The sequence below is a fragment of the Streptomyces sp. Act143 genome, from assembly GCF_003143935.1.
Taxonomy (GTDB): Bacteria; Actinomycetota; Actinomycetes; order Streptomycetales; family Streptomycetaceae; genus Streptomyces.
In genome coordinates, this window is record NZ_QFRX01000001.1 from 2907046 (window position 1) to 2958974 (window position 51929).

The 51929-nt window shown below is 70.9% G+C and carries 48 protein-coding genes, 1 pseudogene and 1 riboswitch (1 of these 50 running past the window's edge); of the genes and pseudogenes, 16 read left to right on the forward strand and 33 right to left on the reverse strand.

Features of this window, described 5'->3' with window-relative positions; genetic code table 11:
* The 7 genes from DI272_RS12950 to DI272_RS12980 all read right to left on the reverse strand — a co-directional run.
* Positions 1 to 34, reverse strand: partial view of a response regulator gene (locus DI272_RS12950; RefSeq protein ID WP_109495523.1) — the 5' end (the start) only. The gene continues 653 nt to the left of window position 1, outside the view; 34 of the gene's 687 nt are visible here — the first part of the coding sequence; its start codon is at positions 32 to 34; its stop codon lies beyond the left edge, outside the window.
* Entirely contained in the window at positions 31 to 2583 is a 2553-nt protein-coding gene (locus DI272_RS12955; protein ID WP_109495524.1) for a sensor histidine kinase KdpD, read from the reverse strand. Before DI272_RS12955 ends, DI272_RS12950 begins: the two co-directional genes overlap by 4 nt.
* 134 nt (positions 2584 to 2717) lie before the next feature.
* On the reverse strand, positions 2718 to 3410 hold the full coding sequence (locus DI272_RS12960) for an ABC transporter ATP-binding protein (protein WP_109495525.1): 693 nt from the start codon (positions 3408 to 3410) through the stop codon (positions 2718 to 2720).
* Positions 3411 to 3499: 89 nt separating this feature from the next.
* Entirely contained in the window at positions 3500 to 4666 is a 1167-nt protein-coding gene (locus DI272_RS12965) for an alginate lyase family protein (protein ID WP_109495526.1), read from the reverse strand.
* 156 nt (positions 4667 to 4822) lie between these two features.
* Positions 4823 to 5584: a DUF3710 domain-containing protein gene (locus DI272_RS12970; RefSeq protein ID WP_109495527.1), complete on the reverse strand. Its 762-nt coding sequence runs from the start codon at positions 5582 to 5584 to the stop codon at positions 4823 to 4825.
* 1 nt (position 5585) lies between these two features.
* A complete protein-coding gene (gene dut / locus DI272_RS12975) occupies positions 5586 to 6137 on the reverse strand; it encodes a dUTP diphosphatase (protein ID WP_109495528.1) in 552 nt (183 codons plus the stop codon).
* A complete protein-coding gene (locus DI272_RS12980; protein WP_109495529.1) occupies positions 6134 to 6718 on the reverse strand; it encodes a PaaI family thioesterase in 585 nt (194 codons plus the stop codon). Before DI272_RS12980 ends, dut begins: the two co-directional genes overlap by 4 nt.
* Before the next feature lie 58 nt (positions 6719 to 6776).
* On the opposite strand from DI272_RS12980, the gene DI272_RS12985 reads away from it, so the two are divergent.
* Positions 6777 to 7238 carry a DUF3093 domain-containing protein gene (locus DI272_RS12985; protein ID WP_109495530.1) on the forward strand — a complete coding sequence of 154 codons (462 nt, stop codon included), beginning with the start codon at positions 6777 to 6779 and terminating at the stop codon, positions 7236 to 7238.
* Positions 7239 to 7293: 55 nt separating this feature from the next.
* Here the strand turns inward: DI272_RS12985 and DI272_RS12990 are convergent, their stop codons facing one another.
* From DI272_RS12990 to DI272_RS13005, 4 genes are all read right to left on the reverse strand, one after another.
* Entirely contained in the window at positions 7294 to 8265 is a 972-nt protein-coding gene (locus DI272_RS12990) for a hypothetical protein (RefSeq protein ID WP_109495531.1), read from the reverse strand.
* A gap of 13 nt (positions 8266 to 8278) precedes the next feature.
* A complete protein-coding gene (locus tag DI272_RS12995) occupies positions 8279 to 8575 on the reverse strand; it encodes a DUF4193 domain-containing protein (RefSeq protein ID WP_005481602.1) in 297 nt (98 codons plus the stop codon).
* Between the two features lie 393 nt (positions 8576 to 8968).
* Positions 8969 to 10207 carry a HAMP domain-containing sensor histidine kinase gene (locus DI272_RS13000; protein WP_109495532.1) on the reverse strand — a complete coding sequence of 413 codons (1239 nt, stop codon included), beginning with the start codon at positions 10205 to 10207 and terminating at the stop codon, positions 8969 to 8971.
* Between the two features lie 6 nt (positions 10208 to 10213).
* Complete coding sequence (locus DI272_RS13005) at positions 10214 to 10867, reverse strand: response regulator transcription factor (RefSeq protein WP_007385219.1); 654 nt, start codon at positions 10865 to 10867, stop codon at positions 10214 to 10216.
* A 425-nt stretch (positions 10868 to 11292) separates the two neighbouring features.
* On the opposite strand from DI272_RS13005, the gene DI272_RS44485 reads away from it, so the two are divergent.
* The gene (locus DI272_RS44485) at positions 11293 to 11457 is read left to right on the forward strand and encodes a hypothetical protein (protein ID WP_165951272.1); all 165 of its coding nucleotides are present in this window, start codon (positions 11293 to 11295) and stop codon (positions 11455 to 11457) included.
* Positions 11458 to 11543: 86 nt separating this feature from the next.
* Here DI272_RS44485 and DI272_RS13010 read toward each other — a convergent pair whose 3' ends face one another.
* Together DI272_RS13010 and DI272_RS13015 are read right to left on the reverse strand one after the other, a co-directional pair.
* The gene (locus DI272_RS13010; protein WP_109495533.1) at positions 11544 to 12362 is read right to left on the reverse strand and encodes an inositol monophosphatase family protein; all 819 of its coding nucleotides are present in this window, start codon (positions 12360 to 12362) and stop codon (positions 11544 to 11546) included.
* Between the two features lie 8 nt (positions 12363 to 12370).
* Entirely contained in the window at positions 12371 to 13498 is a 1128-nt protein-coding gene (locus tag DI272_RS13015; protein WP_109495534.1) for a ferrochelatase, read from the reverse strand.
* Between the two features lie 187 nt (positions 13499 to 13685).
* Here DI272_RS13015 and DI272_RS13020 point away from each other — a divergent pair, with 187 nt between their 5' ends.
* Both DI272_RS13020 and DI272_RS13025 read left to right on the forward strand, forming a co-directional pair.
* Positions 13686 to 14930: an MFS transporter gene (locus DI272_RS13020; RefSeq protein ID WP_109495535.1), complete on the forward strand. Its 1245-nt coding sequence runs from the start codon at positions 13686 to 13688 to the stop codon at positions 14928 to 14930.
* The gene (locus DI272_RS13025; RefSeq protein WP_109495536.1) at positions 14890 to 16209 is read left to right on the forward strand and encodes a D-arabinono-1,4-lactone oxidase; all 1320 of its coding nucleotides are present in this window, start codon (positions 14890 to 14892) and stop codon (positions 16207 to 16209) included. The genes DI272_RS13020 and DI272_RS13025 overlap by 41 nt, the downstream gene beginning before the upstream one ends.
* On the opposite strand, the gene DI272_RS13030 is transcribed toward DI272_RS13025, so the two are convergent.
* Positions 16133 to 16879: a hypothetical protein gene (locus DI272_RS13030; RefSeq protein WP_109495537.1), complete on the reverse strand. Its 747-nt coding sequence runs from the start codon at positions 16877 to 16879 to the stop codon at positions 16133 to 16135. The genes DI272_RS13025 and DI272_RS13030 overlap by 77 nt on opposite strands.
* A gap of 472 nt (positions 16880 to 17351) precedes the next feature.
* Between DI272_RS13030 and sepH the strand changes: the two genes are divergently transcribed.
* On the forward strand, positions 17352 to 18398 hold the full coding sequence (sepH, locus tag DI272_RS13035; RefSeq protein ID WP_109495538.1) for a septation protein SepH: 1047 nt from the start codon (positions 17352 to 17354) through the stop codon (positions 18396 to 18398).
* A gap of 67 nt (positions 18399 to 18465) precedes the next feature.
* Here the strand turns inward: sepH and DI272_RS13040 are convergent, their stop codons facing one another.
* On the reverse strand, positions 18466 to 19317 hold the full coding sequence (locus DI272_RS13040) for a sulfurtransferase (RefSeq protein WP_181387177.1): 852 nt from the start codon (positions 19315 to 19317) through the stop codon (positions 18466 to 18468).
* A 296-nt stretch (positions 19318 to 19613) separates the two neighbouring features.
* On the opposite strand from DI272_RS13040, the gene DI272_RS13045 reads away from it, so the two are divergent.
* Positions 19614 to 20390 (forward strand): VOC family protein, encoded by a 777-nt coding sequence (locus DI272_RS13045; protein ID WP_109495540.1) that lies wholly within the window; start codon positions 19614 to 19616, stop codon positions 20388 to 20390.
* Between the two features lie 27 nt (positions 20391 to 20417).
* On the opposite strand, the gene DI272_RS13050 is transcribed toward DI272_RS13045, so the two are convergent.
* From DI272_RS13050 to DI272_RS13065, 4 genes are all read right to left on the reverse strand, one after another.
* The gene (locus DI272_RS13050) at positions 20418 to 21065 is read right to left on the reverse strand and encodes a thymidine kinase (protein WP_109495541.1); all 648 of its coding nucleotides are present in this window, start codon (positions 21063 to 21065) and stop codon (positions 20418 to 20420) included.
* A 93-nt stretch (positions 21066 to 21158) separates the two neighbouring features.
* Entirely contained in the window at positions 21159 to 22352 is a 1194-nt protein-coding gene (locus DI272_RS13055) for an alkaline phosphatase family protein (RefSeq protein ID WP_109495542.1), read from the reverse strand.
* Positions 22352 to 22948: a DUF5998 family protein gene (locus tag DI272_RS13060; RefSeq protein WP_109495543.1), complete on the reverse strand. Its 597-nt coding sequence runs from the start codon at positions 22946 to 22948 to the stop codon at positions 22352 to 22354. Before DI272_RS13060 ends, DI272_RS13055 begins: the two co-directional genes overlap by 1 nt.
* 43 nt (positions 22949 to 22991) lie before the next feature.
* Entirely contained in the window at positions 22992 to 25808 is a 2817-nt protein-coding gene (locus DI272_RS13065; RefSeq protein WP_109495544.1) for a bifunctional GNAT family N-acetyltransferase/acetate--CoA ligase family protein, read from the reverse strand.
* 199 nt (positions 25809 to 26007) lie between these two features.
* Here DI272_RS13065 and DI272_RS13075 point away from each other — a divergent pair, with 199 nt between their 5' ends.
* The gene (locus DI272_RS13075; RefSeq protein ID WP_079309245.1) at positions 26008 to 26289 is read left to right on the forward strand and encodes an HPr family phosphocarrier protein; all 282 of its coding nucleotides are present in this window, start codon (positions 26008 to 26010) and stop codon (positions 26287 to 26289) included.
* 137 nt (positions 26290 to 26426) lie between these two features.
* On the opposite strand, the gene DI272_RS13080 is transcribed toward DI272_RS13075, so the two are convergent.
* From DI272_RS13080 to DI272_RS13095, 4 genes are all read right to left on the reverse strand, one after another.
* Positions 26427 to 27122: a GntR family transcriptional regulator gene (locus DI272_RS13080; RefSeq protein WP_109495545.1), complete on the reverse strand. Its 696-nt coding sequence runs from the start codon at positions 27120 to 27122 to the stop codon at positions 26427 to 26429.
* Between the two features lie 187 nt (positions 27123 to 27309).
* A complete protein-coding gene (locus tag DI272_RS13085) occupies positions 27310 to 28074 on the reverse strand; it encodes a M23 family metallopeptidase (RefSeq protein ID WP_109495546.1) in 765 nt (254 codons plus the stop codon).
* A gap of 12 nt (positions 28075 to 28086) precedes the next feature.
* A riboswitch (cyclic di-AMP (ydaO/yuaA leader) is annotated at positions 28087 to 28249 on the reverse strand.
* Positions 28250 to 28451: 202 nt separating this feature from the next.
* Complete coding sequence (locus DI272_RS13090; RefSeq protein ID WP_109495547.1) at positions 28452 to 29840, reverse strand: pitrilysin family protein; 1389 nt, start codon at positions 29838 to 29840, stop codon at positions 28452 to 28454.
* The gene (locus DI272_RS13095) at positions 29837 to 31231 is read right to left on the reverse strand and encodes a pitrilysin family protein (RefSeq protein WP_109495548.1); all 1395 of its coding nucleotides are present in this window, start codon (positions 31229 to 31231) and stop codon (positions 29837 to 29839) included. Before DI272_RS13095 ends, DI272_RS13090 begins: the two co-directional genes overlap by 4 nt.
* Positions 31232 to 31548: 317 nt before the next feature.
* Between DI272_RS13095 and DI272_RS13100 the strand changes: the two genes are divergently transcribed.
* Positions 31549 to 34005, forward strand: coding sequence for a DNA topoisomerase (ATP-hydrolyzing) subunit A (locus tag DI272_RS13100; protein ID WP_109495549.1), 2457 nt, complete (start codon positions 31549 to 31551; stop codon positions 34003 to 34005).
* On the opposite strand, the gene DI272_RS13105 is transcribed toward DI272_RS13100, so the two are convergent.
* Positions 34002 to 35078 (reverse strand): GTP-binding protein, encoded by a 1077-nt coding sequence (locus DI272_RS13105; RefSeq protein ID WP_258314541.1) that lies wholly within the window; start codon positions 35076 to 35078, stop codon positions 34002 to 34004. The genes DI272_RS13100 and DI272_RS13105 overlap by 4 nt on opposite strands.
* A 320-nt stretch (positions 35079 to 35398) precedes the next feature.
* On the opposite strand from DI272_RS13105, the gene DI272_RS13110 reads away from it, so the two are divergent.
* From DI272_RS13110 to DI272_RS13120, 3 genes and pseudogenes are all read left to right on the forward strand, one after another.
* Positions 35399 to 35968, forward strand: a complete 570-nt coding sequence (locus tag DI272_RS13110; protein WP_109495551.1) for a DUF6082 family protein — start codon at positions 35399 to 35401, stop codon at positions 35966 to 35968.
* A gap of 241 nt (positions 35969 to 36209) precedes the next feature.
* Positions 36210 to 36440, forward strand: a pseudogene (locus DI272_RS13115) (hypothetical protein); the annotation flags it as partial.
* Positions 36441 to 36548: 108 nt separating this feature from the next.
* Positions 36549 to 36794, forward strand: coding sequence for a hypothetical protein (locus tag DI272_RS13120; RefSeq protein WP_109500816.1), 246 nt, complete (start codon positions 36549 to 36551; stop codon positions 36792 to 36794).
* Between the two features lie 70 nt (positions 36795 to 36864).
* Here DI272_RS13120 and DI272_RS13125 read toward each other — a convergent pair whose 3' ends face one another.
* Entirely contained in the window at positions 36865 to 38034 is a 1170-nt protein-coding gene (locus DI272_RS13125) for a citrate synthase/methylcitrate synthase (RefSeq protein ID WP_109495552.1), read from the reverse strand.
* 100 nt (positions 38035 to 38134) lie between these two features.
* On the opposite strand from DI272_RS13125, the gene DI272_RS13130 reads away from it, so the two are divergent.
* The 4 genes from DI272_RS13130 to DI272_RS13145 all read left to right on the forward strand — a co-directional run bounded on the left by DI272_RS13130 (position 38135) and on the right by DI272_RS13145 (position 42961).
* Positions 38135 to 39397 carry a citrate synthase gene (locus tag DI272_RS13130; protein WP_109495553.1) on the forward strand — a complete coding sequence of 421 codons (1263 nt, stop codon included), beginning with the start codon at positions 38135 to 38137 and terminating at the stop codon, positions 39395 to 39397.
* A 54-nt stretch (positions 39398 to 39451) separates the two neighbouring features.
* Positions 39452 to 40396 carry a sucrase ferredoxin gene (locus tag DI272_RS13135; protein WP_109495554.1) on the forward strand — a complete coding sequence of 315 codons (945 nt, stop codon included), beginning with the start codon at positions 39452 to 39454 and terminating at the stop codon, positions 40394 to 40396.
* Positions 40397 to 40610: 214 nt separating this feature from the next.
* A complete protein-coding gene (locus DI272_RS13140; RefSeq protein ID WP_109495555.1) occupies positions 40611 to 42281 on the forward strand; it encodes a sensor histidine kinase in 1671 nt (556 codons plus the stop codon).
* The gene (locus tag DI272_RS13145) at positions 42281 to 42961 is read left to right on the forward strand and encodes a response regulator (protein ID WP_109495556.1); all 681 of its coding nucleotides are present in this window, start codon (positions 42281 to 42283) and stop codon (positions 42959 to 42961) included. Before DI272_RS13140 ends, DI272_RS13145 begins: the two co-directional genes overlap by 1 nt.
* A gap of 69 nt (positions 42962 to 43030) precedes the next feature.
* Here the strand turns inward: DI272_RS13145 and DI272_RS13150 are convergent, their stop codons facing one another.
* The 3 genes from DI272_RS13150 to DI272_RS13160 all read right to left on the reverse strand — a co-directional run bounded on the left by DI272_RS13150 (position 43031) and on the right by DI272_RS13160 (position 45828).
* Positions 43031 to 44086 (reverse strand): ABC transporter substrate-binding protein, encoded by a 1056-nt coding sequence (locus tag DI272_RS13150; RefSeq protein ID WP_109495557.1) that lies wholly within the window; start codon positions 44084 to 44086, stop codon positions 43031 to 43033.
* 73 nt (positions 44087 to 44159) lie between these two features.
* The gene (locus DI272_RS13155) at positions 44160 to 45023 is read right to left on the reverse strand and encodes an ABC transporter permease (RefSeq protein WP_109500817.1); all 864 of its coding nucleotides are present in this window, start codon (positions 45021 to 45023) and stop codon (positions 44160 to 44162) included.
* Complete coding sequence (locus DI272_RS13160) at positions 45013 to 45828, reverse strand: ABC transporter ATP-binding protein (RefSeq protein WP_109495558.1); 816 nt, start codon at positions 45826 to 45828, stop codon at positions 45013 to 45015. Before DI272_RS13160 ends, DI272_RS13155 begins: the two co-directional genes overlap by 11 nt.
* Positions 45829 to 45989: 161 nt before the next feature.
* Here DI272_RS13160 and DI272_RS13165 point away from each other — a divergent pair, with 161 nt between their 5' ends.
* The gene (locus DI272_RS13165) at positions 45990 to 46682 is read left to right on the forward strand and encodes a response regulator (protein WP_109495559.1); all 693 of its coding nucleotides are present in this window, start codon (positions 45990 to 45992) and stop codon (positions 46680 to 46682) included.
* A gap of 254 nt (positions 46683 to 46936) precedes the next feature.
* Here DI272_RS13165 and DI272_RS13170 read toward each other — a convergent pair whose 3' ends face one another.
* The 5 genes from DI272_RS13170 to DI272_RS13190 form a co-directional block, all read right to left on the reverse strand.
* On the reverse strand, positions 46937 to 48529 hold the full coding sequence (locus DI272_RS13170) for a cation acetate symporter (RefSeq protein ID WP_109495560.1): 1593 nt from the start codon (positions 48527 to 48529) through the stop codon (positions 46937 to 46939).
* The gene (locus DI272_RS13175) at positions 48526 to 49101 is read right to left on the reverse strand and encodes a DUF485 domain-containing protein (RefSeq protein ID WP_109495561.1); all 576 of its coding nucleotides are present in this window, start codon (positions 49099 to 49101) and stop codon (positions 48526 to 48528) included. Before DI272_RS13175 ends, DI272_RS13170 begins: the two co-directional genes overlap by 4 nt.
* Before the next feature lie 69 nt (positions 49102 to 49170).
* A complete protein-coding gene (locus DI272_RS13180; protein WP_109495562.1) occupies positions 49171 to 49863 on the reverse strand; it encodes a response regulator transcription factor in 693 nt (230 codons plus the stop codon).
* Positions 49860 to 51011 carry a sensor histidine kinase gene (locus tag DI272_RS13185; RefSeq protein ID WP_109495563.1) on the reverse strand — a complete coding sequence of 384 codons (1152 nt, stop codon included), beginning with the start codon at positions 51009 to 51011 and terminating at the stop codon, positions 49860 to 49862. Before DI272_RS13185 ends, DI272_RS13180 begins: the two co-directional genes overlap by 4 nt.
* Positions 51008 to 51538 (reverse strand): CcdC protein domain-containing protein, encoded by a 531-nt coding sequence (locus DI272_RS13190; protein ID WP_109495564.1) that lies wholly within the window; start codon positions 51536 to 51538, stop codon positions 51008 to 51010. The genes DI272_RS13185 and DI272_RS13190 overlap by 4 nt, the downstream gene beginning before the upstream one ends.
* Between the last annotated feature and the right edge of the window lie 391 nt (positions 51539 to 51929).

The window sequence follows — 51929 nt, forward strand, 5'->3', positions numbered from 1 at the left end:
GCGGCTCGTCCTCGATCACGAGCACCCGGGTCATCGGGCCTGCCTTTCGGGTCGTACGAGTTCCACGAGCGGCCGCGGTTCAGCGCCCGCGTCCGCCGCTGTGAGGGTCAGCACCATGGTGAGGCCGCCGCCCGGCGTGTCCTCGGCGCCGAGGGTGCCGCCCATGGCCTCGGCGAAGCCGCGGGCGACGGCGAGGCCGAGTCCGACGCCGGCGCCGCGCGGGGCGTCGCCGTAGCGCTGGAAGGGCGCGAAGATGCGTTCCTTGGCCTCGTCGGGGACGCCGGGCCCGCGGTCGACCACCCGCACCTCGACCCGGTCGGCGATGGCGCTGGCGGAGACGAGGACGGGGCTGCCGGGCGGGCTGTACTTGACGGCGTTCTCGACCAGGTTGGCCACCGACCGCTCCAGCAGCCCGGCGTCCACCGCGACCATGGGCAGCGTCTCCGGGATGTCCAGTTCCACGCTGTCCTCGGGCACCCCGCCGAGCGCCATGGGCACCACCTCGTCGAGGTCGATCTCCCGGATCAGCGGGGTGACGGTGCCGGTCTGGAGGCGGGACATGTCCAGCAGGTTGCCGACGAGGTGGTCGAGGCGGTCGGCGCCGTCCTCGATGCCCGCCAGCAGTTCGGCCCGGTCCTCCTCGGACCATGCCACGTCGTCGGAGCGCAGCGAGGACACCGAGGCCTTGATCCCGGCGAGCGGGGTGCGCAGATCGTGGCTGACGGCGGCCAGCAGCGCCGTACGGATGCGGTTGCCCTCTGCGAGCGCGCGGGCCTGCTCGGCCTCCTCCCGCAGCCGCCGCCGGTCGAGCACCACGGCACTCTGCGCGGCGAACGCGGCCAGCACCCGGCGGTCCTCGGCGGGCAGCGCCCGGCCGGTCAGGGCGAGGGCCATGTGGTCCCCGACCGGCATGTCGACGTCGGCGTCCTCGGGCCGCTCCACCGGGCGGCCGAGACCGGCGCGGCCCGCGCAGGTCCAGGGCTCGACGTCGCTCGCCCGCTCCAGCAGGGCCGCCGACTCCATCCCGAAGGTCTCGCGCACGCGCTCCAGGAGGTCCTCCAGGCCGGTCTCGCCGCGCAGCACGTTGCCCGCGAGGAAGGACAGGATCTCCGACTCGGCCCGCAGCCGGGCCGCCTGATGGGTGCGCCGGGCGGCCAGGTCGACGACCGAGGCCACCGAGACACCGACCCCGACGAAGATCACGATGGCGACGATGTTCTTCGGGTCGGCGATGGTCCAGTGGTGCAGGGGCGGTGTGTAGAAGTAGTTCAGCAGGAGCGAGCCGACGGCGGCCGAGGCCAGCGCCGGCAGCAGTCCGCCGAGCAGGGCGGCGGCCACCGTCACGGTCAGGAACAGCAGCATGTCGTTGGCGAGGCCGAGGTGGACGGTGTTGAGCAGCACCGCCAGCACGGCGGGGCCGGCCACGCCGACCGCCCAGCCCCAGATGATCCGCGCCTTCCCGAGCCGTGCGCCGCGGGCGACCGGGAGCCCGCGTCCCTTGGCGGCCTCTTCATGGGTGACGATGTGGACGTCCAGGTCGGGCCCGGACTCGCGGGCGACCGTGGCGCCCACGCCCGGCCCGAAGACGTACTGCCAGGCCTTGCGGCGCGAGGAGCCGAGCACGATCTGGGTGGCGTTGACGCCGCGTGCGAAGTCCAGCAGCGCCGCGGGGATGTCGTCCCCGATCACATGGTGGAAGGTGCCGCCGAGGTCCTCGGCCAGGGTGCGCTGCACCGCGAGTTCCTTGGGCGAGGCGGCGGTCAGGCCGTCGCTGCGGGCGATGTAGACGGCGAGCACCTCACCGCCGGCGCCCTTCTCGGCGAGGCGCGCGGCCCGGCGGATCAGGGTCCGCCCCTCGGGGCCACCGGTCAGTCCGACGACGATCCGCTCCCGGGAACCCCAGATCTTCGACACCCGGTGGTCGCTGCGGTACTGCTTCAGGTACTCGTCGACGCGGTCGGCCACCCACAGCAGGGCCAGTTCGCGCAGGGCGGTGAGGTTGCCGGGGCGGAAGTAGTTCGACAGGGCGGCGTCGACCTTGTCCGGCCGGTAGATGTTGCCGTGCGCCATCCGCCGCCGCAGCGCCTGCGGCGACATGTCGACCAGCTCGATCTGATCGGCCCGCCGCACCACTTCGTCGGGGACGGTCTCGCGCTGCCGCACCCCCGTGATCGACTCGACGACGTCCCCCAGCGACTCGAGGTGCTGGATGTTCACGGTCGAGATCACGTCGATCCCGGCGGCGAGGAGTTCCTCCACGTCCTGCCAGCGCTTGGCGTTGCGGGAGCCGGGGACGTTGGTGTGGGCGAGTTCGTCCACCAGGGCGACGGCGGGCGCGCGCCGCAGCACCGCGTCGACGTCCATCTCCTGGAAGGCGGCCCCCCGGTACTCCAGTTCCCGGTGGGTGATCTGCTCCAGGCCGTGCAGCATCACCTCGGTGCGCGGCCGGTCGTGGTGCTCGACGTGGGCCACGACGCAGTCGGTACCGCGTTCGACGCGCCGGTGCGCCTCGGAGAGCATCGCGTACGTCTTGCCGACGCCCGGTGCCGCACCGAGGTAGATCCGAAGCTTGCCGCGTCCCATGGGCCCCATTGTCTTCCGGTCACTGCTGCCTGCGCAGCGTCGACCCTACGGCCATCAATTGCGGCAAAAGGGGTCGAGAGGGCCCTTGGGGCCCGTCTTTGACGCAACCCTGACGGCGACGCGCACCGGGCGCCTCAGGCCTCGACGATCTCCCCGTCGCCCAGCTCCAGCACCCGGTCGGCCAGGTCCAGCAGGGTCGCGTCGTGGGTGGCGACGAGGGCGGTGACGTTCTCGCTGCGGACGACGGCCCGCAGCAGCTCCATCACGGCGTGCCCGGTCTCCGCGTCGAGCTGGCCGGTCGGTTCGTCGGCGACGAGCAGCGAGGGGCTGTTGGCGAGGGCGCGGGCGATGGCGACCCGCTGCTGCTGGCCGCCGGAGAGCTCGGTGGGCCGCTGGCCGGCGTGGTCGGCGAGGCCCACCAGGGACAGCAGCAGTTCGACGCGCTCCTCACGCGCGCGTGCCTCAGCCCGGCGCAGCCGCAGGGGGACCCCGACGTTCTCGGCGGCCGTGAGGATCGGGATGAGCCCGAAGGACTGGAAGACGAACCCGATGCGGTCCCGGCGCAGTGCGAGCAGCCCGTCCTCGTCCAGGCCGGCGAGGTCGCGCCCGTCGACCTCGACCCGCCCCTGGTCCGGGGTGTCGAGCCCGCCGACGATGTTGAGGAGCGTGGTCTTCCCGGACCCCGACCGCCCCTTGAGGGCGACGAGCTCCCCGCGCGGCACCTCCAGCGAGACCCCGCGCAGCGCGTGGACGACGCCGGCGCCGCGGCCGTAGGACTTGTGGACGTTCTCGACCCGGACCATGGTCTCGGTGACCACCTGGCTCATGAGCCCCTCCCCCGTGAAGCCGACGAAGCCGGCGAAGCCGACGACCGGGCGCCAGTATCACGAAGGGCGCCCGGCTGTTCAACGGTCGGTCAGCTCGGATTGTCCCCGTGGGTGAGGGTCTCCCAGGCCACGAAGAGGTTGTTGGAGCCGGCGGGGCGGTTCCGTTCGGTCAGGGTCTGGGTGTTGGTCATGGCGATGCCGAGGCGGTTGTGGAGGGCGTTGTAGCCGACCTCGGTGACCGGCCCGAGGCCGAGCTTCAGCGAGCCGCCGCACAGCCAGCTGGGCACGGCGGTCCCCAGCTCGTACTTCGACTGGAACCCCAGCGCCTGCCGCAGCCGCTCGCCGACGTCGGTGCCGTACAGGTCCTGTCCCTGGATGCGGCTGGTCTCGGCGACGTGCGAGATCGCGGAGATGCCGTAGCCGGTGTGGGTGAGGTCGCGGCAGGTCTCCTGGGTGAGGCCGGTGACGAAGGTCGACTGGCCCTGCCAGTACGCGACGATCTTCGCCGTGGTGTCGAGGTTCTGGCTCGGCACGGTCTTGGGCACGGAGCCGTCGGAGGCGAGGTAGACGTAGGCGGCCGTGCGCGTGCGGAACTTCGCCATGGCCTTGTCGTACGACGTCCTGTCCTCCAGGAAGACGGAGATGCCGACGGCGGCCTCCATCATCGACAGCTCCCAATTGCCGTTGGAGTTGGAGCCGTTGATGACCTCGGGGAGGTAGACGTCGCGGAGCATGGTCGCGAAGCGGCCGGAGTTGGCCCAGCCGCCGGTGTACGTGTACTTGATGATCTCGGCGGCCTTGGGCCAGGAGGAGCCGGCCCAGCCGGTCTGGAGGGGCGCGTTGCTGTTGGTGTGGTCCGTGATGGTCGCCGACCAGGCGTCCATCAGCTGGATGGCCTTCTTGGCGTACCGGTCGTCGCGGGTGATGTACCAGGCGAGGGCGTCGGTGTACGCGGCTATCGCGTCCTCGCGCTCGTCGGTGCAGCCGTAGTTGGGGTTGGAGTAGGAGCCGCACTCGACGACCGCGCGGGGTTTGGGGGTGCGGTTCAGGTCGGCGTACTTGCTCGCCAGCATCTGGTCGAAGGCACCCTTCCAGGGCTGGGCGCCGGCGTTGACCTTGCTGCGGGCGAAGTCCAACTGGCTCTGGGAGACGGTGACTCCGGGGTGGACGAAGGTGGTGGGCGCGGCGTCGGCGGGCCACGCGAGGGCGCCGGCGACGAGGGCTGCCGCGGCGGTGAGAAGGGCGGTTCTGCGCATACGTGGGGGGCCTTCCGTTCTCGTATGTGAACGTGAAGCGCCTTTATGAACAGACGCGTTGGGCCGAGACGGTAGGTACAGACCAATCCGCCGTCAAGAGTCCGCGCACGCAAAAGAGCCGCACCCCAGGACGGGGTGCGGCTCTCCTGCGACTGTCTAGCGGACCTCGGTGATCTCCGGCCCGCGCTGGAGCTGACCCATGCCGCCGGAGAAGCGGGAGCCCTCCTGGTCCTGCTGCTGGACGCCCTCGGGAACCATCTGCGCGTCGTTCGGCAGCTTCAGGACGATCGGGTCGCGGGGCGCCATCGGGCCCTCGCCGCGGACCACGACCGTGTCCCGGAAGATCTGCTCCAGCAGACCCGCGGCCTGCGGCTGCACCGCGCCCTGGCCCGAGATCACCCCGCGCAGGAACCAGCGCGGACCGTCCACACCGACGAACCGCACGACCTGGAAGCCGCCCGTGCCGTCCGGCAGCTGCACCGGCACCTGAGCCCGCAGCTCCCAGCCCAGCGGCCCCTCGACCTCGTCGACGATGCCGCCCTGCTGGGTGATTCCGGTGGCGATCTCCTCGCGGACCTCGCCCCAGATGCCCTCGCGCTTGGGCGCGGCGAAGGCCTGCAACTGGACGGCGCTGTCGCGCAGCACGACGGTCGCCGCGACGATCGCGTCGCCCGCGACCTCGACCCGCAGCTCCATGCCGTCGACACCGGGCACGAAGAGGCCGCCCAGGTCGACGCGGCCCTCGCCGGGCTCGCGCACCTCGGAGTCGTCCCAGGGCCCGTCGGGCCGCGGCTCGGGCTCGAGCCTCACACGCTCGCGGCCCTCGTCGTCCGCCTCAGTGTCGACACTGTCGACGACCTGCTCGGCCTCGCCGGCCGCGCCCTCGGCGGCATCCTTCTTCTTGCGACGTCCGAACACGTCACTGTCCTTCCCGGTCGGATACGACCGATGCGTATCGATTCCCACCCGTTGCGCCGCCGACGGCGGCCTGACCGCTTGTGCTGCTTGCCCCGGCCACCGCGGCATGGCCTCCGGTGGACCCGAAGCCCCCTTCGGCCCGCACCGAGTCGGGCAGCTCCGCGACCTCCTGGAAGCTGACCCGCTCGACCTGCTGGACGACCAGTTGGGCGATCCGGTCGAAGCGCTCGAACCGCACCGCCTCGCGCGGGTCGAGATTCACCACGATCACCTTGATCTCCCCACGGTACCCGGCATCAACCGTCCCTGGGGCATTCACGAGAGCGACACCGCAGCGGGCGGCCAAGCCGGATCGGGGATGCACGAAGGCCGCGTACCCCTCCGGAAGCGCGACAGACACCCCGGTGGGCAGCACGGCCCGTTCGCCGGGCTTCAGTTCACAGCTCTCGGTGGTACGCAGATCGGCACCCGCGTCGCCGGGGTGCGCGTACGACGGAAGCGGTACGTCGGGGTCGACGCGCCGGATCAGCACGTTCACGGGCTCACGGCTCACGGGTTCACCTCGAAGGCACGGGCACGCCGGATCTGGTCCGGGTCGCTCATGGCGGCCCGGATCTCCTCCGGGCGGCCGTTGTCGATGAAGTGGTCGACCTTCACCTCGACGAAGAGCGCGTCCGCGCGAACGGCGACGGGCCCCTCGGGGCCACCGATCCGTCCGGTCGCGGTCGAGTAGATCTTGCGCCCGGCGACGGCGGTGACATGGGCCTCCAGATACAGCACCGTGCCTACGGGGACGGGCCGTACGAAGTCGGTCTCCAGGCGTCCGGTCACCGCGATCGTGCGCAGCAGCCAGTTCAGCGAGCCGAGCGTCTCGTCGAGCGCGGTCGCCAGCACACCGCCGTGCGCGAGGCCGGGAGCGCCCTGGTGGGCGGGCCGTACGGTGAACTCGGCGGTGACCGAGACACCTTCGCCGGCGCGGGCCTCCAGGTGCAGCCCGTGGGCCTGACCGCCGCCGCAGCCGAAGCACTCGCCGTAGTGCGCGCCGAGGAGTTCGCCGGGCGCGGGCGCGTCGGGATGACGCACCGGCGACACCGCGTCGGCGGGAGGCTGAAGAGCTGCGGAAGTACCACTCACAGCCGCAGACCTTACCCGCGCGTCGGCCCGGTTCTCACACCGTGCCAAGCTTGGATTCATGCAGCTCTCCGCGACCCCGTACGAAGAACGCCTCACGGCCCCCCGCTCGTGGTGGCTGATCTCGTTCCTGGTGGGGGTCTCCTTCGCCCTCATCCTGCTGCCGTTCGGCACCCTGCCGCTGCTCGGCGGCCTGGTCGGCGGCACCGCAGCGGCCGCGGTCGTCGCCAGCTCCTACGGCTCCCAGCGCATCCGCGTCGTGGGCGGTTCGCTGGTCGCCGGAGAGGCGAAGATCCCGGTCACCGCCCTGGGCGACACGGAGATCCTGGACGCGGAGGAGGCGCGCGCCTGGCGCACGTACAAGGCCGACACCCGCGCCTTCCTGCTGCTGCGCGCCTACATCCCGACGGCCCTGCGGGTGGTGGTCACCGACCCCGAGGACCCGACGCCGTACCTGTACCTGTCGACGCGCGAGCCGGAGCGGCTGGCGGAGGCGATCCGGCAGGCGCGGGAAGCCGCCTAGAACATTCGCGCCAGTAGTCACCCAAGGACGTGGCTGCTGGAATCTCACGGAACTCTTACCGGCCGCGACGGCGGCCGCCGCGCCCGCGCCCGAGTTCCTTCGCGACCTCCCCGACCGAGAGGGGGTCCGTCGGCTCCTCCAGCGGCGGGAGCTCGGGAAGGGCGTCCCAGGGCACCTGGATCTTGCGCAGGTCCGCGCGGATGCGTCCGGCGAGCTTTCTGGTGTCCCGGCGGTTCATGACCGCGCCCACGGCCGCGCCGACCATGAACGGCATCAGGTTCGGCAGGTCCCGGACCATGCGCTTCATGATCTGCTGCCGCAGCTGGTTCTTCATCGGGCCGCCGAGGGCGGAGTTGACGGTCGACGGTTTGGTCACGTCGATGCCGCGCTCCCCCGACCAGGAGTTCAGGTAGGCGGTGCTGCGGTCCTTCAGGCCGCCCGGCGGCCGTACGCCGTAGACCTCGTGGAGCTCGGCGATCAGCTTGAGCTCGATGGCCGCGACTCCGGTGATCTCCGCGGCGAGTTCCGTGGGCATCGCGGGCGGTACGGGGAGCATGGCCGCGGCGCCGACGCCGGCCCCGACCGTCGCGGTGGCCGCCGCGGCGCCCGCCACGAGCTTGTCGGCGAGCTGCTCGGGCCCGAGGCCCGGGAACTGCCTGCGCAGCGCCTGGAGGTCGCGTACGGGGATTCTGGGGGCGTTGTCGATGATCCGGTCGGCGAGGTACGCCAGGCCCGCCCTGGCGCGGCTGCCGCCTCTGCGGACGCCTTCCCCGACCTTTTCCCGGATGACCGCCGCCCGCCGCTTGGCGACGGGCGCGGGGTACTGCTCCGCGGACGCCGGGAGGTCACCCCGGACGACCGCGGGTTCGAGCGAGGCCGATCCCGTACCGGAAGCTCCGCTGCCGGATGCTTCCGTACCGGATGAGCCCCGCTCGTCGTCACGCGCGCCGTGAGAGCCGTCGGACGGCCCTTGGTCCGCTCCCGGCAGGTGGGAGCGGCGCTTCCAGGGAGGGGTCGAGCCAGTCACGGCCGACCCGTCCTCAGTCGCAGTCGCGGCAGATCGGCTGACCGTTCTTCTCCCGGGCCAGCTGGCTGCGGTGGTGCACCAGGAAGCAGCTCATGCAGGTGAACTCGTCCTGCTGCTTGGGCAGCACCCGGACGGCCAGCTCCTCGTTCGAGAGGTCCGCGCCGGGCAGCTCCAGGCCTTCGGCGGCCTCGAACTCGTCGACGTCCACTGCGGACGTCGACTTGTCGTTCCGCCTGGCCTTCAGCTCTTCAAGGCTGTCCGAGTCGACGTCGTCGTCGGTCTTGCGTGGGGTGTCGTAATCCGTTGCCATGTCGCTCTCCCCCTCTGGGTGTCTGCGGTGTCTCCAGCGCACGTAACGCGTGAGAGGCCGGACTTGTGCCCGACCCGAGGCGGAGATTTTGCCTCACATCAAGGTCTGTTACTCAATCGACACCCAACCGGACTCCTCATGAGTGATCGGCTGGGATGGCGATGGGGACCGTACACGGTCCGAATGCCGCACTTCAAAGGCGTCTCACCGTGTACTTCCCGTGATCAAGGCCCCCGAAAACCCGGACTTTCCCGGCTTTCCGACTGCCTTCTTGATCACTGTCAGTAGATGGCCGGAAATTCGCCCTTGTGATCGATCACACACGGGTCAGTCCGACGAGTGCCCAGAAAATTCCGCGCAAAGCGAACATCCCCGTGTGTCGGCGACATGGTCTCAGATCGGCAGGGTGACCCGCATCACGAGCCCTCCCCCCTCTCTCGGCTGTGCGTAGATGTGTCCGCCGTGCGCCCGGGCGACCGACCGCACGATGGACAGACCGAGCCCCACACCCTTGTCGCTACCGGTGCGGTCGGCCCCCCGCAGCCGCTTGAACGGCTCGAAGAGATTGTCGATCTCGTACGCCGGCACGACCGGCCCGGTGTTCGACACGACCAGCACCGCCTGCCCGTGCTGGACCTCAGTGGTGACCTCGACCCAGCCGCCCTCGGCCACGTTGTAGCGCACGGCGTTCTGTACGAGGTTCAGCGCGATCCGCTCCAGCAGGACTCCGTTGCCCTGCACCACCGCGGACGTGCGCGCACCGCGGATCTCGACGCCCTTGGCCTCGGCCTCGGCGTGCACCTGGTCGACGGCCTGCTCGGCGACCTCGGCGAGATCGACCGGCTTGCGCTCGACGATCTGGTTGTCGCTGCGGGCGAGCAGCAGCAGCCCCTCCACGAGCTGCTCGCTGCGCTCGTTGGTGGCCAGCAGCGTCTTGCCGAGCTGCTGGAGCTCCACGGGCGCGCCCGGGTCGGACAGGTGCACCTCCAGCAGCGTGCGGTTGATCGCGAGGGGTGTTCTCAGTTCGTGGGAGGCGTTGCCGACGAAGCGCTGCTGGGCCGTGAAGGCCCGCTGGAGGCGCTCCAGCATGTCGTCGAAGGTGTCGGCGAGCTCCTTCAGCTCGTCGTCCGGGCCGTCCAGCTCGATCCGCCGCGAGAGGTCCGAACCCGCCACCGCGCGGGCGGTACGGGTGATCCGGCCCAGCGGGGAGAGAACGCGGCCGGCCATGGCGTAACCGAAGGCGAAGGCGATGACCGCGAGGCCGAGGAGAGCGAGGAGGGAGCGGCTGAGGAGGTTGTCGAGGGCGTGCTGGCGCTGCTCGTTGACGCACTCGTTGAGGGCGTGGTTGAGGTCGGCCGCCGGCAGCTGGGTGGATGTGATGTTGCAGCTCTCGCTGGACACCGTGCCGGTGACGACCTTGAAGGGCAGGTCGCTGCCGACGTTCAGCGCGTTCGCCGCCAGCAGGTAGATGATCGACAGCAGCAGGATGCCCGCGATCAGGAACATCCCGCCGTACAGCAGGGTCAGCCTTATGCGGATGGTGGGACGCAGCCAGGGGAACGGGGGCTCCGGCCTGCGGGGGTCCCAGGTGGGCTTGGGGGGCGCCTGGGGAGGCGCGGGAGCGGCGGCCACGGTCGATCAGATCCGGTAGCCGGAGCCGGGGACGGTGACGATGACCGGCGGCTCGCCCAGCTTGCGGCGCAGGGTCATGACGGTCACGCGGACGACGTTGGTGAACGGGTCGGTGTTCTCGTCCCAGGCCTTCTCCAGGAGCTGCTCCGCGGAGACGACGGCGCCCTCGGAGCGCATCAGCACCTCCAGGACGGCGAACTCCTTCGGCGCGAGCTGGACTTCCTTGCCGTCGCGGAAGACCTCGCGGCGGTTCGGGTCCAGCTTGATGCCGGCGCGCTCCAGGACGGGCGGCAGCGGCACGCTGGTGCGCCGGCCGAGGGCACGCACGCGTGCCGTCAGCTCGCTGAACGCGAAGGGCTTGGGCAGGTAGTCGTCGGCGCCGATCTCCAGGCCCTCGACACGGTCGCTGACGTCGCCGGACGCGGTGAGCATCAGCACGCGCGTGGGCATGCCGAGCTCGACGATCTTGCGGCAGACGTCGTCGCCGTGCACCAGGGGGAGGTCACGGTCGAGGACGACCACGTCGTAGTCGTTGACGCCGATGCGCTCCAGGGCGGCCGCACCGTCGTACACGACGTCGACGGCCATGGCCTCCCGGCGCAGTCCGGTGGCCACCGCATCGGCGAGCAGCTGCTCGTCCTCGACGACGAGTACGCGCACGTCGCTTGTCCTTCCTGTGTCCACCCGTGTCCACTCGCGTAGCGCTCCTCGGGCACACGGGCAGGGGTGTCGGTGAGTGTGTTGACCTCCATCCTGCCCTTTTCGGCCATAAGTCGGCTGTAAGGCGGGTGAGCACCGTCTGAACGACGGGTGTGGAGCCCGGGAATGCGAGATTTTCTCGTGCGGTTGAGGTTTCCGTGCAAGGGAGCGGGGGGAGGACGGCTTTACACCCCGCGATCACGCTCTGCATGTGCCGCAGCACCATGCGGTACAGCGCAATCCGCTTTCCGCAGAGTGGGCGTGGGTGTCCGGCGCCGTCGCCGCCCAGCAGGGCAGCGCTGGGCATCTGCTTCAGGCGTGATCGCCCCTTCCGAACGGCACACCCCCGTGCCACCGACCCACGACCCAGGACGAGGGGGCGCAGCATGGACGCATTCACCGCAGGACTTCTGCAGCGCATAAGGACGACCGAGTCCGACCTGACGCGGGCTCGCGACGAGGGCGACGACTTCCTCGTCGAGGTGGAACAGGCCGAGCTCGACGACCTGCGCCGCCTGGCTTACGAGCATGGCGTGGAGGTCGGCGCGTAGCGTCTGATCCATACCTCGGTACGACAGCGGGGCCCCGGTGAATCCAGCACCGGGGCCCTTGTCGTGGGTGGACGGCGCAGAAGGCGTCAGTCGTGCCAGGCGCCGAAGTCCTCCAGGAGGCGCTGGAGGGGCTCGAAGACGCCCGGGGTGGCGGCGAGCGCCAGGTCGCGTGTGGGGGCCTCTCCGGGGCGTCCACCGGTCAGGGCGCCCGCCTCCCGGGCGATCAGGTCGCCCGCGGCCAGGTCCCAGGGGTGCAGGCCGCGTTCGTAGTAGCCGTCCAGGCGGCCGGCGGCCACGTCACAGAGGTCCACCGCGGCCGAGCCGCTGCGGCGGATGTCGCGGAGCAGGGGGATCAGGCGGTGGGCCACCTCGGCCTGGTGGGTGCGGACCTCCAGGACGTAGTTGAAGCCCGTCGAGACCAGCGCCTGGTCGAGCGGGGGCGCCGGGCGGCAGCTCAGCTTCCGCTCGCCGGACCAGGTGGGGCCGGTCGCCCGGGCGCCCTCGCCGCGGACGGCGTGGTACGTCTCGCCCCGCATCGGTGCCGCCACGACGCCGACGACCGTCTCGCCGTTCACCTCGGCGGCGATGGAGACCGCCCAAGTGGGCAGCCCGTAGAGGTAGTTGACGGTGCCGTCGAGGGGATCGATCACCCAGCGCACGCCGCTCGTGCCCTCGGTGGAGGCGCCCTCCTCGCCGAGGAATCCGTCGTCCGGGCGCTGTGCGGAGATCACGTCGGTGATGAGCTTCTCCGCCGCGATGTCCATCTCCGTGACCACGTCGATGGGGCTCGACTTGGTCCTCGCCACCTCCAGGTCGGCCGGGCGGCCGTCCCGGAGCAGGTCGCCGGCGCGGCGGGCCGCCTCCTGGGCGAGCTTGAGCAGTTCGGTGTGCAGAGGGTCGGTCACGGGGGTCCTCACGCGTAGGGGCTGTCGACGCCCGCGGCGGCCGGGCGGGGGGCTCGGGCGGGGCAGCAGCCCACCGGGCAGAGGTTGTGACTCGGGCCCAGCGCGCCCAGGGCGCACGGGGTGACCTCCTGGCCGCGTTCGGTCGCCGCCCGCTCCAGGATCAGGTCGCGGATCGCCGCGGCGAAGCGCGGGTCGGCGCCGACCGTGGCCGAGCGGCGCATCGGCAGGCCCAGTTCCCCGGCCTTGGCCTTGGCCTCGGTGTCGAGGTCGTAGAGGACCTCCATGTGGTCCGACACGAAGCCGATGGGGGCGATGACGACCGCGGGGACGCCGGAGGCGTGGCGCTCCTCCAGGTGGTCGCAGATGTCCGGCTCCAGCCACGGGATGTGCGGGGCACCGGAGCGGGACTGGTAGACGAGCTGCCAGGGGTGTTCGATGCCCGTGCGGTCGTGGACGGCCTCGGCGATCAGCCGCGCGACCTCCAGGTGCTGCTTCACGTACGCGCCGCCCTCGCCGTGGCCCTCCACCGGGCCCGAGGTGTCCGCCGAGGCGTTCGGGATGGAGTGGGTCGAGAAGGCGATGTGGGCACCGTCCCGGACGTCCTCGGGGAGGTCGGCCAGGGACTGCAGGACGCCCTCGATCATGGGCTCCAGGAAGCCCTCGTGGTTGAAGTAGTGCCGGAGCTTGTCGATCTTCGGCAGTTCGAGCCCCTCGGCCTCCAGGGCCGCGAGCGAGTCCGCGAGGTTCTCGCGGTACTGGCGGCAGCCCGAGTACGAGGCGTAGGCGCTGGTGGCGAGGACGAGGATGCGGCGGTGGCCGTCGGCGGTCATCTCGCGCAGGGTGTCCGTGAGGTACGGGGCCCAGTTGCGGTTGCCCCAGTAGATCGGCAGGTCCAGGCCGTGGTCGGCGAAGTCCTTGCGCAGGGCGTCGAGCAGGGCGCGGTTCTGGGCGTTGATGGGGCTGACCCCGCCGAAGAGGAAGTAGTGCTGACCGACTTCCTTCAGGCGTTCCTTGGGGATGCCTCGCCCACGCGTCACGTTCTCCAGGAACGGGACCACGTCGTCGGGCCCCTCGGGGCCGCCGAACGAGAGCAGGAGCAGGGCGTCGTAGGGGGTGGCATCGCGCACGTCTGGCATGGATCGATCCTGTCATCCGGTACTGACAGCCGGGAAACGGCGGGGTGCCGGAAGGGGTTCCCGGGCCGCCCGGACAGGTGCGTTAGGGTCGCCTTACTTGTAAGCTGTATCAGCTGCGTTGACGCCTTACTGGGGTGCTCGACACAGACGCGCCGAGCCGCTTCTCTTCCCGTGACCGGAGACCCCCGTGCCGAGCCCCTACCGCGCCCTGTTCGCCGCCCCCGGCACCAAGGGCTTCTCCGCCGCGGGGTTCCTCGGCCGGATGCCGCTGTCGATGATGGGCATCGGCGTGGTGACCATGGTGTCCCAGCTGACCGGCCGGTACGGACTCGCCGGGGCGCTGTCGGCCACCATGGCGCTCGCCGCCGCCGTGGCGGGGCCGCAGGTGTCGCGGCTGGTCGACCAGTACGGGCAGCGCCGGGTGCTGCGGCCGGCCACGCTGGTCGCGCTCGTCGCGGCGGCCGGGCTGCTGTGCGCCGCGCACTTCCGGTGGGCCGACTGGACCCTGTACGTCTTCAGCGCGGGGATCGGGTGCGTGCCGAGCATCGGCGCGATGATCCGCGCGCGGTGGGCCGCGCTGTACCGGGACACCCCGCAGCTGCACACGGCCTACTCGTTCGAGTCGGTCGTCGACGAGGTGTGCTTCATCTTCGGGCCGATCATCTCCATCGGGCTGTCGACCGCCTGGTTCCCGGAGGCGGGACCGCTGCTCGCCGCCTGTTTCCTGGCGGTCGGGGTCTTCTGGCTGACCTCGCAGCGGGCCACCGAGCCGGCGCCGCATCCGCGTGAGCGCCACGGCGACGGCGGCGGCAGCGCCCTGCGCTCCCCCGGCCTCCAGGTCCTGGTGGCGACTTTCGTGGCGACCGGGGCGATCTTCGGGGCCGTCGACGTCGTCACCGTGGCGTTCGCCGACGAGCGGGGCCACAAGGGGGCCGCGAGCGTCGTGCTCGCCCTCTACGCGGCGGGGTCCTGCGTGGCGGGGCTCGTGTTCGGGCTGCTGCGCTTCAAGGGAGCCCCGGAACCTCGCTGGCTGCTGGGCATATGCGCGATGGCCGTGAGTATGATCCCCCTCCTACTGGTCGGAAACTTGCCGTTTCTGGCCGTGGCGCTGTTCGTGGCGGGCCTGTCCATCGCTCCGACGATGATCACGACGATGTCCCTGATCGAGCAGCACGTACCACGCGCGCAACTGACCGAGGGCATGACCTGGATCAGCACCGGGCTCGCGGTCGGGGTCGCGCTCGGCTCCTCCGTGGCCGGCTGGGTCATCGACGCGGCCGGGGCGCAGGCCGGGTACGGGGTTCCGGCGGTGTCCGGGGCCGTCGCGGTCGCGGTCGGTTTCCTGGGGTATCGCCGGCTCAAGCGGCCGGTTCCGCGTCGGGGAGGCACCGTTGAGCACCACAGTGAGCGGGAAGAACGGCACGTGGCGTAACTGGGGCGGCAATGTCGCCGCCCGTCCCGCGCGGGAGGTCACTCCGGCCTCCGTGGAGGAGCTGGCGGACGCCGTCCGGAGGGCCGCCGAGGACGGGCTGAAGGCCAAGCCCGTCGGCACCGGGCACTCCTTCACGTCCATCGCGGCCACCGACGGTGTGTTGATCCGCCCTCAACTGTTGAGCGGCATCCGCGACATCGACCGGGACGCCATGACCGTCACGGTGGGGGCGGGCACCCAGCTCAAGAGGCTCAACATGGCCCTCGCGCGCGAGGGGCTCTCGCTCCGGAACATGGGCGACATCATGGAGCAGACCGTGTCCGGGGCCACCAGCACCGGCACCCACGGCACCGGCCGGGAGTCGGGGTCGATAGCCGCCCAGATCAAGGGACTCGAGCTGGTCACCGCCGACGGGTCGGTGCTCACCTGCTCCGAGAAGGAGAACCCCGACGTCTTCGCGGCGGCCCGGATCGGCCTGGGCGCGCTCGGCGTCGTCACGGCCATCACGTTCGCGGTGGAGCCGATCTTCCTGCTCACCGCGCGCGAGGAGCCGATGCCGTTCGACAAGGTGCTCGCCGACTTCGACGAGCTGTGGGCCGAGAACGAGCACTTCGAGTTCTACTGGTTCCCGCACACCGGCAACACCAACACCAAGCGCAACAACCGCAGCGCGGGCCCGGAGAAGCCGGTGCCGCAGCTCCAGGGCTGGATCGAGGACGAGTTCCTCTCCAACGGCGTCTTCCAGGTCGCCCAGTGGGTCGGCCGCGCGGTGCCCGGCACGATCCCGGCGATCGCCCGGATCTCCAGCAAGGCGCTGTCCGCGCGGACGTACACGGACATCCCCTACAAGGTCTTCACATCGCCGCGCCGGGTCCGCTTCGTGGAGATGGAGTACGCCGTTCCGCGCGAGGCCGCGGTCGAGGTGCTGCGCGAACTGCGGACCATGGTCGAGCGCTCCGGGCTGAAGGTCAGCTTCCCCGTCGAGGTGCGCACGGCGCCCGCCGACGACATCACGCTGTCCACGGCGTCGGGACGCGACAGCGCGTACATCGCCGTCCACATGGTCAAGGGGACGCCGTACCAGGCGTACTTCACCGCCGCCGAGCGCATCTTCACCGCGCACGAGGGACGGCCGCACTGGGGCAAGGTGCACACGCGCGACGCCGAGTACTTCTCCGGGGTCTATCCGCGCTTCGGCGAGTTCACTGCCCTTCGGGATCGGCTCGATCCTGATCGCCGGTTCCAGAACGACTACTTGCGGCGGGTGCTGGGGGCGTAGTCGCCGCCCCGGACGCACTCGGGGCCGGCGTGGGCGTCGGCGTTCCGCTGCTCTTCGAGGGGCTGGGCGCAGGCGTCGCACCTGACGTCGTTCCACCGTCCGACGAGGCACTGCTCGACGGCGTCCCGGCCGTCCCGGCGTCGGGCGTGACGGATGGGGTCGGCGAGGTCGTCGAGGTCGTCGACGGAATGCCGTCGTCATCGGAGCCGGAGGACGACGAGCCGTCACCGGAGACGGCTTCGCTGACGGTCGTCCCCTTGCCCCCGCTGAAGCTGTTGCCGGACGCCAGTTCGTAGGTGGTGATCCCGGTCATGGTGACCCCGAAGACCAGGGCCGCACCGATCAGCGGTCGCTTCCAGTTCTTTTTCTTGACACGGGCGCGGTAGACCGTGCCCTCGGTGAACTCCCCCGGGCGGGACGGCCCGTGCCGCTCGACCCGGTGGGGGCCCGTCGCCTCGCGGAACTGCTCGCCGGTCCGCCGGAAGAGGTGCTGGAACACGGAGCCCCCGCACGTGGCGACCACGCTGACGAGACCGGCGCCGAGGATCGTGCCGTACACCCCGAAATAGGAGGCGAGTTTGGCGGCCACCACGGCGGCCAGTGCGGCGCCGGCCACCTGGGGGACGTTCAGATCGAGCCGCTTCTCCCTGACATCGGGCCTTTCACCCATCCCGGAACCTTGCCTGCCTTTCCCGTACTTGATCAACCAACTGCACGACAAAGGGACGTACGAACGAAAACGTTTAGTTCCGTTTCTGGGGATTCCGTGAAGTACGCCACGTTCAAGATCCGCAAATCCTTGCCAGGGACGGCGAAGTCCCACTCTCCACAGGAAGTTGAGCGGCGCGCCAATCCACGCACGTGGTCCGAATGGAGTACTGTTGCGAGCCCTGGGTCCGGTCTCCCGCCTGGGCGTCCGCGACCTTCAAGGACCGCCGGGAGGGGGCTAGTTGCACAGGGTGATGGAGTTGGTCACTTAGCGTTGCGAATAGGTAACCGTGCCATAACGGCGATCCAGGGCCCGCGCCCGACACGCCGGGCAACTCGGCAAGGTTGTGGCAGGCTGCACCCGGGCAGGCCACACTCGACTAGCGGAAGCAGCGACGCACGTGACGTCGGCAGGCACCACCCGGGAGGTCCCCATGCCCGAACTGCGTGTCGTGGCCGTCTCGAATGACGGCACACGGCTGGTGCTGAAGGCTGCGGACAGCACGGAGTACACGCTTCCGATTGACGAGCGTCTGCGCGCCGCCGTACGCGGCGACCGTCCCCGCCTCGGCCAGATCGAGATCGAGGTGGAGAGTCATCTCCGCCCCCGCGACATTCAGGCACGTATACGCGCCGGTGCGACGGCCGAAGAGGTCGCGCAGATGGCCGGAATCCCCGTCGACCGTGTCCGCCGCTTCGAGGGCCCCGTGCTCGCGGAGCGCGCCTTCATGGCCGAGCGGGCCCGCAAGACCCCCGTCCGCCGGCCCGGTGAGAACACCGGACCGCAGCTCGGCGAGGCCGTTCAGGAGCGACTGCTGCTGCGGGGCGCCGACAAGGACACCGTCCAGTGGGACTCCTGGCGCCGCGACGACGGCACCTGGGAGGTCCTGCTGGTCTACCTGGTCGCGGGCGAACCGCACTCGGCGAGCTGGACGTACGACCCGCCCCGGCGGCTCGTCCAGGCCGTCGACGACGAGGCGCGTTCACTGATCGGCGAGTCCGACGACCTCGCGGCCTCCCCCGAGCCCAGCTTCCCCTTCGTACCGCGCATCGCCCGGCTGCCGCGCGACCGGCCGCTGGACCGTTCCCTCGACCGGGAGCGCCTGGGCCTGCCCGCCCCGGCGCCCGAGCCGGTCGAGGAGGAGAGCGCGAGCGAGCGCGACTCCCTGACCAGCCTCCTGGAGGCGGTGCCCAGCTTCCGGGGCGACCTGGTGGTCCCCGAGCGTCCCTCGGAGACCTCCGCCCCGGCGGAGGAGCCCGCCGACGAACCCGCGGCGGAGGAACCCCCGGCCCCTGCGGCCTCGGCCGGTTCCGCCTACGCGGACGTCTTGATGCCCCGCTCCGTGGGCGCGCATCGCGACCGTCTCGTCGGCGCCACCGACCGCCAGGCCGAGGCGGACGGCGTCCGCCCGGGCCGCCGGGCGGCGGTCCCGAGCTGGGACGAGATCGTGTTCGGTACGCGGCGCAAGAAGCAGGAATAGTCGCCCCTACCGCGCCTCGGAGGGCCCGCGCCGGTTCGCGCGGGCCCTCCGTCGTGCCGTACCGCTCTTACTGCGGGTCCGCGCCGACGGCGACGGGCCGCGAGGGGTCCGACGACCACTCCGACCACGAGCCGACGTACAGCGCCGCCGGAATCCCCGCGACCGCCAGCGCCAGCACCTCGTGCGCCCCGGAGACGCCGGAACCGCAGTACACCCCGACGGGTGTGTCGTCCGAGACGCCGAGGGCCTTGAAACGGGCATGCAGTTCCTCGGCGGGCAGGAAGCGGCCGTCCGTGCCGACGTTCTCGTTCGTGGGCGCGGACACGGCCCCCGGGATGTGCCCGCCGACCCGGTCGATCGGCTCCACCTCACCTCGGTAGCGCTCCCCCGCGCGCGCGTCGAGGAGCACTCCGGAGCGGGCCAGGGCGGCGGCACCGTCGGCGTCGAGGAGCCCCGCCGCGTCCGGGGCGGGCTCGAAGTCGCCCTCCACGGGAGTCGGCTCGGACGTCTCCAGCGCCCCCTCCCAGGACGGCAACCCGCCGTCGAGGACCCGCACGTCCGGGTGACCCGTCCAGCGCAGCATCCACCACGCGCGGGCCGCCGCCCAGCCCTGTCCGCCGTCGTACACGACCACCGGCGTCCCGGCCGACACGCCCGCCCGGCGCATCGCGGCGCCGAAGTCGGCGAGCTCGGGAAGCGGATGCCGTCCGCGCGCGCCGGGGGCCGCGGCGAGCTCCCGGTCCAGGTCAACGAAGACCGCGCCGGGGATGTGCCCGGCCGCGTACTCGGCGCGGCCGTCGAAAGGCGGCTCTCCGGCCGCCTTGGCCATGCTCAGTTGCCAGCGGATGTCGAGCACCACTGGCGGGTTCTGACCGGTCAGGTCGCTCGCGAGTTCGGATGCGGAGATGATGGCGTTCATGGCCACCATCCTTACGCACGGGGTGGCCGCTTCGTCCATGTCCGGCTACTCTGCTCCGCCGGGCAAGCCCGATCACGAGGCGTACGGGATCGGGCACATGCTGTACAGCCGATCGACATCCGTCAGCAATCACACAGAAACGGATGGGAAACCGCACACCGGGCATTCTGCGGGAAGGGGCGGAGAGCAGCGGCGCGCCCGGAGCGCGCGGCACCGCGGGTGGTGCGAGCATCGGCACGGGGTTCCGGAGCACGGTGGCGACACGGCCGCCGCAAGGGGTCGAGGAGAGAGTGACGATGACCGAGGCACGGGGGTCGGCCGGCCCGAACGGCACGCCCTGCTGGGTGAGTTTGATGGTGCACGGGCTGACCACGACCCAGGAGTTCTACGGCGAGCTGTTCGGTTGGGAATTCCAACCCGGCCCGCATCAGCTGGGCCCGTACGTGCGCGCCCTGCTGGACGGCCGGGAAGTGGCCGGCATCGGCCAGCTCCCGCCCGACCGTCACCTGCCCGTCGCCTGGACGCCGTACCTCGCGTCGGACGACGTGGACCTGACGGCGGAGACGGTACGGCTGTGCGGCGGCACCCTGGGTGTGGGCCCGCTGGACGCGGGGGACGCCGGGCGCCTGGCGATCGGCTCCGACCCCTCCGGCGCGGTCTTCGGCGTGTGGCAGGCGGGAGCGCACCGCGGCGCCGCCATCGCCGGCGTCCCCGGCACGCCGTCCTGGCACGAGCTGCTGACCTTCGAGACGGCGAGTGTCGCCAAGTTCTACGAGACCGTCTTCGGCTACGACGAGGAGCCGGTCGTCTCGGCCGACCTCGACTACGTCACCCTCCACCTCGCCGGCCGCCCGGTCGCCGGCATCCACGGTGTGGGCAACTCCCTCCCGCGCGACCGGGGACCGCACTGGATGACGTACTTCCAGGTGTCCGACACGGACGAGACCCTGGGCCTCCTCACCCGGCTGGGCGGCCACGTCCTGAAACCGGCTCACGACAGCCCGCACGGGCGCGTGGCGACGGTCTCCGATCCGGAAGGGGCGCGGTTCTCGCTGGTGGAGGGTCCGCGCTGACCCCTCGCCCGCCGCGGTGGCTGTGCCTCAGTGCGAGTTGACCGGCAGCACGTCCGGTGACAGCGCCGCCGCTCGGGCCGTCGCCGCGGTCATCCGGCGGCGGTGGTGGCGGCGGCACAGGACCTCGTAGCCGATGGCTTCGGACTGGTTGACGTCACCCACGACCACCTGGGCGCCTTCCACGACCATCGCGCCCCCTATCGTGCGGGCGTTGTGGGTGGCGCGGGCGCCGCACCAGCAGAGGGCTTCGACCTGGAGGACCTCGACCCGGTCGGCCAGTTCCACCAGGCGCTGGGAGCCGGGGAAAAGCTTGGAGCGGAAGTCGGTGGTGATGCCGAAGGCGTAGACGTCCAGGCCCAGGTCGTCGACGACGCGGGCCAGTTGGTCGATCTGTTCCGGCGCCAGGAACTGGGCCTCGTCGGCGATGACGTAGTCCGCGCGCCCGCCCTGGGAGAGGTGGTCGACGAGGTAGGCGTACAGGTCCTGGCCGTCCTCGACCTCGACCGCGTCCGTGACCAGGCCCAGGCGGGAGGAGAGCTTGCCCTCGCCCGCGCGGTCGTCCCGGGTGAAGATCATGCCCTGCAGGCCGCGGGCCGAGCGGTTGTGCTCGATCTGGAGAGCCAGCGTCGACTTCCCGCAGTCCATCGTTCCGGAGAAGAACACCAGCTCGGGCATGGGGAGTTGCTTACCTTTCGGCAGTTCTCGGCAGTTCTCAGCAGGCATCGGCAGGGTCCGGCAGGCTTCGGCCGAGGAGGGGTCAGGAGGGCTTCAGGAGCGTACTTCGAGGAGCGGGACGAGCTGCTCGGCCGGGGTCATCGAACCGTGGTTGCCGACCATCGCCGACTCCTTGGGCTCCCGCTCGGACGCGATGATCAGGACGTCGTCCCGCGCGGCCGCGACCACGTCGCCGAGGCGCGGGTACACCCGCTCGTCGATGTGGGGACCGAACCAGCCCGCGGCGATCGCCTCGTCCCGGGAGGCCACCCAGAACTGCTCGCCGAGCACCTCTCGCCAACAGGTCAGGACGTCGTTCGCGGCGCCGGGGACGGCGTAGACGTGGCGCGCGCGGCCCTCGCCGCCCAGCAGGGCCACTCCGGCCCGCAGCTCCCAGTCCTCGTCGAAGTCGATGCGGTGCTGTTCGTCGAAGGGGATGTCGACCATGCCGTGGTCGGCGGTGATGTACAGCGCGCTGTTCGGCGGGAGCTGCTCCGCCAGTCGCTGGACCAGGCGGTCGACGTGCATGAGCTGGCCGCGCCAGGTGTCGGAGTCGACGCCGAAGCGGTGGCCCGCGCCGTCGAGTTCGGCGTAGTACGTGTAGACCAGCGCCCGGTCGGCGGCGGCCAGCTGCTCGGCGGCCAGATCCATGCGGTCCTCGCCGGACAGGCGGCCGAGGAACTTGCCGCCGCTCAGCGCCACCTTCGTCAGCGGGGTGTTCTCGAAGGTGGGCGAGGACACCTGGGCCGCGTGCACACCGGCGTCGTGCGCGAGCTGGAAGACCGTGGGGTACGGCTGCCACGCGCGCGGCTGCGTCCACGGCTGCCAGCGCAGCTGGTTCATCAGCTCGCCGGTGTCGGGGTTGCGCACGGTGTAGCCGGGCAGGCCGTGCGCACCCGGCGGGAGACCGGTGCCCACGGAAGCGAGGGAGGTCGCGGTGGTGGCCGGGTAGCCGGCGGTCAGGGGCCGTCCCGTGCCGCCGCGGGAGCTGCCGAGGAGCGCGGTCATGAAGGGCGCGTCCTCGGGGTGCGCCCGCAGCTGCTCCCAGCCGAGGCCGTCGATCAGGAACACGCAGTTCCGGTCGGCGGGGGCCAGCTCGGTGATCGTCGCGGTGGTGCCGGGCACCCCCATGCCCGCGGCCAGCGTGGGCAGGAGGTCGGCGAGTGAGCCGCTGCCGTACTGGGGAAGGGGCGCGGAGTCTACGGCCAGTGGTTCCGGGTGGGGGTCCCAGGCGGTGGGCTGCGCCATCAGCGGGTGATGTCCGCGGTCGCCTCGGAGAGGGACTGCGCGAAGGCGAGGGCCTGGCGCACCGTCTCCGGGCCGTCGCCGGCCTCGCTGACGCGCAGGCTGAGGTCGTCCGCCGTCGAGTTGCCCGTGTAGCCGTGGTCCGCCTCGCAGTTGGGGTCACCGCAGGCGGCGGGCTCCAGGTCGATGCGGGAGACGGCGCCCCAGCCGATGGTCAGGACGACCTCGCGGGGCAGGGTGCCCGGCTGGTACTGCTCCGGGTTGGCGACCACCCGGCTGAGCACGACCGACGAGATCCGGCCGAGCTTGACCGACTCGGTGGAGGTGGTGGCGTACGGCGTCGGGGACGTGTTGTCGGCGGCCTGCTCGTCGGTGTGGCTGACGATGAAGCGGTGCTCGGTGAGGACGAGCACGGTCACGTGCCGCCGGACCTCGTTCTGGTCGAACGTCGTCTCCTGGTGGACCAGGTACGACCGGATGGGCTCGCCGCCCACGGCGGCCTCCACCGCCTCGGCCACGAGGGCCGGGTAGTAGCCGCTGCGCTCGATTGCCGCGCGCAGCCCCTGGGTCGTCGTACTGGTCTTGGCCATGACGTCCATCCTACGGGGGTGCACCGACTGCGAGGCACCGCTCCCGCAGGTCTCAGTACGCCGGCATCGTCCGTGGGCCCAGGTCGTCGCGGGCGGGCGGAGGAGCCAGTCGTACCGACGCGCCGAGGACGCTCAGGCCGTGCGGGGCGACGACGACCGGCTCCAGGGTGACCGCGACGACCTCGGGGTGATCGTCGACGAGACGGGACACCCGGAGCAGCAGTTCTTCGAGGGCGGCCGTGTCGACCGGTGCCGAGCCGCGCCAGCCGAACAGGAGCGGCGCCGTCCGGATGGACCGGACCAGGCTGGCCGCCTCCCGGTCGGTGACCGGGATCAGCCGGTGCGCGGTGTCGCCGAGCAGCTGGGAGGCGGCTCCGGCGAGCCCGAAGGAGAGCACGGCGCCGGCCGCCGGGTCGATGACGGCCCGTACGACGGTGTCCACACCGCGCGGCGCCATCCGCTGCACGACCGGCCGCAGCTCGTCGGGCGAGCCGAACAGCTCGGTCAACTCGGCGTACGCGCGGCGCAGTTGGTCCTCGTCGGCGAGGTCGAGGCGCACGCCCCCCAGGTCGGCGCGGTGGCGCAGGTGCGGGGCGGTGGCCTTGAGGGCGACGGGGTAGCCGAGGGTGCGCGCGGCGGCGGCCGCGTCGTCGGGGGTGGGCGCGGGCAGGGCGCGGTGGACGGGGACGCCGTACTTGCCGAGGAGGTCGCAGGTCGCGTCGGGGCCGAGCGTGAGGCCCTGCCCGCGCGTGAGGAGGCCGTCGATCAGCTGGGCGGCGCCCTTCTCGTCGATGGCCGCGTCGATGGACTCGGGCACCTTGCCGGGGTCGGCGGCCTCGCGGCGCCACTGGGCGTACTTCACGGCTTCGCCGAGGGCGCGAACCGCGCGTTCGGCCGCGGGGTAGGCGGGGATGAGGCGGGAGCCGGCGCCGGAGTCCTCCTCGGGGGCCTTGGCGGCGAGGCGGTCCAGGGCGCGGAAGGGATGGGAGGCGCTCGGGGTCGCGGCCTGCGGTGCGGTGCTGGTGGCGGCCGACAGGGCCTCCGCGAGGCCGCCCAGTTCGACGTGGACGACGAGGACGGGCTTGCCGGGCACCCGTCCGGCCGCCGAGCGCAGCGCCTCCGCGAGGGCGGCGTCACCGGCGGCACCCTCCCCCACCGCCGGGATGGCGGTGACGACGACGGCGTCGCAGGTGTCGTCCGCCAGCGCGCGCGAGAGCGCGGCGTGGAAGTCCCGCGCGGAGGCCGCCGTCGTCAGGTCCAGCGGGGGCAGGGGCCTGAGGCCCTCGGAGAGGCAGGCGTCGTAGGTGAGCAGTCCGAGCGACTCGGAGTTGCCGAGGATCGCCACGCGCGGGCCGCGCGGCAGGGGCTGGCGGGCGAGCAGCAGGCCCGTGTCGACCAGCTCGGTGATGGTGTTCACGCGGATCACGCCGGCCTGCCGGAGCAGCGCGGACACGGTCGCGTGCGGCAGCCGGGTGGCCCGTACGGCGTGTCCCTGCGGGGCGGAACCGGCGCCCTGGACGACGACGAGCGGCTTCGCCGCGGCCGTGCGGCGGGCGAGGCGGGTGAACTTGCGGGGGTTGCCGATGGACTCCAGGTACATGAGGACGACGTCGGTGTCCGGGTCGTCGTACCAGTACTGGAGGACGTCGTTGCCGGAGACGTCCGCGCGGTTGCCGGAGGAGACGAAGGTGGACACCCCGGTGACCCCGGTGACGCCGCCGCCGCGGCGGTGCAGGCGGGAGAGCAGGGCGATGCCGATGGCACCGGACTGGGCGAACAGGCCGATGCGGCCGGGGCGGGGGGTCTCGTTGGCGAGGGAGGCGTTGAGCCGGATCTTCGGGGAGGTGTTGATGACGCCGAAGGCGTTGGGGCCGATGATCCGCATGCCGTACGCGCGCGCGTGCCGGACGAGTTCGCGCTGGCGCTCGCGTCCGTCGGGGCCGCTCTCGGCGTATCCGGCGGAGATCACGACGAGTCCCTGCACGCCGTGTTCGCCGCACTCGGTGACGACCTGGGGGACGTGCTCGGCGGGGACGGCGACGACCGCGAGGTCGACGGGTCCCTCGATGTCGCGCACGGATCGGTACGCGGGGACGCCGTCGAGGTCCTTGTCGGTGAAGGCCTTGTTCACGGCGTACAGGCGGCCGGTGAAACCGGCGTCCTTGATGTTGTCGAGGATGCTGCGGCCCACGCCGCCGGGGGTGCGGCCGACGCCGACGACGGCGACGGAGCCGGGCTTGAGCAGCCGCTCCACGGACCGTCCCTCGGCGCGCTGCTCGCGCGCGTACTGCACGGCCATCGAGCGGTCGGTGGGTTCGAGGTCGAACTCCAGGCGGACGACGCCGTCCTCGAAGCTGCGCTTCTGGGTGTACCCGGCGTCGGTGAACACCTTGATCATCTTGTTGTTGGCGGGCAGCACCTCGGCGGCGAAGCGCCGGATGCCGCGCTCGCGGGCGACGGCGCCGATGTGTTCGAGGAGGGCGGAGGCGACGCCCCGGCCCTGGTGGGCGTCCTGGACGAGGAAGGCGACCTCTGCCTCGTCGGAGGGTGCGGACGCGGGCATTCCGTCGGCGCCGATGCGGTCGTAGCGTACGGTGGCGATGAACTCGCCGCCGACCGTGGCGGCGAGACCCACCCGGTCCACAAAGTCGTGGTGCGTGAAGCGGTGGACGTCCTTGGCGGACAGGCGAGGGTAGGGCGCGAAGAAGCGGTAGTACTTCGACTCGTCCGAGACCTGCTCGTAGAAGCTGACCAGGCGATCGGCGTCATCAACGGTGATGGGGCGGATGCGCGCGGTGCCGCCGTCGCGCAGCACCACGTCGGCCTCCCAGTGGGCGGGGTACTCGTGCCGGTCCGACGAGGTCTGCATGGGCCCCAGAGTACGGCTCGCGTACGACAACGGCGCGAGGCAGTCTGTGGAGAGCGCAAGAGGATCGCAACAGGACGGAAGCCGGACCGAGGCCGCGGTCCGACGACTCACCCCGGGCGGGACGTACGACCCGCTCCGGAGACACTTCACGTGTGGGAAACTGGTCTAGACAACCCTGAACACCGAAGGGCAGCATCACATGGCTGAGCGCCGCGTCAACGTCGGCTGGGCCGAGGGCCTCCACGCCCGCCCCGCTTCCATCTTCGTCCGGGCCGCCACGGCCTCCGGTATCCCCGTGACGATCGCCAAGGCCGACGGCAACCCCGTCAACGCGGCCTCCATGCTGGCGGTCCTGGGTCTCGGTGCCCAGGGCGGCGAGGAGATCGTCCTCGCGTCGGACGCCGAGGGCGCGGACGCCGCCCTCGACCGTCTGGCGAAGCTGGTCTCCGAGGGGCTCGAGGAGCTTCCCGAGACCGTCTGATTTATCGGTGCCGGCTGCACCACGGCACCACTGAAGGGCTCGTCCGGATTTATCGGGCGGGCCCTTTTCATTTCCTGCTCGCGGGCAGCGGAAAATATCCCCCGCGAATTACTTCCTCTTTGTATACGGCCCTCGTGTTAATGCCGCAGGCTCGGCATGTTTACGGGATGTTGCGAGTTCCTCACACGGTCCGGCCGATCTCCCGCGCCACGGAACCGGAGCCGGTGGGCGGCTGTCGAGCGCTCGGTGTGCAGCGCGGTGAGCGCCCGCGCGCGTTCCCCGTCCCCGCGCGCCACCGCGTCGACGATCGCGCCGTGCTCGGCCCAGGACTCCACGGGATTGGCGGGCGCGTCCACGGCGTACATCCAGGCGATCTTGTGGCGCAGCTGGGTCAGCATCGAGGTGAGCGCGGGGCTGCCGGAGGCCTGGGCGAGCGTCTCGTGGAACCAGCCGCCCAGGGACCGCAGATCCTCGCTGTTGCCCCGCCTGGCCCGCTCCTGCCCCAGCCTGACCAGGCCGCGCAGGACCTTCAGGTGCGCCTCGGTGCGGCGCTGGGCGGCCCGGGAGGCGCCGAGCGGCTCCAGGAGCATGCGCATCTCCAGCAGGTCGGCGGCCTCCTGCTCGGTCGGTTCGGCGACGCACGCGCCCGCGTGCCGCCGGGTCACCACGAAGCCCTCGGCCTCCAGGGTGCGCAGGGCCTCGCGGACGGGGACGCGGGAGACGCCGTAGCGGCGGGCGAGCAGTTCCTCGGTGAGCCGGCTGCCGCGCTCGTGGACACCGGAGACGATGTCGTCCCTGATAGCGGTGCATACCGAGTGCGCCGGAATACGCATGACCGACCTCCGCTTTAATCCCCGTGAAACGTCGACGATTGACGTGTGTTCAGTGACTCTATGGCAAGGAACGGGAATTTCCGATGGCGGGCCGGAATCCATGGATATTTTTTGGACAGCGGGGTGGTGAAAACGGTGAAACCCCGGCTCGGTGAGCCGGGGTTCCAGAAGATCTGGCGATCCGTCGTCAGACGTTCACGCCGTGCGAGCGCAGATAGGCGACGGGGTCGATGTCCGAGCCGTAGTCGGGGGTCGTCCGGGCCTCGAAGTGCAGGTGCGGGCCGGTGACGTTGCCGGTCGCGCCGGACAGGCCGATCTGCTGGCCCGGGGTGACCGTCTGGCCGACCGAGACACCGATGGACGACAGGTGGCCGTACTGGGTGTACGTGCCGTCGTTCATCTTGATCACGATGTTGTTGCCGTACGACCCGCCCCAGCCGGCCTCCACGACGGTGCCGGAGCCGACCGCGTGGACGGAGGTGCCGCTGGCGGCGTGGAAGTCGACGCCGGTGTGGCTGCCGGAGGACCAGACGGCGCCGCCGGCCTTGTAGCCGGTGGAGATGTACGAGCCGGTGATCGGGGCGACGTAGGTGTTGAGGCGCTTGCGCTCGGCGGCGGCGCGGGCGGCGCGCTCCTTGGCCTCGCGCTCCTTCTTGGCCTTGGCGGCGGCCTTCTTGCGCGCCAGCTCCTCGGCCTTCTCCTGAGCGGCCTTCTCGGCGGCCTGCTCCTGGGCCTCCGCCTGGGCGTCGATCTGGGCGGCGACCGAGTCGCCGATGGTGATGACCGGGACGATGCCGGTCTGCTCGACCGCGGGCTCCGCGGCGAGGGCCGGGGCGGCCAGGGTGCCGATGACGCCGGTGGTCGCGAGGGCCGCGACACCCGCCGCGCGGGCGGTGCCGCGCTTCATCCGGCTCGGGGCGCGATGCTTCCCGGTGGGGCGCGTGAACGCCATGGAGTGGCTGGTCCTTTCCTTCCCTCTCGCCTACCGGGTTAGCTGACGGGTTCGGAGCAGGAAGGTCTCCTACGGACCCCCTCGCTCACGCGCGGGCGTCCGATTCACCCCAGGGACTGCATGGGTCCCCGGCTCCCCTGGCTCGCGCCGTACGGGGACTCGGCGATGGCTGTCCGGTGCCGCGGGCGCGGCGCACTGCCTGACGAACAGCCCGGATGACGCTAAGCGGGGCCGCTTTCAATCCTCAAACGGATCAGGCAGTTTGTAGCGCATCCCACAGGGCAAACAGGCAACCAACCTTCAATTCATGCACTATTCGGACATTAAGGGGCCCTAGTGACGCTTCAGTCACCAGGGCCCCTCCACGCGTGCGTGCTCTACTCGGCCGACACCAAGGTCACTTCACCGATGCCGAGGGCCTCCACCGGCTCCTTGATGGCCGCCGCGTCGCCGACCAGGATCGTCACCAGACGGTCCACCGGGAAGGCGTTGACGGCCGCCGCGGTGGCCTCGACGGTGCCGGTCGCGGCGAGCTGCCGGTACAGAGTCGCCTGGTAGTCGTCGGGCAGGTGCTGCTCGACCTGGTCGGCCAGCGTGCTCGCCACGGCCGCCGCGGTCTCGTACTTCAGCGGGGCCACGCCGACGAGGTTCTGCACGGCGACGTCGCGCTCGGCGTCGGTCAGCCCCTCCGCGGCGAGGGTGCGCAGCACCGTCCACAGGTCGTCCAGGGCGGGCCCGGTGTTGGGGGTGTCGACGGAGCCGCTGATGGCGAGCATCGCGGCACCGGTGCCGTCCGGGGCGGAGCGCAGCACCTGGCCGAAGGACCGGACGCCGTAGGTGTAGCCCTTCTCCTCGCGCAGGACGCGGTCCAGGCGGGAGGTGAGGGTGCCGCCGAGGCAGTACGTGCCGAGCACCTGCGCGGGCCACACGCGGTCGTGCCGGTCGGCGCCGATACGGCCGATCAGCAGCTGCGTCTGGACGGCGCCGGGGCGGTCCACGATGACGACCCGGCCGGTGTCGTCCGCGCTGATGGCCGGCACCGGGCGCGGCTCGGCCGCGGAGCCCGTCCAGGAGCCGAGCGTGTCGCCGAGCAGCGCGTCCAGGTCGACGTCCGTGAGGTCGCCGACGACCACGACGGTGCCGGTGGCGGGACGGACGTGCTTCTCGTAGAAGGCGCGTACGGCGGCCGAGTCGATGTTCCGGACGGTCTCCTCGGTGCCCTGGCGGGGCCGCGACATGCGCAGGTCCGCCGGGAACAGGGTCCGGGAGAGCTCCTTGGCGGCCCGGCGCGAGGGGTTGGCCAGCTCGTGCGGGATCTCGTCGAGGCGGTTGGTGACGAGGCGCTCCACCTCGTCGTCCGCGAACGCGGGGGCCCTGAGGGCGTCGGCGAGCAGCCCGAGCGCCTTGGGCAGGCGGGAGACGGGCACTTCGAGGCTCAGGCGGACGCCGGGGTGGTCGGCGTGCGCGTCGAGGGTGGCGCCGCAGCGCTCCAGCTCGGCGGCGAACTCCTCGGCGGAGTGCTTGTCGGTGCCCTCGGAGAACGCGCGCGCCATGATCGTGGCGACGCCGTCCAGGCCCGCCGGTTCGGCGTCCAGGGGGGCGTCGAGGAGGACCTCGACGGCGACGACCTGCTGGCCGGGGCGGTGGCAGCGCAGCACGGTGAGGCCGTTGTCGAGCGTCCCGCGCGTGGGCGCCGGGAAGGCCCAGGGCCTGGCCTCGCCGGCCTGGGGCTGGGGGTGGAATTCCATCGTGGCGAGCTCGGTCACTTGGCCGCCTCCTCGTTCTTGTCGCCGGCTTCGACGGTGGCTTCGGCCTCGGGGTCCTCGGGCGGGTCCGCGTCCTCGGCGGGCTCTCCCGCGACGGGTTCGTAGACGAGCACCGCGCGGTTGTCGGGGCGCAGGCGGGCCTTGGCGACGGCCTGGACCTCCTCGGCGGTCACCTCCAGGACGCGGTTGACGGCGGTGAGGGCGAGCTGCGGGTCGCCGAACAGGACGGCGTAGCGGCACAGTTCGTCGGCGCGGCCCGCGACGGTACCGAGCCGGTCCAGCCACTCGCGCTCCAACTGGGCCTGGGCGCGCTCCATTTCCTCGGCCGTGGGGCCCTCCTCGGCGAACCGGGCGAGCTCCTCGTCGATCGCGGCCTCGATGACCGGTACCTCGACGTCACCGGAGGTCTTCACGTCCAGCCACCCCAGGGAGGGCGCTCCGGCCAGCCGCAGCAAGCCGAATCCGGCGGCGACGGCCGTACGGTCGCGGCGCACCAGCCGGTTGTAGAGGCGGGAGGACTCGCCGCCGCCGAGGACGGTGAGGGCCAGGTCGGCCGCGTCGGCCTCGCGGGTGCCGTCGTGGGGCAGCCGGTAGGCGGCCATCAACGCGCGCGCGGGCACCTCCTCCTCGACGACCTCGCGCAGCTGCTCGCCGATGATCTCGGGCAGCGAGCCGTCGCGCGGGGCGGGCTTGCCGTCGTGGGAGGCGATGGAGCCGAAGTACTTCTCCACCCAGGCGAGTGTCTGCTCGGGGTCGATGTCGCCGACGATCGACAGGACCGCGTTGTTGGGCGCGTAGTACGTCCGGAAGAACGCGCGCGCGTCCTCCAGGGTGGCCGCGTCCAGGTCGGCCATCGAGCCGATCGGGGTGTGGTGGTAGGGGTGGCCCTCCGGGTAGGCGAGGGCGGTCAGCTTCTCGAACGCCGTGCCGTAGGGAACGTTGTCGTAGCGCTGGCGGCGCTCGTTCTTCACCACGTCCCGCTGGTTCTCCATCGACTCCTCGTCGAGGGCGGCGAGCAGGGAGCCCATGCGGTCGGCCTCCAGCCAGAGGGCGAGCTCCAGCTGATGGGCGGGCATGGTCTCGAAGTAGTTGGTCCGCTCGAAGCTGGTGGTGCCGTTGAGCGAGCCGCCCGCGCCCTGCACGAGCTCGAAGTGGCCGTTGCCCTTGACCTGGCCGGAGCCCTGGAACATCAGGTGCTCGAAGAGGTGAGCCAGACCGGTGCGTCCCTTGACCTCGTGGCGCGAGCCGACGTCGTACCAGAGGCACACCGCCGCGACCGGGGTCAGGTGGTCCTCGGAGAGCACCACGCGCAGCCCGTTGGCCAGGCGGTGCTCGGTCGCTGTCAGGCCCCCGGTGCCTGCCTGGTCTGTGGCCGTGTGACCCATGGGCATGTACGTCCCTTCGATCGCGGTGCGGTTGCCGTAACCGCGTTTTTCTGCCGGTCCTGCCACTGTATGCAAGCGTGCGGAGCACCGGTGGAGTTCCCGGTGGTCGTACGCCGACAGCGAGATCCCGTAGCCTGCGGGACGGGCCGCCGTGCGGCGCGGGTGAACACCGGGCGGGAGAGCTGACGTCGGGTCGTCGTCCGCGTTGTCAGTGCCGGGGTCCACAATGGTCCGCGTCAGACCTGTTCACGCTTGAGCAAGAGTGAGCCGAAGGGGCGCGAGCGACCCGTAGGCGAGCGACCAGAAAAGAGGAGCCGGCAGCGATGGCCCGCCGCAGCACGAAGACCCCGCCGCCCGACGACTCGTACGAGGAGAAGATCCTCGACATCGACGTCGTCGACGAGATGCAGGGCTCCTTCCTCGAGTACGCGTACTCGGTCATCTACTCCCGAGCCCTGCCCGACGCCCGCGACGGCCTCAAGCCGGTGCACCGGCGCATCGTCTACCAGATGAACGAGATGGGCCTGCGCCCCGACCGCGGCTATGTGAAGTGCGCGCGCGTCGTCGGCGAAGTGATGGGTAAGTTGCACCCCCACGGCGACGCGTCGATCTACGACGCGTTGGTGCGCATGGCCCAGCCCTTCTCCATGCGCGTCCCCCTGGTCGACGGCCACGGCAACTTCGGCTCGCTGGGCAACGACGACCCGCCGGCCGCCATGCGGTACACCGAGTGCCGGCAGGCGCAGGCGACGAGCCTGATGACCGAGTCGATCGACGAGGACACGGTCGACTTCACGCCCAACTACGACGGGCAGGAGCAGGAGCCGGTGGCGCTGCCCGCCGCGTTCCCGAACCTGCTGGTGAACGGCTCGTCGGGCATCGCGGTCGGCATGGCCACGAACATGCCGCCGCACAACCTCTCCGAGGTCATCGCGGCCGCCCGCCACCTGATCCGCTACCCCAACGCGGATCTGGACGCCCTGATGAAGTACGTCCCGGGCCCCGACCTGCCCACCGGCGGCCGGATCGTCGGCCTCTCCGGCATCCGGGACGCGTACGAGACGGGCCGCGGCACGTTCAAGATCCGTGCCACGGTGTCGGTGGAGACCGTGACGGCCCGCCGCAAGGGTCTGGTCATCACCGAGCTGCCTTTCACGGTCGGCCCCGAGAAGGTCATCGCCAAGATCAAGGATCTGGTCGGCTCCAAGAAGATCCAGGGCATCGCCGACGTCAAGGACCTGACCGACCGGGCGCACGGCCTGCGCCTGGTCATCGAGATCAAGAACGGCTTCGTGCCGGAGGCGGTCCTGGAGCAGCTGTACAAGCTGACACCGATGGAGGAGTCCTTCGGCATCAACAACGTCGCGCTGGTCGACGGTCAGCCGCTGACGCTGGGGCTGAAGGAGCTCCTGGAGGTCTACCTCGACCACCGCTTCGAGGTCGTCCGCCGCCGCAGCGAGTTCCGCCGCACCAAGCGCCGCGACCGCCTCCACCTGGTCGAGGGCCTGCTGACGGCGCTGCTCGACATCGACGAGGTCATCCGCCTCATCCGGCAGAGCGAGAACTCCGCGCAGGCGAAGGAGCGCCTGATGGAGCGCTTCTCGCTGTCGGAGATCCAGACGCAGTACATCCTGGACACGCCGCTGCGCCGCCTCACCAAGTACGACCGCATCGAGCTGGAGTCCGAGAAGGACCGGCTCAACGCGGAGATCGAGGAACTGACCGCGATCCTCGAGTCGGACTCGGAGCTGCGCAAGCTGGTCTCCGCCGAACTGGCCGCGGTGGCCAAGAAGTTCGGCACCGACCGGCGTACGGTCCTGCTGGAGTCGGCGGGCGCCCCCGCGACCGCGGTGCCGTTGCAGGTGGCGGACGACCCGTGCCGGGTGCTGCTGTCCTCGACGGGCCTGCTCGCGCGTACGGCCAACGGCGAGCCGTTCCCGGCGGACAGCGACGGCAAGCGCGTCAAGCACGACGTGATCGTCTCGGCGGTCCCGGCCACCGCGCGCGGCGAGATCGGCGCGGTGACGTCGGAGGGCCGCCTGCTGCGGATCAACGTCGTCGACCTGCCGCAGCTGCCGGATACGGCGTCGGCCCCGAACCTCTCCGGAGGGGCTCCGCTGTCGGAGTTCGTGTCGTTGACCGACGGCGAGACGGTGATCTGCCTGATCACCCTCGACGAGTCGTCGCCGGGCCTGGCGCTCGGCACGGAGCAGGGCGTCGTGAAGCGTGTCGTCCCCGACTATCCGACGAACAAGGAGGAGTTGGAGGTCATCACGCTCAAGGACGGCGACCGGATCGTCGGCGCGGTCGAGCTGCGCACGGGCGAGGAGGACCTGGTCTTCATCACGGACGACGCGCAGCTGCTCCGCTACCAGGCCGCTCAGGTCCGTCCGCAGGGCCGTCCGGCGGGCGGCATGGCGGGCATCAAGCTCGCGGACGGCGCGAAGGTCATCTCCTTCACGGCGGTGGACCCGGCGTCCGACGCGGTCGTGTTCACGGTCGCGGGCTCGCGCGGCACGCTGGACGACTCCGTCCAGACGACGGCCAAGCTGACCCCGTTCGACCAGTACCCGCGCAAGGGACGGGCGACCGGCGGTGTCCGCTGCCAGCGCTTCCTGAAGGGCGAGGACTGCCTGTCCTTCGCCTGGGCGGGTGCCGTCCCCGCGAAGGCGGCCCAGAAGAACGGCACCCCGGCCGACCTGCCGGAGATCGACCCGCGCCGGGACGGTTCGGGTGTGTCGCTGGCGAAGACGGTTTCGGTGGTGGCGGGGCCGGTCTAGGCCTCGTCGAAGGGCTCGGGGATTTCGTCCTCCGAGCCCTGGACGTAGCGCAGGACGCCCCACATACCGTGCTCGTCGGCGGTGTGCGGGGCGTCGCTCTTGCACGCCTCCAGCTCCTTGCCGAGGGCGTGGGCGTCGATGCCGGAGCCGATGAGGACGAGCTGGGTGAGCCGGGGAGCGACCGCCCATGGCTCGGGGTAGAAGCGCAGGAACCGGCCGACGGCGTGCACGGCATACCGGTTGCGGACGTCGTACGCGCCGAAGTCGACGTACCCCTTGATCCGGTACAGCCCCCCGGGCCGGCTGTCGAGGAACTGCATCAACCGGCGTGGGTCGAGGGGTACTTCGGAGGCGAAGGAGAGGCTGTCGTAGGCCGTGTGCAGATGGCCAGCGTGCTCAGGGGTGCCGGCGTCGTGGTCGTGCAGGTCGTCGAAGGACAGCTGCCCGATGCGTTCCTCGCCGGGCCGGCAGTCGAAGAGGAATTCCGGGTCGATACGGCCGTAGGTGGCCGGTACGACGACGGCGGCACGGTCGGCGATGTCGTGGACGAGGCCGAGGACCCGCTCGCCGTCGGCGGTCCGGTCGAGCTTGTTGACGACGACGAGGTCGGCGAGGGCGAGATGCCGGTCGATCTCCGGGTGCTTCACGCGCGTGTCGTCGAACTCGGCGGCGTCGACGACTTCGACGAGGCCGCCGTAGACGATGCCGGGATGCTCGCTGGCGAGCACCATGCGCACGAGCTCCTGGGGTTCGGCGAGCCCGCTGGCCTCGATGACGATGACGTCCATGCCGGCGTCGGGCCGCGCGAGCCGCTCCAGGTAGCCGTCGAGCTCACTGGCGTCGACGGCACAGCACAGACAGCCGTTGCCGAGGGAGACGGTCGAGTCGCCCAGGGCTCCGGCGACGGCCATGGCGTCGATCTCGATGGCGCCGAAGTCGTTGACGATGGCGCCGATACGGCTGCCGCCGCTGCGGTGGAGGAGGTGGTTGAGGAGGGTGGTCTTGCCGGAACCCAGGAATCCGGCGAGAACGACGACCGGGATCTGCCGATGGCCGGGGCTCGGCTGACGCAACGTACGACCTCTTTCGCGCTGGTGCGCGCACCGGATCGCGGTTCCGGCGCGCGTACGAGGTTTGAATGCCGGACCAGGATACGAGCCGGAAGAATCACCGCGAAGTGAACGATTGTTAGCAGCACTTGCGGGGCAGACGTTGGGCATGGCGCCGGTTCGTGCGACCCTCGCTTCCCTCCGTGCGCCTCCTCTCCGCCTCCCTGCCGACCAGAGCCGCTCGGCACCCTGGGAGACGGCAAGCGCCGCCCTCCGCTCGCCGGTCCCCAGAGTCGACCCGCACCCCGACGACCGGCGGACGGCCGCCTGACTCGGGGGTTGACATGGCCACACAGAAGCGTGGAGTTCGGGGGTTGAGCGCGGTCGCCGCGGTCGCCGCGGTCGGCACGGGAATAGTGACGGGAGTGCTGACCACCCTGGCCACCCAGCGGCAGGCCCTCGGCTCACTGCGCGCCCGCATCGAGCACTTGGAAGAGACGGAACGAAACCAGAGCCTTGCCAACATCGCGCAGCAGCAGCGGCTGCACCTGGACCTCCTGAGCAAGGCGATGGACGATCCGGAGCTCGCCGAGGTGCTGGACACCTACGAGGAGACCGTGCCCCCGGGGAAGCAGCGCCAGTTCCTGTTCGCCAATGCCCTTTACACCAATGCGCTCTGCTACTACCGCATCGGCAACATCACTCGCGAGGAATTCTACGGATTTGCCCGAGGAATCCTGCAGAATCCAATCTTCAGAGAGTACTGGTATGCCACCCGCCCCCATCGGGCCACATTGATCGACACCTCGGACGAGGCGGAACTCGGACGAATGGTCGACGGTCTCCTGCGCCAACTGGAGGAGGCGGACAGCGACGAGTGGTGGGTGATAGGAGAGCCACCGGCCGCAGACTGAGCTCCGGCTCGCTCCGCTCTCCGGCGTCACACTGTCGGGCGATAACGAAGTGGCAAATTCGAGCGTTTCCCCTCATGGCAACAGGGTTGACTGCTCCGCGATCGCGTTCAGGGGTCGACCCCCATTGAACCGTCGCTCCATGCCGCTCGGTCGTCGAGGTAGCTGCCCCACAGGGCCGCATCGCACCGCGCAGCGACAGCGCGCAGGCGTACAGGCCTTGAGATCAAGGGGAACTTGAACAGTGAGTCAGATCATCCGTCGGCTCGGCACGGCTCCAACGGCTCGGGGAAGCGCATCGGGGCAGAATTGCCCGGATATCTTCGAGCTGGCCGACGGGAACTTCGCCGTCATCGGCACCGAGGCCACAAAAAGGCTGCACGCCCAACTCCCGGCCGACACCTCTCTGGGCGAGGGCGACCTCATCGTCACGATCACCCGCGAAACCCTGACCCACGCAAAGCCCGATATCCCTGCTGTTTCCAGCAGTCTGCGAATGTCTTCCCGTGAGGTCGACGGGGAACGACCGACTGCCGACGCCTTGCCTGCGCACACACCAGTGAGGTTGGGAGACCTGCACATCGTGAAGATCCAACGGCGCCTCGGCGTACCGCCCCAATCACGCAAGTCATCACCAAGCATGAGCGGACAGAGCTGTCCCGACATCTTCGAGCTCAGCGACGGCAATTTCGCCGTCATCGGCACCGAGGCAACCGCAGATCTCGAACCCGAGTTGCCTGAGGACGCCTCGCGGGCGGACTACGAGCGCATCGTCGTCATCACACGCGAGACCCTGATCGAAGCCAAGAAGGACATCCCCGACGCCTGACCTCGCACTCAGGCCCATCACGGGCTCGGCACCGCCTGGCGCCGAGCCCTTCGTATGCCGGTTCCAGGCATCAGGCCGAGAGCGGCACCGCCACCGGCGCCCCCGGTCCCACATACCGCGCCACCGGCCGGATGATCTTCGAATCCTCCGCCTGTTCCAGGATGTTGGCGCTCCACCCCACCACCCGCCCCGCCGCGAACGTCGGCGTGAACATCTCGCGCGGGAGACCGCACAGTTCCATGACCACGCCGGCGTAGAACTCGACGTTGGTGTGGAGTTCACGGCCGGGCTTCAGCTCGGCCAGGATCGCCTCCACCTGCCGCTCCACCTCCACCGCGAAAGCGACGCGTGGACCGCCGAACCCCTGGGCGATCTCGCGCAGCATCCGGGAGCGCGGGTCCTCGGTCCGGTAGATCGCGTGGCCGAAGCCCATGATCCGCTCGCCCGCGAGGACGCGTTCACGGATCCAGGGATCGATACGGTCGGGCGTTCCGATCGCGTCCAGCGTGTCCAGCGCTCGGCTGGGCGCACCCCCGTGCAGCGGCCCCGACAGCGCTCCCACGGCGCCCACCAGGCAGGCCGCGACATCCGCACCTGTTGATGTGATGACGCGTGCCGTGAAGGTTGATGCATTGAATCCGTGATCAACGGTTGAGATCAAGTACTGCTCGATCGCCCGCGCCCGTCGCGGCTCCGGTTCCGAACCGGTCAACATGTACAGGTAGTTGGCCGCGTACGACAGGTCCTCACGCGGCTCGACCGGCTCCAGCCCTCTCCCCAGCCGATGCAGTGCCGTCAGCAGCGTGGGTACGGCGGCCGTCGCCGCGATCGCGTCCTTGCGGCGTTCGTCCGCGCCGATGTCGTAGACCGGACGGAAGCCCCGCGCGGCACCCAGCAGCGACAGCGCCGTGCGCAGCGCGGCGAGCGGGCCCCCCGAGGCCGCTCCCGCCGCAGCGATGGCGGGCAGCGCGGCCCGCACCCCTTCCGGCAGCCGGCGCAGTGCCGCGGTCGCGGCGGCGAAGGCCGCGCCGCCTTCGGCGTCCGGCAGGTCACCGTGGACCAGAAGGTGCCAGACGTCCTCGAAGCTGCGGGTCTGCGCGAGTTCGACGGCGGAGTACTGGCGGTAGTGGTAGAAGCCCTCGATCCCCCGCACATCACCGATCCGGGTGTCGGTGACGACGACGCCCGCGAGCCCTCGCGGTACGTCGACGAGGGTGGCTGCGGCCCTGTTGACGGACATGTTTTCCTCCCTGGACTTGATTCGACTGTCCATGATTGACTATTTTTCTGTCAACATTGATTGAATCAATATGCAGTCCACAACGGATACGGTGTGGCCCATGCGCGATCACCAACCCGCCCCCACCCCTGACGGAGACCGGCGGCTGAGCACCAAAGAGGCCGCCGAACTGCTGGGCGTGAAGCCCGAGACCGTGTACGCCTACGTGAGCCGCGGGCAGCTCAGCAGCCGACGCGCGCCCGGCGGCCGCGGCAGCACCTTCGACGCCAAGGAGGTGGAGACCCTCGCCCGGCGCAACAGGCGTGAGAGCGGCGGGGGTTCGGGTTCCGGCGGTGGCGAGCTGGCAGTACGCACCCGCATCACGCTCATCGACGCGGACCGGTACTACTTCCGGGGCGTGGACGCGACCGAGCTGGCCGCACGGCACTCCTACGAGGAGATCGCCGAGTGGCTCTGGACCGGCCGGATGAAGCCGGGCACGACGTTCACCGCACCCGACGCCTCCGTCGCCGTCGCCCGCCGCTCCGTGGACGCCCTGCCCGAACACGCCTCCCCCACCGACCGGTTGCGCGTCGCGGCCATCGCCGCCGCGGCCGCGGACCCACTGCGCTTCGACCTCTCCGAGGACGCCGTGCTGGGCACCGCGCGCGTCCTGATCCCCACGCTCGTCGCCGCCCTGCCGCCGGTGCGGGCGGGCCACCGCGACGAGGGTTCGCTCGCTCAGCGGCTGTGGGCGCGGCTCAGCGGACGCGCCGCCGACGAGGCGTCCCTGCGGGTCCTGGACACCGCCTTGGGCCTGCTCGTCGACCACGACCTGGCCGCCTCCACGCTCGCGGTGCGCGTCGCGGCCTCCGCGCGGGCGCACGCCTACGCGGCCGTCTCCGCCGGGCTCGGCGTGCTGGAGGGCCCGCTGCACGGCGCCGCCAGCGGACTGGCCCACCGGCTGCTGAACGACGTGCTCGAACAGGGCGACGCCGGTCCCGTCATCGCCGACGAACTGCGCGCCGGGCGCCGCATCCCCGGACTCGGTCACCGGCTCTACCGCGGCGAAGACCCACGCGCGCGTGCCCTGTTCGCGCTTCTGGAGGAGATCCCCCGCGCCGAGCCCGCGCTCCTCGCGGCCCGCGACGTCGTGGCCACCACCGCCCGGCACACGCCGCTGCACGCCAACGTCGACCTGGCGCTCGCGGTGTTCACCGCGTCCTCAGGGATGCCCGCCACGGCCGGCGAGACGATCTTCGCCGTCGCCCGGACGGCGGGCTGGATCGCCCATGCCCTGGAGGAGTACGGCGAGCGCCCGCTGCGCATGCGGCCGAGCGGGCTCTATGCCGGGGCCAAGCCCCCGCAGCCGCTCCCCGAGTAGGGCGCGAGCGCGCCCGGAAGTCGCCGCCGGGCAAGTCAGGTTAGGCTCACCTCTGTGAGTACGTGTTCCACCGTCTCCCGGGACCTCGACGAGCCCGTCGCGGGCACCGCGGCCACCGCCAGGACCTGGCTGCTCCTGGAGCAGCCCGGCCCCTGGGGCGCCCACGCGCTCACGTCGAGCCATCTGGACCCCGTGCTGGGCCGCGCGCTGGAGCGGGCGGCGAAGAACACGGGTGTCCGGGTCGCACTCATCCGCCGCCCCGGGCGGCACGCAGACTGTGGCACGCCGTCCGCCCGCCAGGTGTACGTGGCTCACACCGTGCCCGGCAGCGGCTGGCTGCACAGCGCCACGGTCCGTGATCCGCAGCGCCTGCTCGACCTGGACTTCGCCGCACTCGGAGCCGGCGACCCCCGCGGCTTCGACACCGCCCTCGACGGGCGGCCCCACACCGGCGCCCCGCTCGCGCTCGTCTGCACCAACGGCAAGCGCGACCGCTGCTGCGCCCTCCTGGGTCGGCCGCTCGCCGCCGAGCTGTCCGCCTCCGGGGTGGAGGGTGTCTGGGAGGTCACCCATCTGGGTGGACATCGCTTCTCGCCGACGCTCCTCGTCCTGCCGTACGGCTACGCGTACGGCCGCGTCGGGGCGCATGCAGTCAAGGAGATCCTGCACGGCGTTGAGGACGGCCGGATCGTCGTGGAGGGGTGCCGTGGGAGCTCGGCCTGGGAGCGGCCGGGGCAGGCGGCCGAGCTGGCCGTGCGTGCGGTGGCGGACGAGTACGCGGCCGACGCACTGAGGGTCGTACGGACGGATGGCGCGGCGCCTCGCTGGGAGGTGACCGTCGCCCATGCCGACGGGCGCCGCTGGCGGGTCGTCGTGGCCCAGGACGCGTCCCTGCCACCCCGCGCGGAGAGCTGCGGGACCTCGGTGCTCGGCTCGCCAGCGCGGATGGACGTGGTGGCGGTGCGGGAGCTGACGCCACCCGCGGCACTGGCGAGCTGAACGAGGCGGTCGAGGAGGCTGTCCACTGGGCTAGGCGGTCAAGGGAACTGGCAAGCTGAGCGAGGCGGTCAAGGACTCTGTCAGCCGAACGAGGTGAGCAAGAGCTCTGTCCACTGAAACCACGTGGTCAAGGGCGTCACCCGCTGATCAAGTGCGTTGATCAAGAGATCCATGCCACACCCCTACGGCAGCCCGAGCCCGTCCGCGTACCGTCATGGGTATGAGCCGCCCCACTCCCCCCGCACGACGCCTCCGCCTCGGGCTGCCGCGACGGATGTTCTCGCAGGTGCTGCTGATGCAGCTCGCGATCGCCGCGGGAGTCACGGTGCTGGCGACCGGGCTGTTCCTCGCGCCGCTCAGCAACCAGCTGGACGACCAGGCGATGCGCCGGGCCCTCGCCATCGCGCAGACCACCGCGCAGCAGCCGCAGATCGCGAAGGACCTTCAGACCACGCCCTACTCGGCTGACGGACCGGTGCAGGAGGAGGCCGAGCGGATCCGCAAGGCCACCAAGGCCGAGTACGTCGTGATCATGAACAAGGACGGCGTGCGCTGGTCCCACACCGACCCGGAGGAGATCGGCGGGAAGGTGTCGACCGACCCCGCGCGGGCGCTCGCGGGCGAGGAGGTCATGGAGATCGACGAGGGCACCCTCGGCCGCTCGGCCCGCGGCAAGGTGCCCCTGCGCGACAGCGACGGGAACATCATCGGGGCGGTCTCGGTCGGCATCGCGTACGACAGCGTCCGGGCCCGCCTGATCCACGCCATCCCCGGCCTGCTCGCCTACGCGGGCGGCGCCCTGGCCGTCGGCGCGCTGGCGGCCTGGCTGATCTCCCGGCGCGTGCAGCGGCAGACCCGCGATCTGGCCTTCTCCGACATCTCGGCGCTGCTCGCGGAGCGCGAGGCGATGCTGCACGGCATCAGGGAGGGCGTCGTCGCCCTGGACCGCACCGGCCGCGTCCGGCTCCTCAACGACGAGGCGCAGCGGCTGCTCGGCATCGGCGACGAGGCCGTGGGCCGCTCCCCCGACGAGGCGCTCGGCGAGGGCCGTACGGCCGACGTGCTGGCCGGCCGGGTGACGGGCACCGATCTGCTCACCGTCCGCGGGCAGCGCGTCCTGATCGCCAACCGCATGCCGACCGACGACGGTGGTGCCGTCGCCACCCTGCGCGACCGCACCGAGCTGGAGCAGCTGGGGCGCGAACTCGACTCCACGCGCGGGCTGATCGACGCCCTGCGCGCCCAGGACCACGAGCACGCCAACCGCATGCACACGCTGCTGGGGCTGCTCGAACTGGAGATGTACGACGACGCCGTGGAGTTCGTCGGAGAGGTGGTCGGCGATCACCGCGCCACCGCGGAACAGGTCACCGAGAAGATCAAGGACCCGCTGCTCGCCGCCCTGCTGGTCGGCAAGGCGACCGTCGCCGCGGAGCGCGGGGTCGCCCTGTGGATCTCGGACCGGACCCGGCTCCCGGACCGGCTGATCGACCCCAGGGGCATCGTCACGGTCGTCGGCAACCTGGTCGACAACGCGCTGGACGCCGTAGGAGGCACACCGCACGCGCGCGTGGAGGTCGAGTTGCGTTCCGAGGGCCGTACCGCCGTCCTCCGGGTGCGCGACACGGGGCCCGGCATTCCGGCGGAGCACCGCGAACTGGTCTTCACCGAGGGGTGGTCCACGAAGAAGCCGCCCGCACATGGCAAGCGCGGCATCGGGCTCTCCCTGGTGCGCAGGCTGGCCGAACGGCAGGGTGGCAGCGCCACCGTGACCGAGGCCGACGGCGGGGGCGCGGAGTTCACCGTCGTCCTGCCCGAGGCGCTGGCGGGTGACGATCTGGAGCCCGCGCTGACCGTTCCGGCCGCCCCCGAGGAGGCGTCGTGATGATCGAGGTTCTGGTCGTGGACGACGACACGCGGGTCGCGCGGGTCAACGCCGCCTACGTCGAGAAGGTGCCCGGTTTCCATGTGGCGGGCGAGGCGCACACCGCGGCGGAGGCGCTGCGCCAGGTGGAGCTGCTGCCCCGCGTCGACCTGGTCCTCATGGACCACTACCTGCCCGACGAGACGGGTCTGGCGGTCGTCCAGGAGATGCGCCGACGCGGTCACCAGACCGACGTGATCATGGTGACGGCCGCGCGGGACGTCACGACCGTGCAGGCGGCGATGCGCCACGGAGCGCTCCAGTACCTGGTCAAGCCGTTCGCCTTCGCGGGCCTGCGCGCCAAGCTGGAGGCGTACGCCGAGCTGCGCCGCACGCTCGACGGCGGGGGCGAGGCCGAGCAAGCCGAGGTGGACCGCATCTTCGGCGCCCTGTCCGCGCCGTCGGAGCCCGATCTGCCCAAGGGGCACTCCCCCACCACCGCGGAGCTCGTCCGGCAGTCCCTGATGAACGCCGAGGGGCCGCTGTCCGCCCAGGAGATCGCCGAGCGGACGGGGGTGAGCCGACAGACCGCCCAGCGCTATCTGAAGCTTCTGGAGCGCACGGGACGGGCCCGGCTCACGCTCAAGTACGGCGACGCGGGCCGCCCGGAACACCGTTACGTGTGGGCGACCCGCGCCTGAGGGCACGGCCCGTGGGGGCGGGGGAAGGAACCGTGCCCTCTCCCTATACGGATGCCGGCGTCACAGACGTCAGTCCGTGACCTTGTCCACGAACTCGGTCGTGTACGTCTTGGCGAGGTCGACGTCGGCGTTCTGAATCGTGGGGTTGAACGCCTTGAGCACCTTCTCGACGGTCTCGGGACCGTCCTTCGGCATCACGCCGTCATCCGTGAACATCGGCAAGGTGCTCTCGATGGCCGAGGCGTAGAGCGTCTTGTTGCCCTGCGAGTAGTCGGCGGGCATCTTCTCGGCGATCTCGAGCGCGCTGTGGGTGGACATCCACTTGAGCGTCTTGACGAATGCATTGACCAGTTTCTGGACCGTCTCCTTGTGCCCGTCCACCCAGTCCGTCTGCATGTACAGACTTGAGGAGGGGTACGGGCCGCCCAGCGCGGCCTGGGATCCTTCAGGCGTACGCATGTCGAGAAGGACCTTGCCCGCCTTCTTGTCCAGGATCGTCGCGACGGTCGGGTCGGTCGTCATGCCACCGTCGATGGCGCCCTTCTGCAGGGCCGAGATGAAGGTGGGCCCGGCGCCGACGGCGACCGGTGTGAACTCGCTGACCTTCACGCCGTTCTTGACCGCGAGGTACTTGGTCAGGAAGTCGGTCGACGAGCCGAGGCCGGTGACGCCGAGCTTCTTCCCCTTGAAGTCCTTGGGCGAGGTGATGTCGTCCGCCTTCTTGGTGGACACGATCTCCACCTCGCCGGGCGCGCGCGAGAACTGCACGACGGACTCGACATGCTTGCCCTTCACCTGGAGGTCGAGCGTGTGGTCGTAGAAGCCGACGGCACCCTGGACCTGGCCGGAGACGAGCGCGGTCTCGGCCTGGACGCCCGCGGGTTCGCTCAGCAGCTCGACGTCGAGCCCTTCGGCGTCGAAGTAGCCGAGCCGCTGGGTGAGCATCGCGGGCAGGTAGATGACCTTGTCCAGGCCACCGACCATGATCTTGACCTTCGTCCCCTTGCCGTCGCCCTTGCTGCCGGAGGACGCGGTGCTGGCCGCGTCATTGGCACAGGCGGTCAGCGAGGAGAGGGCGAGCAGGCCGGCGGCGGCCAGGGTGGAGTATCTGGCGGTCTTGCGCATGAGGGTTCACGTCCTTGTGAAAGCGGCCGTGCGGAAGCGGCCTGGTGAGTCGGGGAGGCGGGGGAACGCGCGGTCAGCTGTCCGAACCGGACGGCTTCCAGCGGAAGATGCGGCGCTCGGCGAAGGTGAGCAGCCCCTCGGCGACGAGCGCGACGAGCGCGAGGATGACCATCGCGGCGTACACACCAGCCGCGTTGAACGTGCCCTGCGACTGCGCGACGAGCAGGCCGATGCCCTTGGTCGCGCCGATGTACTCGCCGACGATGGCGCCGATGAGGGCGAAGCCGAAGCTGACGTGCAGGCTGGTGAAGATCCACGAGGTCGCGGACGGGATGACCACCTGGAGCGTCACCCGCCGGTCGCTCGCCCCCAGGATGCGGGCGTTGGCCACCAGGTTGCGGTCGACCTCGCGGGCGCCCTGGAAGGCGTTGAAGAACACCGGGAAGAAGACGAGCACGACGGCGGACGCGACCTTGGAGGCGGGACCGAGGCCGAACCAGATCACGAAGATGGGCGCAAGGACGATCCTGGGTATCGAGTTGAGCACCTTGATGTATGGACCAAGAACATCGGCGAGAAAGGTGATCCGCCCCAGAGCAATACCGAACACCACACCGGCCGCCACTCCGAAGACCCAGCCGAGCAGCGCCTCGTGAAGCGTGTACCAGATCTGTTCGCCCAACGAGCCGAGCGCGGTCCCGTGTGTCACCCAGGTCCAGATCTGGTCCCAGATCTTCGACGGCATCGAGAAGTTGAACGGGTCGATGGCCTCGGTGCGTGCGAGCACCTCCCACAGCCCGAGAACGACGACCAGGAGCAGCACACGCGAAGCCCCGACGACGATCTTGCGTCTGCGGGCGGCACGCGCGCGCGAGTGGGCACGGTCCGGTGTCTTGACGGTGTTGACCACAGGTTGACTGAGCACTTCAGGCGACATGCGCGGCACCCCTCTCGCGCGTGATGCGGACCTCTTCGCCGAGGGACTCCCAGATCTCGCGGTAGATCTCGATGAACCGCGGTTCCAGGCGCACCGACTCGACCTTGCGGGGGCGGGGCAGGTCGATGTCGAAGACGTGCTTGACGGTGGCGGGCCCGGCCGTCATCACGACGACCCTGTCGGCCAGCGCGATGGACTCCTCCAGGTCATGGGTGACGAACACGACCGAGGCGCCCGTGCCCTCCCAGAGCTCCAGCAACTCGTCCGACATCAGGGCCCGCGTCTGCACGTCGAGCGCCGAGAACGGCTCGTCCATCAGCAGGATCTCGGGGTCGTTGACGAAGGTAGCGGCGAGTGCGACGCGTTTGCGCTGGCCGCCGGACAGTTGGTGCGGATAGCGGTCCTCGAAGGCCGAGAGCCCGACCCGGGCCAGCCACTCGCGCGCCTTCCGCTTCGCCTCCGCCTTGGGCACGCCCCGGAAACGCGGGCCCGCCATGACGTTGGACAGGACCGTGCGCCACGGGAAGGTCGCGTCCTGCTGGAAGACGAACCCGACCTTGTCCCCCACGCCACGGACCGGCTCCCCGGCAACCGTCACCTCGCCCTCGGTGGGCTCTTCCAGGCCGCTGACCAGCGTCAACGTGGTCGACTTACCGCAGCCTGTGGGCCCGACGACGGCCACGAACTCCCCGCGCCGGACCGTGAGATCAAGCCCCTGGACCGCTGTGTGCAGGCCCCCCGACGGGGTCCTGAACGTCTTGCTCGCGCCCCGCAGCTCGATGGCGGGGCTGATGTCTGCGCTCATGGCCGGGGACGGTAGGTGTGACCCGGGTGACGGCATCAGTCTTCTGAGCACATGCCGTTCTTTTGCCTGCAACAGCCTGTTGTGCTCATTTTGCTCGCGCTACAACAACGGAGCCGAAGCACGGGCGCACCGCTCGCCTGGCCGCCACGGAGAGAGGCCCGATGATTGACGTCCTGGTCGTGGACGACGACTTCCGTGTCGCCGAGATCAACGCCAAGTACGTGGGAAAGGTTCCCGGTTTCCGGGTCGCCGCCCGCGCCCACACCGCCGCGCAGGCCCTGGCGTCCGTGCAGCGCGGCACCATCGACCTGGTCCTGCTCGACCACTATCTGCCCGACCAGACGGGCCTCGAACTCGTCCACCGCATGCGGGAGCAGGGCCACGGCACCGACGTCATCATGATCACGGCGGCCGGTGACGTCACGACCGTGCAGACCGCGATGCGCCTGGGCGCCCTGCACTACCTGGTCAAGCCGTTCACCTTCGCCGCACTGCGCACGCGCCTCGACTCCTACGCCGCCCTGCGCCGCACCGTCGACCGCGTCGGCGGCCGTGGCATCGCCGGCCAGGAACAGGTCGACCGGATCTTCGGCGCCCTGCGCACCACCCCCACACCGCCGTCACCGGGCCTGCCGAGCGGCCACTCGGAACCGACGACCGACCTCATCTGCCGTGTCCTCCACCATGCCGACCACCCCTTGTCGGCCCACGAGGTCGCCGCCGAGACCGGCCTGAGCCGCTCCACCGCCCAGCGCTACCTACGCCACCTCGAACAGGCCGGCCGCCTCCGCCTCTCCCTCAAGTACGGCGACACGGGCCGCCCTGAGCACCGGTACGCATGGGTGGCGCCGTAGCCGTACGACTGCGGCTCCCGGGCCGTACGACGGCGAAAGCGCGGCGCAAGGGCCAAGCCTGGCAAGACGGTGACTGCGTACGGCGGTCACGGCTCGGTACGACGGTGCCTGCGCGGTACGAGGGTGGGGCGGTGCGGTTCGACGATGGCGGCGCGGTACGAGGGTGGGGCGGTGCGGTTCGACGATGGCGGCGCGGTACGAGGGCGGTGCGGTACGACGACGACGGCGCCCCGGGTCGATCCTGGCGCCGCCTCTTACGCAGCCCCCGCTCCCGTCAGCGACCGCACCTCGGTCTCCGCGTGTTTGGCCTCGTCCGCGACCTCTGTCGAGGTGACTGTCCCGAGCCAGCCGGCGATGAAGCCCAGCGGGATGGAGACGAGCCCGGGGTTCTGCAAAGGGAAGTACTGGAAGTCGACGCCGGGGAACAGCGATTCCGGGCTGCCCGACACGACAGGCGACAGCAGGACTAGCGCGATGGCCGGGATCAGCCCGCCGTACACCGCCCAGACCGCGCCGCGGGTGGTGAAGCCGCGCCAGAAGAGCGAGTACAGCAGCACCGGCAGGTTGGCCGACGCCGCGACCGCGAAGGCGAGGCCCACCAGGAAGGCGACGTTGAGATCCCGGGCCAGCAGGCCGAGGGCGATCGCGACCACACCGATGCCGACGGCGGCGACACGCGCCACGGCGACCTCGCTGCGGGGCTCGGCGTTCCGGCGTCGCAGGGACGCGTAGAGGTCGTGGGCCACGGACGCGGAGGAGGCCAGGGTGATGCCAGCGACCACGGCCAGGATCGTGGCGAAGGCGACCGCGGCGACGATCGCGAACAGGACCGTTCCCCCCGTCGAGTCCGCGCCGCCGCCCAGGTCGAGGGCGAGCAGCGGAACGGCCGTGTTCCCGGCCGCGTTGGACCCGCGCACCGCTTCCGGTCCCACGATCGCCGCCGCTCCGAAGCCGAGGACGATCGTCATCAGATAGAAGCCGCCGATGAGCCCGATCGACCAGACCACCGAACGGCGCGCTGCCCGCGCGGTCGGCACGGTGTAGAAGCGGGACAGGATGTGCGGCAGCCCAGCCGTGCCCAGGACAAGGGCGAGCCCCAGGCTGATGAAATCGAGGCGTGCGGTCCAGTTCTCGCCGTACTTCAGGCCAGGTGCCAGGAACTTCTCACCGTGGCCGCTGCGTTCGGCCGCCGTGAGCAGGAGCTGGTCGAAGTTGCCGTGGAACCGCACCAGGACGAGCAGGGTCAGTGCGATGGTGCCGCCGAGGAGCATGACCGCTTTCACGATTTGAATCCACGTCGTGGCCCGCATCCCTCCCAACGACACATAGATCACCATGAGCGCGCCGACGCCGATGACGGTCCAGGTCTGCGCCGCCTCGCCGGTGCCGCCCAGCAGCAGCGCCACCAGGCTCCCCGCACCGACCATCTGCGCCACCAGATACAGAACGGACACGGTGACCGAGGAAGTTCCCGCCGCGATGCGCACCGGCCGCTCACTCATCCGCGCGGCCACCACATCGGCGAGCGTGAACCGGCCGCAGTTGCGGACCAGCTCCGCGACGAGGAACAGCACCACGAGCCACGCCACCAGAAAGCCCACCGAGTACAGCATCCCGTCGTACCCGAAGAGCGCGATGAGCCCGGAAATGCCCAGGAAAGAAGCCGCCGACATGTAGTCGCCCGCGATGGCAAAACCATTCTCCATCGGCGAGAACAGCCGCCCGCCCGCGTAGAACTCCTCCGCCGAGCCGTGCCGGTTGCGGCTCACCCACGTCGTGATCGCGAGGGTGACCGCGACGAACGCGCTGAACAGCAGCAGCGCCAGCGTCTGATGATCGCTCTTCACGACGCACCACCCCGGATCCCGCGCGTCAGCTCCTGGGTGTCCCAGCGCAGCTCCAGCGCGGCCCGGTCCCTGCGCAGCCGCGCGTGCCTCGCATACGCCCAGGTCAGGAGGAAGGTGGTGAGGAACTGTCCCAGGCCCGCGACCATCGCCACGTTCACCGCACCCGCCACCGGTCGGGCCATCAGGCCGGGCGCCGTCGTCGCGGCCACGACGTACCCCACGTACCAGGCGAAGAACCCGACGCACGCCGGCATGACGAACCGCCGGTACCTACTGCGCACCTCCTGGAACGCCGCGCTGCGCTGCACCTGGAGATACACATCCGCAGCCGCGTCCGCGCGCTCCGTGCGCCCTGCTTCGGCGGCAGACAGCGGGACGGCCGCACCGGCACCCGCACCCCCACCCGCACCGGCTGACTCGCCCCAACCGGAGGCGAGTGCGTCGTACCACGGATCGTCATACCTCACGGCTGCGGGCGTCTCGAACAGAGCCGGGTCGACCCCGCCGTGGATTTCGGCCGCACTTTCGGGACCACCCCCGCCGCCGCGGGGACGGCCATTGCTTGACTGCATGCCCAAGGATGGACAGAACGGGAAGATCCCCGACTCTTCTTCCCCCTGCGCTTCACCCCATCAGGTGATTCAACCCGCAGGAGGCCGCACAAGCCCCTTCGCGAAGGCGTAACGCACCGCCTGTGCCCGGTCCTTGAGCCCGGTCTTGGCGAACATGTTGTTGATGTGGGTCTTCACAGTCGCCGTGGAGACGTGCAACTTGCGCGCGATCTCGTGGTTGCTGAGCCCGTCGGCGATCAGGAGCAGCACCTCGGTCTCCCGCGCGGTCAGCCCGTCCGGGGGCGCAACGGGCTCGACGGGCTCAGCAGGCTGCGGCTCGGGGTCCGACAGCCGCTCCAACAGCCGCCGTTGGATGCTCGGCGACAACCCGGCGTCCCCGGACAGCACGCTGTGCACCGCCCGCACGATCTCGTCGCCTCCCGCGTCCTTGGTGAGATAGCCGCGCGCTCCCGCCCTGAGTGCCGGAAACAGCGACTCGTCGTCCCCGAACGTCGTGAGCACCACGACCTGGGTCCCAGGATGCTCGGCACGGATCCGCCGAGTCGCCTCCACGCCGTCGCAACGAGGCATGCGCAGGTCCATCAGCACCACGTCCGGGGCGAGTTCGCCGACCAGGCGCACCGCCTCCTCCCCGTCTCCGGCGGCTCCGACGACCTCGACGCCCGGCAGCAGCCCCAGCAGCATCACGATGCCCTCGCGGACGACGGTCTGGTCGTCCGCGACCACCACCCGCGCGACCCTGCCGTCGAACTCCTCGGTCATACGGGCACCTTCAACGTCACCGTGAATCCCTCCTCGTCCGGCCCGGCGTCCAGCGAACCGCCGAGCAGTTCGGCACGCTCCCGCATGCCCAGCAGACCGTACCCGGCGCCTGTGGCGGCGAGTTCACCCGAAGTGCCCCCCGAGTCGCGGACGTCCAGGGTCACTTGATGCTCTCCGTAGGCCAGCCGCACCCGCACCTTGGCGCCCGGTGCGTGTTTGCGGACGTTGGTCAGAGCCTCCTGCGCGACTCTCCGCACCGCCTGCGAGGCCTCGGCCGGCAAGGCTCTGCGCTCACCCGTAATGGTGACCTCGGCCCCCGAGCTCGTCTCGACGAGCTGGGCCAGGAAGTCCTCCAACGGGGTCAGCTCACCGCGCAGCGCGGACAGAGCCTGCCTGGTCTCCGTCAGCCCGTCCCGCGCCATGCCCCTTGCCGCCACGACCCGTTCGAGGATCTGATCCCGGTCCGCCCCTCGCTCGATCAGCAGCCGGGCGGCCTCCAGATGCACGAGCTGCGCCGAGAGGCTGTGGGCCAGCACGTCGTGGATCTCCCGCGCGATGCGGGCCCGCTCAGCCAGTGCCGCCGACTCCGCCTCGGCCGCCCGCGCGGCCCGCTCCTGCGCGAGCAGCCGCTGCGCGTTGCCCCGGGCCTCGGCGTCCAGGCGCAGCGTGTACCCGGCGAGGGCCAGCCCCAGGCAGGTGACCACGGTCGTCAGCACATCGTCGTCGGTGAGGGCTCCGTAGGCGCCGAGCGCCATCGCGGTGACCGGCACGGCAACCATCAGGGGCAGCCGCTCCAACGCGGCGACGGCAGACGCGCACCAGATCACGAGGGCCGGCACGAGCAGCCCGGAAACCTGAGTCATGATCGCTACGCCTTGGAGGAGCCCCCACGTCAGCAACGAGGGCCAGAGCCGATGCTGGAGCGTGGCGCGATAAAAGGTCCAGGCTGACAAAGCGGCCAAGACGAATCCCCCGGCATCCGCGGCGATTCTCCAACCATGGGCGGAACTGCTCGTCAGGGCGCCCCACAGCAGCAGGGAGATGAGCAGCAGTCGCACCGACCAGGCCAGCAAGCGCCGAGGGCGCGAGATGCCCTCGCGCCCGAGCGCCTCCCGGGACGGCCAGCGTGTCCAGGCGTTCTGCGTCACACACGCTCCTTCCAGGTGGGCCGCGGCATGGCGTCACCGTACGCCGCGCCTCGCACGGAAGCCGTGCGCGGAGACTGGGACTGGGCACGCCAGACGAGGATTCCCGCCCGGACGAGCAGCGTGGCGGCGAGGGCGAGGAGCAGGGCGGACGACTCCTGCTGGATGCCGAGCGAGGCGCCGAGGGCGTAGAGGCCCGCGCGCAGGGCTATGCCGATGAGCCAGACCAGACCGCTCGCCTTGGTGCTCTTGCTCCACACGGCTCCGTCGGGCTCCGTCCATATGCGCGAGGTCCAGGCCCAGGCCGCTCCGATGGCGAGACCGACGAGCAGTTCGGCCACGAGCAGGGCCACCGACGCGGTGTGGTGGTGGGGGTCTGTCAGGCCGGATTCGCGCAGCGCGACGACAGCCAGGACGACCGGCAGCAGCCACCAGCGCCTGTCCGTGTCGATCCGCTGCGCCCGGAACTGGCGCGCGATCACCACGACGACAGCGGCCGCGATCAGGAATCCGTCGACGAGCCCGGACATCGGTGCCTCCGTGAGCGAAGGGGAGATCGCCGACAGCGAGTGCTGCCGACGCCTTCGACGCTACGGAAATTCGCACGTCAGCGGATCGGCGCTGGGGTGGATCGAGGGTGGAGGCAGGGACACGGGAGCCGTCCACCCCTGGGTGGAGAAGCCGGAGAGGCGTCGGTTCGGGCACGGCCTCGGAGCAGACGGAGGCCGTGCCCGAACCGGAAGGCGCATTAAGGCACGACAGGGTTACGGACAGGGCGCGGGGCCTGCGTATGACCGCCGATCCAGCAGCCTTGTGGACGGGGCCCCAGCCGGGGAGCCACTCCCCGCCGAGACGAGAGCCGAGTCCTTGCCCCGGGATCCGATCCTGGTCCGACGAGAAGCCGGCTCCCGCCCCGGAAGC

What these genes read in the sequence shown, in the direction of transcription:
- DI272_RS12965 (WP_109495526.1), bottom strand. Translation starts at nt 4,666, where the DNA reads ATGCGCAGAACCGCCCTTCTCACCGCCGCGGCAGCCCTCGTCGCCGGC.
- DI272_RS13080 (WP_109495545.1), bottom strand. Translation starts at nt 27,122, where the DNA reads ATGCGTATTCCGGCGCACTCGGTATGCACCGCTATCAGGGACGACATC.
- sepH (WP_109495538.1), top strand. Translation starts at nt 17,352, where the DNA reads ATGCCCGAACTGCGTGTCGTGGCCGTCTCGAATGACGGCACACGGCTG.
- DI272_RS13150 (WP_109495557.1), bottom strand. Translation starts at nt 44,086, where the DNA reads ATGCGCAAGACCGCCAGATACTCCACCCTGGCCGCCGCCGGCCTGCTC.
- DI272_RS13075 (WP_079309245.1), top strand. Translation starts at nt 26,008, where the DNA reads ATGGCTGAGCGCCGCGTCAACGTCGGCTGGGCCGAGGGCCTCCACGCC.
- DI272_RS13065 (WP_109495544.1), bottom strand. Translation starts at nt 25,808, where the DNA reads ATGCAGACCTCGTCGGACCGGCACGAGTACCCCGCCCACTGGGAGGCC.
- DI272_RS13180 (WP_109495562.1), bottom strand. Translation starts at nt 49,863, where the DNA reads ATGACCGAGGAGTTCGACGGCAGGGTCGCGCGGGTGGTGGTCGCGGAC.
- DI272_RS12995 (WP_005481602.1), bottom strand. Translation starts at nt 8,575, where the DNA reads ATGGCAACGGATTACGACACCCCACGCAAGACCGACGACGACGTCGAC.
- DI272_RS13125 (WP_109495552.1), bottom strand. Translation starts at nt 38,034, where the DNA reads ATGTCCGTCAACAGGGCCGCAGCCACCCTCGTCGACGTACCGCGAGGG.
- DI272_RS13145 (WP_109495556.1), top strand. Translation starts at nt 42,281, where the DNA reads ATGATCGAGGTTCTGGTCGTGGACGACGACACGCGGGTCGCGCGGGTC.
- DI272_RS12960 (WP_109495525.1), bottom strand. Translation starts at nt 3,410, where the DNA reads ATGAGCCAGGTGGTCACCGAGACCATGGTCCGGGTCGAGAACGTCCAC.
- DI272_RS13030 (WP_109495537.1), bottom strand. Translation starts at nt 16,879, where the DNA reads ATGGGTGAAAGGCCCGATGTCAGGGAGAAGCGGCTCGATCTGAACGTC.
- DI272_RS13060 (WP_109495543.1), bottom strand. Translation starts at nt 22,948, where the DNA reads ATGGACGTCATGGCCAAGACCAGTACGACGACCCAGGGGCTGCGCGCG.
- DI272_RS13160 (WP_109495558.1), bottom strand. Translation starts at nt 45,828, where the DNA reads ATGAGCGCAGACATCAGCCCCGCCATCGAGCTGCGGGGCGCGAGCAAG.
- DI272_RS44485 (WP_165951272.1), top strand. Translation starts at nt 11,293, where the DNA reads ATGGACGCATTCACCGCAGGACTTCTGCAGCGCATAAGGACGACCGAG.
- DI272_RS13095 (WP_109495548.1), bottom strand. Translation starts at nt 31,231, where the DNA reads ATGCCCATGGGTCACACGGCCACAGACCAGGCAGGCACCGGGGGCCTG.
- DI272_RS13130 (WP_109495553.1), top strand. Translation starts at nt 38,135, where the DNA reads ATGCGCGATCACCAACCCGCCCCCACCCCTGACGGAGACCGGCGGCTG.
- DI272_RS12985 (WP_109495530.1), top strand. Translation starts at nt 6,777, where the DNA reads ATGCAGCTCTCCGCGACCCCGTACGAAGAACGCCTCACGGCCCCCCGC.
- DI272_RS13040 (WP_181387177.1), bottom strand. Translation starts at nt 19,317, where the DNA reads ATGAACGCCATCATCTCCGCATCCGAACTCGCGAGCGACCTGACCGGT.
- DI272_RS13140 (WP_109495555.1), top strand. Translation starts at nt 40,611, where the DNA reads ATGGGTATGAGCCGCCCCACTCCCCCCGCACGACGCCTCCGCCTCGGG.
- DI272_RS13055 (WP_109495542.1), bottom strand. Translation starts at nt 22,352, where the DNA reads ATGGCGCAGCCCACCGCCTGGGACCCCCACCCGGAACCACTGGCCGTA.
- DI272_RS13190 (WP_109495564.1), bottom strand. Translation starts at nt 51,538, where the DNA reads ATGTCCGGGCTCGTCGACGGATTCCTGATCGCGGCCGCTGTCGTCGTG.
- DI272_RS13015 (WP_109495534.1), bottom strand. Translation starts at nt 13,498, where the DNA reads ATGCCAGACGTGCGCGATGCCACCCCCTACGACGCCCTGCTCCTGCTC.
- DI272_RS13175 (WP_109495561.1), bottom strand. Translation starts at nt 49,101, where the DNA reads ATGCAGTCAAGCAATGGCCGTCCCCGCGGCGGCGGGGGTGGTCCCGAA.
- DI272_RS13085 (WP_109495546.1), bottom strand. Translation starts at nt 28,074, where the DNA reads ATGGCGTTCACGCGCCCCACCGGGAAGCATCGCGCCCCGAGCCGGATG.
- DI272_RS13165 (WP_109495559.1), top strand. Translation starts at nt 45,990, where the DNA reads ATGATTGACGTCCTGGTCGTGGACGACGACTTCCGTGTCGCCGAGATC.
- DI272_RS13045 (WP_109495540.1), top strand. Translation starts at nt 19,614, where the DNA reads ATGACCGAGGCACGGGGGTCGGCCGGCCCGAACGGCACGCCCTGCTGG.
- DI272_RS12955 (WP_109495524.1), bottom strand. Translation starts at nt 2,583, where the DNA reads ATGGGACGCGGCAAGCTTCGGATCTACCTCGGTGCGGCACCGGGCGTC.
- DI272_RS13110 (WP_109495551.1), top strand. Translation starts at nt 35,399, where the DNA reads ATGGCCACACAGAAGCGTGGAGTTCGGGGGTTGAGCGCGGTCGCCGCG.
- DI272_RS13050 (WP_109495541.1), bottom strand. Translation starts at nt 21,065, where the DNA reads ATGCCCGAGCTGGTGTTCTTCTCCGGAACGATGGACTGCGGGAAGTCG.
- DI272_RS13100 (WP_109495549.1), top strand. Translation starts at nt 31,549, where the DNA reads ATGGCCCGCCGCAGCACGAAGACCCCGCCGCCCGACGACTCGTACGAG.
- DI272_RS13155 (WP_109500817.1), bottom strand. Translation starts at nt 45,023, where the DNA reads ATGTCGCCTGAAGTGCTCAGTCAACCTGTGGTCAACACCGTCAAGACA.